Raw genomic sequence first — 57,671 nt, 5'->3', positions numbered from 1 at the left:
TCACCAACGCCACCCGTGGCGCGACCGCGTTGAGGAAATCCGGCGCGGTGTAACGACTTCCGTGGTGCGGGACCTTCAGGATCTCGGATCGCAGATCAGCCCCCTCGGCCATCAGGTCGGCCTGCGCGGCGAGTTCGACGTCGCCGGTCAGCAGCAACCGGCCCGCCGGGGTTCCGGCACGCAGGACGACCGAACCGTTGTTGATCACGGTGCCGTCCTGCTCGAGGACCGATCGCCGGGTGACGTACCGCGGCCCCAGTACGTCCAGGGACAGGCCCGACCAGTCCAGCCGTTGCCCGATCCCCAGTTCCAACAAGGGAATCCCGCGGCGCGCGGTCTCGTCGGCGACTTGCCGCCACGCCCACGCCGGAGCCCGGCCCGGACCGACGGCCACCGCTCCGACCGACCTGCCCTCGAAAACGGATTCGAGGCCACCGATGTGATCGGCGTGCAGGTGGCTCAGCACGATCAGCGGAACGCGATCCACCCCGAGCCTGCTCAGGCATTCGTCGACCGGTCCCGGTTCCGGACCGGTGTCGACCAGGATCGCCCTCCCCGGCTCGGCCGTGGCGAGGACGACGGCGTCGCCCTGTCCGACATCGCAGGCCACGGCGCTCCACGACGCCGGTGGCCAAGCCGGGGCCAAGACCCTCACCGGCACGAAGACGAGGAGCCCACTGGCCAAGGCGATCGCCAGCAGGATCCTGGCGTGACGCAACCGGATGGCGACGAGCAGCACGACGAGTAAACCGGTCGCCAAGAGCCCGCCCCACCAGCCGTCCGGCCAGTCCACGACCGCTCCCGGCGTGCGGGCGCCGTGACGGGCCACGGTGATGAGCCAGCTCGCCTCGGGTTCGGTCAGCTGGACCAGCAGCCTGCCCGCCGACGGCCACCACGGTCCGACGACGGTGGCGAGCACGCCGAACACGGTGGCCGGGGCGACCACCGGCGCGGCGAGCAAGTTGGTCACCACCGAGACGAGACTGACCGAGCCCGCCATGCCCGCGATGACCGGCGCCGTCATGACGAACGCGGCCAGCGGGATGGCCAGCCCCTCTGCGTAACCGGACGGCACACCGCGGCCGACCAGCCACTCGGCCCACCTCGGAGCCAGCAGTACCAGCCCGGCGGTGGCCAGTACCGAAAGCGCGAAGCCGAAGTCGGCCGCCATCGCGGGATCGGTCACGACGAGCCCCGCCACCGCGAACGCCAGCGCGGGCAGCGCCGAACCCCGGCGCCCCAGCGCGAGCGCCAGCAATCCGACCGCTCCCATCACCCCGGCGCGGAGCACGCTGGGCGCGGGCCCGGCGAGGACCACGAACCCGGCGAGCCCCGCGGCGGCCGCGGCGGCGGAAGTCCGCGGCCCGACCCGGAGCACCCTCAGCAGGAGAAGGATCGAGCCGCAGACGATCGCCACGTTCCCACCGCTCACGGCCATCAGGTGGGACATGCCGGAGTCCGTGAACTCGCGTTCGACCCTCGGGGACAGCGTGCTCGTGTCCCCGACGACCAGCCCGGGCACCAGACCGGCCTGCTCCTCGGGAAGGACGGTGCACAGGGCCCGGAGCCCGGTGCGCAGCGATTCCGCGGCTCGCTGCCACCAGGGCGCCGGTCCGAGTGCTGACGGCGGGCCTCGCACCGAGAGGACCGCGACCGTCAGTTCGGCCCCCTCGGCCGGTGCGAGCCGCCCGGAGGCGGTGACCTGCTGCCCGGGCAGCAGGTCCGTCCACCCCTCGGCGGGAGCGAGCAGGAGGATCCGGCCGGCCGAATCCACCTTCCGCTCCGACACCACCGCGGCGTCCACCGTCGCGGCGATGACCACCAGGCGGGTGCCAGTCTGGCGATCGGCGTATCCGGCGCCGCGGACCGGACGTGGCCGCTCGGTGACCACCACCCTCATGGTGGCGTCGCTCCCCCGTGCGGCGGCGGCACGGAGGTCGTCGTGCTCGGCGGCCCGGATCCGCAGCGCCACCGGACCGGCGGTGAGCACTCCGAGGACCGCGAGCGCGCCAAGGCCCGCCACCCACCGGGACGCCGTCCGGCGGGCACGGACGCCGGCGGCGATCGCGAGCACCACGGCGGCCGCACCGCAGAGCATCGTGATCCACCAACCGCCGAGCAGCCCGGAAAGTGTGCCGAGCCAGGCCGTCGCCGCGGCCGGTACCAGCCGCAGGTCTTGACCTCGCCACGACGCGGTGTCCACTTCGGACGGATCGGCGGACGGGTTCATCCGACGGACACCAGTTCCCGGATTTTGCTGTACTTGCTTTCGCCGATCCCTTCTACGTCACGGAGTTGCTCGACCGTGGTGAACCCGCCGTGCCCGGACCGCCAGTCGACGATGCGTTTGGCCATCACTTCGCCGACCCCGGGCAGGGAGTCGAGTTGCTCGGCCGTGGCCGTGTTCAGGTCGAGCTTCCCCGGCGGCGTTGCTGTGCCGGCCGCGGCCGGCACAGCAACGCCCACGGCCACCTGCTCGCCGTCGGTGAGCCGCCGGGCCAGGTTCAGCCCGGTCAGATCCGTTCCGGGCGGTGCCCCACCGGCCGCCGTGAGGGCATCGGCGACCCGTGCGCCCGGAGGGATGGTGACCAAGCCGGGTTTGAGCACCCGGCCGACGACGCTGATCACCAGAGGTGCCTTGGCCGCCGCGGCGGGGGCTTCTCCGGCGGCCTTCGCCGACGGCAGGGGCGGCGGGGTCTCCGCCCCCGGCCGGTGTCCGAACAAAGCGATCGCGCCGGTCACGATCACGGCCACCGCGATCAGCACGGCCACCACGGCGAACCACCGCCGGTTCACCGGAATCCCGTCCGCCGTGAACCGGGCGGGCACCCAGCGGCGCATGAGCCTGCCCGCGGGCGGGCCCTGGGTGGTGGGCGGCGACAGCTGCGCGGCCAGCCACGCCAGCCTGGCGTTGGCGGAGGAACCCGGTGGACGGGCGGTTTGGTCGAACACGTGAACGACGCTACGGAGCGGGGGTGGCGGGCGGCAGTGGCAAATCCCGGAGCTGTGGACAAGTGGGGTGTTGTGGACAACTCGGCGCCGTCCGAGCCCGGATCACGGGTTTTCGTCGGGGCCGTGTGGGATGGTGGCGGGTTTCCTAACCCGCCCGCTGGATCACGACACCGAGCACACCGGGACCGGTGTGGGCCCCGATGACGGCGCCGATCTCCGACACCACGCACCCCTCCGGGCAGCTGATGGACTCTTCCAGCCGGTTGGCCAGTTCGACGGCGCGCTCCGGCGAAGCCAGGTGATGGACGGCGATGTCGGCGAGCCCGCCTTCGGCCGCCTTCACGGCTAGCTCGACCAGGCGTGCCACCGCACGATTCATCGTCCGCACCTTCTCCAGCGGCTGGATGCGGCCCTCGGACATGTGGAGCACCGGCTTCACCGCGAGCGCCGTGCCGAGCAGAGCCGCCGCCGGGCCGATCCGCCCTCCACGGCGCAGGTACTCGAGGGTCTCGACGGCGAACAAGGTCTCCGAGCGGCTCACCGCGTCGACAGCCGCGGCCTCCACCTCGGCCGGATCGGCTCCGTCCGCGGCGGCACTCGCCGCTCGCAGGGCGGCGAAGCCGAGCCCCATCGCGGTGCTGCGCGAATCGACCACACGCACTTTGTCCGGCCCGACCTCCTGAGCGGCGAGCACAGCCGCCTCCCATGTCCCGGACAACTCCCGGGACAGATGGACCGACACGACGGCGTCCGCACCCTCGGCCAGCGCCGCCCGGAATTCCTTGACGAATTCGGCGGGCGTCGGCCGGGACGTCGTCACCAGACTGCGCTTGCCGAGCGCTTCGGCCAAGGCCCCGGGGCCCATTTCGACGCCGTCGAGGAAGACGACACCGTCCACGAGGACGTGCAACGGGACCACCCGGATCCCGTTCCGTTCGGCGAAGCCTTCCGGCAGGTGGGCGGTGGAATCCGTGACTACGGCGACCGACACGGCAGCCAGCCTACGTTGCCGCGGGGCGCAGCACCGGGGCCATCAGGCGGGCCATTTCCGCGCCAACGGCGGCATGTCCTTCCCATCCCCAGTGCATCCCGTCCGGATTGCCACGACCGCTCAGTACGTGATCACCGACGACGGCACCGAGATCCAGCAGCGGGACGTCCGCGCGCCGCCCCCACGCGGTCATGGCGGCGACGGCGCCGGCGCGGGCGGTGTGCACCCGGCCGTAGGCGTCGGACCGGTGAACGGACGGCAGGATGCCGAAGATCGGCAGGTCCGGCCGCAGCACCCGCAAGGCTCCGACGGCGGTGTCGAGGTAATGGACGGTCAGCTTCGAAGGCAAGACCACCGGACGTCCTCGGAGGGCGATCGCGAGCCGTGGCTGAGCCGCCAGGTACGTCTTGCGCACCACCCGGCGCAGCGGGTCGGGTCGCAGGTAGCGCAGACCGGTGCGCAGGTAGGTGGGCAACGGCGAGGGCAGCGTGTCCATGCTCCCGACGGCCAGCACGACGGCGTCGACGTGGTGGAGATCGGCCCAGACACGCGGGTCGCCGACCAGCGACCACCAGGCGTCGCGAGCGTTCCAGCCGAACCCGGCGACGAGATCCGCCGCACCACCGAGCGCTTCGGCGGCGATGTTGGGCCACAGACGCGCGTCGTCGGCGGCGAGCGGACCGTCCGGGCCGTGGAAGCTGAGGGAATCGCCGAACACCAGCAGGCGCGGGGCCATGGATCAGCCGGTGATTCCCGCGTTGTAGGCGGCCAGGCGCCAGTTCCCGTCACGCCGGGTCAGTTCGACCCAGTGACAGTTCGCGATCCCGCCCAGTGACGGCCAGGACGGGACCGGCAGGCCGAGCAGCTTCGCTGTCAGCGCGATGATCAGACCACCGTGAGTGGCCAGCAGAACGGCGTCGCCCGCGTCGGAATTGGCCTGGTCCAGATCGGCGACGACCTCCAGCGCGCGTTCCGCGACGTCCACTCGCGACTCGCCGCCCGGCGGCGCCCAGGTCGCGTCGACCCGCCAGCGAGCGCGTTCACCGGGGTACGCCTCGTCGACCTGCTGGCCGGTGAAGCCCTGCCATTCACCCAGATGGGTTTCCCGGAGGCGCTTGTCGATCCTCAGCGGGACGCCGATGGCCTCCGTGAGCACGGTGGCCGTGTCGGTCGCGCGGCGCAGATCCGAGGCGATCACCAGATCCGGGGAGAACCGGGCGAGCGCGGGCACGGCGAACCTGGCCTGGTTCCAGCCGACCGGCGTCAACGCGGAGTCCAGATGCCCCTGCATCCGGCCCGCCGCGTTGTAGTCGGTCTCGCCGTGGCGCCAGAGCACCAGGCGCCGCGGACTCACGAGGCGCCTTGCGCGTCGGCGGGGTCCTCCTCGGCAGGTGTCTCCAACCCTTCGACCTCGATCCGCGGGCAGTCCTTCCAGAGCCGCTCGAGACCGTAGAAGGAGCGTTCCTCCTGGTGCTGGACGTGGATAACGACGTCGACGTAGTCCAGCAGGACCCAGCGGCCCTCGCGGGCGCCTTCGCGGCGGACCGGCTTGTGCCCGCCGAGCCGCAGCTGCTCCTCGACGTTGTCGACGATCGCGCCGACCAGTCGCTCGTTGGGCGCGGACGCGATCACGAAGGCGTCGGTGATGACCAGCTGGTCGGACACGTCCAGCACGACCACGTCGCTCGCCTTCTTGTCCGCCGCCGCATGGGCGGCCGCTACGGCCAGCTCTCGTGCCTCGGACGTGGCTGTCACAGTTCTCCTCAAACAGATGGCTTTACTCGCGGGTGCGCCCGACGAGGGTACCCGGTCAGGCACCCCGGTCTTTGCGATAGAGGTCCTTTTTGGCGATGTAGCGCACCACACCGTCCGGGACGAGGTACCAGACGGGTTCCCCGCCTTCGACCCGCTCGCGGCAGGCGGTGGACGAGATCGCCATCGCGGTCACCTCGACCAGGCTCACCTTCCCGCTCGGCAGATGCTGCGAATTCAGCCGGTACCCGGGCCTGGTGACGCCGATGAAATGCGCCAGTTCGAACAGCTCGTCGGCATTGCGCCAGGTGAGAATCTGTTCGAGCGCGTCCGCGCCGGTGATGAAGAACAGCTGGTCGTCCGGGTATTCCGCGCGCAGATCGCGCAGGGTGTCGACGGTGTAGGTCTGCCCGACGCGGTCGATGTCGACGCGGCTGACCGAGAACACGGGATTGGACGCCGTCGCGATGACCGTCATCAGGTAGCGGTCCTCGGCCCGGGTGACCACCCTGTCGGATTTCTGCCACGGCTGGCCGGTGGGCACGAAGATGACCTCGTCGAGCGCGAACCGCGACTGGACCTCACTGGCCGCGACGAGGTGTCCGTGGTGCACGGGGTCGAAGGTGCCGCCCATGACCCCGATCCTGCGTGGTGACATGGGTCGTGAGCCTATACATCGCAGGTGGCTTCATGCTCGGGTCACCGGACCCACCGACCGGTGGTGATCTGGATCACATTACGCTCCGTTCCATGGATGAACGGTCCGTTCACGACATGCCGATCGCGACTTCGTCGGTGCCATGGGGTAGAGGTGGGGACGTGGACACATCGACTCTCCGGGACCGCGCCGAGACCCTCCTCCAGTCCTTGGCGGGCGAAGGCGCCCGGCTGCGCGACGACCAGTGGACGGCCATCGAGGCGCTGGTCGCGCACAGCCGTCGCGCGCTCGTCGTGCAGCGCACCGGCTGGGGGAAGTCGGCGGTGTACTTCCTGGCCACCGCGCTGCTGCGGGAACGCGGCAGCGGCCCGACGGTGATCATCTCGCCGCTGCTCGCGCTGATGCGCAACCAGATCTCCGCGGCGGCGCGGGCGGGCATCCACGCGGTGACGATGAACTCCGCGAACCAGCAGGAGTGGGACCACGTGCAGGCCGCGATCGCGGCGGGCGAGGTCGACGTCCTCCTGGTCAGCCCGGAACGGCTCAACAACCCGGACTTCCGCGACACCGTCCTGCCGAAGCTGACCGCGAGCGCCGGTCTGCTCGTGGTCGACGAGGCGCACTGCATCTCGGACTGGGGCCACGACTTCCGGCCGGACTACCGCCGGCTGCGGACACTGCTGAAAGACCTGCCCGAGGGCGTCCCGGTGCTCGCCACCACAGCGACCGCGAACGACCGGGTGGCGACCGACGTCGCCGAACAACTCGGCATCGGCAACGGGGGCGGCACCCTCGTCCTGCGCGGCACCCTCGACCGCGAGAGCCTTCACCTGTCAGTGGCCAAACTGCCGACCTCCCAGGCCCGGCTCGCCTGGCTGGCCGAGCATCTGGCGGAACTGCCGGGATCCGGGATCATCTACACGCTCACCGTCGCGGCCGCACACGACGTCGCGGGACTGTTGACGGAGCGCGGTTATCCGGTCGCCGCCTACACCGGGAAGACCGATCCGGCGGACCGACAGGCCGCCGAAGACGATCTGCTGAACAACAACGTCAAGGCACTGGTGGCCACTTCGGCGCTGGGCATGGGGTTCGACAAGCCGGACCTGGGCTTCGTCGTCCACCTCGGCGCCCCGTCCTCGCCGATCGCGTACTACCAGCAGGTCGGCCGTGCCGGACGTGGCGTCGATCGCGCCGAGGTGATCCTGTTGCCCGGCCACGAGGACAAGGACATCTGGGCGTACTTCGGTTCGCTCGCCTTCCCGGACGAACTGCGGGTGACGCAGGTGCTCAACGCGCTGGCGTACGCGGACCGTCCACTGTCGACACCCGCGCTCGAGCCGTTCGTCGAACTGTCCCGGTCCCGGCTGGAGATGGTCCTCAAGGTGCTGGACGTCGACGGCGCCGTCCGCCGCGTGAAGGGCGGCTGGGAAGGCACCGGCGAAGAGTGGCGCTACGACAAGGAACGCTACGCGCGGGTGAGCGCGGCGCGGACCAACGAGCAGAACGCCATGCTCGCCTACCTCGAAACCACCGGCTGCCGGATGGAGTACCTGCGGAAGCAGCTGGACGATCCGGAGGCGACGCCTTGCGGGCGATGCGACAACTGCACCGGAAAGCAGTGGGACACCACGATTTCCGAGGACGTCGTCGACGCCACCCAGCAACGGCTGCGCCGTCCCGGTGTCGAGATCGCGCCACGGAAGATGTGGCCGACCGGGATGGCCGGGCTGGACGTCCCGCTGTCGGGGCGGCTGCCCGCGGGCGAGCAGGCCGAGACCGGTCAGGTCGTCGGCCGGGTGACCGACGTCGGCTGGGGAACGCGGCTGCGTGAACTCGTCGGCCCGTCCGCGGCGGACACCGAACTCCCCGATGCGGTCTTCCAAGCCTGCATCGAGGTGCTCAAGGGCTGGCAGTGGACCGAGCGTCCGGTCGCCGTGGTGGAAGTGCCCTCCGCCACTCGGCCCCGGCTGGTCCACAGTCTGGCGACGAAGCTGGCAGCGATCGGGCGCCTGGAGTATCTGGGCACCATCGCCTCGGCGGGGCCGCCCCCGCGTCAGGCGAACAGCGCGCAACGGCTGGCCGATCTGTGGAAGCGGCTCAGCCTTCCCGAGGACCTCGCCGCCAAGGTCGCCGCGGCCGAGGGCCCCATCCTGCTGGTCGACGATCTGATCGACACCGGGTGGACGGTGACGCTGTCCGCGCGCCTGCTGCGCCAGGCCGGTGCTCGGTCCGTTCTGCCGTTCGCTCTCGCCAGCACCTCATGATCCCGGCATTCGACAGGTTCTTTCCCACGCGGGGACTTTCTGGCAAGGTTCCGTCCACGCGCGAGTACGGAGGTACCGATGGCGGATGCGACGACGGAGCGGCTAGGGCATCGACTCCCGGTGAAGAAGTTGTTCGCCGCCAGTGTCGGGAACGCGCTGGAGTGGTTCGACTGGACCATCTACGCGACCTTCAGCATCTACTTCGCCAGCGAGTTCTTCCCGAAGGGCAATGACGCGCTGGCGTTGATCAACACCTTCGCCACGTACGCGCTGGCGTTCTTCTTCCGGCCGCTCGGCGGGATGCTGCTCGGCCGCTTCGCCGACGTCAGGGGCCGGAAGCCGGCGATGATCCTGACCATCGTCCTGATGGCGGGTGGTTCGGTGGCCATCGGTCTCCTGCCGACGTTCGACCAGGTCGGCTGGCTGGCTCCGATCCTGTTGCTGCTGGCCAGGGTGGCGCAGGGACTCTCACTCGGTGGCGAGGTCTCCAACGCTTCGGCCTACTTGGGCGAGATCGCGCCGCCCGCTCGCCGCGGGCGGTACTCCGCCTTCTTCTACATCTCGACCGGTTCCGCCGTCCTGATCGCCTCGGTCCTCGGTTTCGTGCTCGCGCGAACGATGTCCAAAGCGGACTTGACGGCGTACGGCTGGCGGATCCCGTTCCTGCTCGGCGGCGTTCTCGGCATCATCGGCCTGTGGCTCCGGCGCAGTCTCGCCGAAACCGAGATCTTCGAGGAGAAGAAGTCGACCGCGCGCCGGGTCGAGCGCCCGCTGCGCACCACTCTTCGCGAGCACCCGCGCGCCGTCGTGCAGCTCGTGGGCTTCTCGATGCTGTCGACCCTTTGCTATTACACGTTCTTCAGCGCCCTGACCTCGTTCGCGGTCAAGACCCGCAAGGCCGATGACGTCGACGTGTTCCTCGCGTTGTCGATCGCGACGGCGCTGTTCGTCGCCCTTCAATACCCGTTAGGCGCGCTGTCGGACCGCTTCGGCCGCAAGCCGCAGCTGCTCGTCTGGTCGGCGGCGACCGCGATCCTCATCGTCCCACTGTCCACTTTGGTCCGTCCGGGGCTGCCGGGACTGCTGGTCGTGTTCTGCGTCGGGCTCTGCCTGTACACGGCGATGACGTCGATCGCGCCCGCGATCATGAGCGAGCTGTTCCCCACCGAACTGCGCGGTCTGGGCATCGGTGCCTGGTACAACCTGACCGTCGCGCTGTTCGGCGGCACCGCTCCCCTGGTGCTCACCGCGCTGTCCGACGCCGGATTGTCGACGCTGTTCTTCTGGTACGTGGCCGCCGGAGCGGTGATCGCGTTCTTCGTGATCCGGACCTTGCCGGAGACCAAGGGCAGCGACCTGCGCTGAAAACTCCGTCGCCGATGACGCAGTGAGGTGGCTACCCTCGCGCTCCTACGACGAGCGCGAAGGAGGGACACCGTGTTGTTCGGCGATGTAAGCGAGGAATTGGCGCGACGCGTGGCGGAAGCCCTTCGCCACGTCACCGACATCGAGCCGCCGGCCGTGCTGGTCCGGGTCTCCGCGCGGAGCGGGGTCGACTATCAGTGCGATCTCGCGATGAGCCTGGGCAAACGACTCGGCAAGCCGCCGAGGGAGATCGCCGCCGACATCGCGCTGCGCCTCGACGTCGCCGATCTCGCCGAGCCGCCGGAGATCGCGGGGCCGGGCTTTCTCAACTTCACGCTGCACTCGTCTTGGCTGGAAGAGCGGACGACCGCGCTCAACGGTGACCCGAGGCTGGGCGCCGTGGCGACGCGGCGGCCGCGGCGGATCGCCCTCGACTACAGCGGCCCGAACGCGGCGAAGGAAATGCACGCCGGGCACCTCCGGTCCACCGTCATCGGCGACGCGATCGCGCGGCTGCTGCGGTTCGCGGGCCACGACGTCATCCCGCACAACCATCTCGGCGACTGGGGTACCCCGTTCGGCATGCTGATCGAGCATCTGCGCGACGAGCTCCCGGCGGGTCCGTACACGATCGGAGACCTCAACGGCTTCTATCGGGCCGCCCGGTCGAAGTTCGAAACCGACGAGGACTTCGCGAACCGGTCTCGGGAGCGTGTGGTGCTTCTGCAACGTGGTGACGAAGAGACCTTGTCGTCGTGGCGGCGTATGGTCGACGAGTCGACACGGCATTTCACTCACGTGTACGAACTCCTCGGGATCGGCCTGTCGAGTGAGGATGTCTACGGCGAGAGCTTCTACAACCCGTTTCTCGCCGCTGTCGTGGATGATCTGACCGCCGCCGGGCTGACCGAGATCAGCGACGGTGCCGTGTGCGTCTTCCCCGACGGCTTCCGCAACAGGGAAGGCGGGCCGCTGCCCCTCATCGTGCGCAAACGGGACGGCGGTTACGGCTACGCGGCCACCGATCTCGCGACCCTGCGGTACTGGACGGGACAGCGCGACGTCACTGATCTGCTCTACGTGGTCGGAACGCCGCAAGCGCAGCACCTCGCGATGGTGTTCGCGGCCTGCCGGGCCGCCGGTTGGCTGCGCGAGGAACATCGGGCCGAGCACATCGGGTTCGGCTCGGTGCTGGGTGAGGACGGCCGCGCCATGAAGACCCGGGCGGGCGAATCTGTCCGCCTTTCCGATCTGCTCGCCGAGGCTGTCGCCCACGCCGCTGGAGTGCTCGACGGGCGAGGCGACCTCTCCCCCGAGGTCAGGGAAGAGGTCGCGGCGGCGATCGGGATCGGCGCGGTCAAGTACGCCGACCTTTCCGGCGATCGCGAACGTGACTACGTCTTCTCTTGGGAACGGATGCTCTCCAAGAACGGGAACACCTCGGTCTATCTGCAATACGCCCACGCGCGGATCCGTTCCGTGCTGGCGAAGGCGGATCAGGATCTCACCGGCGCACGGGTCCTGCTCGGCCATCCCGCCGAACGGGCGCTGGCACTCGCCCTTGCCCGCTTCCCCGAGGCGATCGGCGCGGCGACCGCCGGATATCTCCCCCACAAGCTGTGCACGTACCTCTACGAAACCGCGGTCGTGTTCTCGCGGTTCTACGAACAGTGCCCGGTGCTGGACGCGGAAGGTCCCGGCGTCCGCGACTCACGACTGCTGCTGGCCGAACTCACCGCGAAGACGCTGACGCTGGGTTTGTCCCTGCTGGGCATCTCCGCTCCTGCCCGGCTATGAGTCGCCGTGGTCGCTGAAGACCTTGCGCTTCAACGGAGGGACGGCCTGGAAGAAGCGGAACATCCCCCGCGCCGTCGTGCGGCCCACCCTGTTCTCCGACACGAACTGGCGCGCACTGCGTTCCGAGTCGCGCACCGCCGCGAAGCCGTAGTCCCGCATCTGGTGCTCGTAGTCGGCGATCGCGGTACGCACCGCGCCGGTCTCGCGCGCCGCGACGAGGTTGCGACACAGCAGTCGCGCGTCCCGGAGCGCGGTGTTCGCGCCGATGCCGCGGAACGGCGTCATGCTGTGGATCGCGTCGCCGAGCAGGGTGATGTTGCTGGTCGGCCATGGCCCGACGGGCTTCGACGTGAAGATCGGCAGCAGGGACACCGAGCCCGCGGGCGAGCCGGCGACCAGTTCCTTGAACGCCGGGTCCCAGCCGTCGATCAGGTCGAGTACGAGAGCCCGCAGGGCTTCTCCGTCCAATGAGGACACATTGTCCGGGTAGCGCCGGTTGCCGGCGGCGAGGGCCCACATGATGTAGCTCGAAGTGTTGTCGAACAGGACGGGGTCGTGGCTCGCGGTCTCGTCGTTGACCGACAGGACGCCGTTCAGCTCGTGCGGCGCGGTGAACAGTCCCGCGCCGGTACGCGGCATCACCATGCTCGGACCGTCGGTGAGCTTGGCGGGCAAGCGTTTGCGGGTGTCTTCGGTCAATGGATGCTTGCCCGCGATCGCGATGATCCCGGTGTCCACCCGCTCGGCTTCGGGAAGGAACTGTTTGCGCACCCGGGAATTGGCCCCGTCGGCGCCGATGACCAGATCGGCCTCGACGGTGCTCCCGTCCGCGAACTCGCAGACGACCACCTCCCCCTCGCGGCGATAGCCGGTGAACTCCTTGCCGTGGTGCAGAACTCCGCCGAGCCCGTCGGACAGCACCTGGTGCAGGCTGATCCGGCTGACCGAGTGATGGCTCGACGCAGGATCCGGGCTCCAGGTCAGCTCGCTGTCGATCACCATCAGATCCTTCAGTCGCTCGGTCACGAACGTGAACGCACCGCTCGTGGTGCCGGTCGTCGCCAAGAACCGCTCCCAGAGTTCGGATGGCAGGCATTCGTGCAGTGCGGCCGAGCCGTGCGGATTGATGTGCACGCGATAGCCCTGCAGCCGCTCGGTCCGGGTGCGGCTCCGCTCGTGGACGGACACGTCGACCCCCGCCTTGCGCAGACCTTGCGCCAGACAGAGCCCACCCGTGCCACCGCCGATGATCGCGATCCTCGTGGTCATGGGATCTCCTCTCTTCGCCGACCACTATCAACCAGATAGATAATAAAGTCAACCAAACGTTTGAAAGAGTCAGCGACTAAGGTGACCCCATGTCCGAAGCCGTCCCGCGCAGTCCTCGCCGCGCCCCCGTCGAACGCCAGCGCGATCCCGAGCGCACCAAGACGCAGCTCTTGGACGCGGCGAAAGCCGAGTTCGGCGCGAAGGGCTATGCCGCGGCACGCGTCAGCGAGATCGCCGCGAGGGCGGGCGTGAACAAGCAGCTGATCTCGTACTACTTCGGCGGCAAGGAAGGGCTCTACAACGCGCTGACCGCGACGATGTACGACGACTACGTCGCGGCCTCCGACGACGAAACGCCGTTCGCGGAGGTGGTCCGGTTCTTCGCCCAGTCGGGGATCCGGGACCACGATCTCGCCAAACTGTTCCTCTGGGAGAACCTGACCGACGGCGCCCCCGACGCGATCGGCGTCGAGGGCCAGCGCGGATTCCTCCAGCGGCAGGTGGAGTACGTGCGGGCCCGTCAAGCCGCGGGTGACTTCCCCGCCGACCTCGATCCGGCGTTCCTGCTGGTGATCTTCATGGCCGCGTCCAGCGCCGCGCTGGCCTTTCCCCGTGTCGTCCGGGCCGTCTCGGGCCAGGACCCGAACTCGGCCGAATTCGCCGAGGCCTACGGCGAACAGCTGGCACGCCTGGTCGGTCACCTCGCCGATCCCGGGAAGCGATAGCAAAGGTCCCCCGCTACCGCTTGAACCTTCCGAGCACCTTCCGGCCTAGAGAGTGCAGGAAGAAAAAAAGGGGGCAGCCTGTGGGGCAAGCGAGCGACACCGACTTCAGCGAGTACTTCGAGGCCCGCGTACAGCGGTTCCGGCGGTTGGCGTTCGGCATGTGCGGCGACTGGCACAACGCCGAAGACCTGGTGCAGACCACATTCATCCAGCTGTACCGGCGCTGGCGGCGCGTGCGGCCGGACACCGTCGACGCCTATGCGCGCCGGATCCTGCTGAACGCCTTTCTCACCGGGCGGCGCAAACGCGGCCACGAACTGGTGACCTCGTCTCCACCCGAACGGGCCGTGCCACCGGGGCACGACAGCCATGAGCGGATCGACCTGGAGCGAGTGTTGAGCGGCCTGACGCCGCGCCAGCGCGCGATGGTCGTTCTTCGCTTCCTTGAGGACCTCTCGGTCACTGAAGTGGCTTCGCTGCTCGGCGTCGCCGAAGGCACCGTCAAAAGCCAGACGGCCCGCGGTGTCGAAGCGCTGCGAACCGCCCTGCCCTCTCCGACGAGCAAGGAGTAGCGATGGATGACCTCGATGTCCGCTCCGCACTGACGGAGTACGTGACGGAAGCCGAGCCGCCCATCCGGCTCACCGGCCGCGATGTGCTCGCCGCGGGCCGACGATCGCAACGACGCCGCCTCTCGGCCGGTGTCACAGGTGCCGCGCTCGCCGTGGTGGCGATCCTCGGAGTCACCTCCCTGATGACCGCACCACCTCAACAACCACAAACGCCGCCGCAGCCCGCCCAGCCGGTCGAGGTGGATCGCTGCGGAACGAGAGCCGCCGACGAGACCGCACAGCAGGTGCTCACCCGGTTGAGCTGCGTCGTCGGTACCGCGGTGCGATCCCGGGTCACGCCGGGAGCGCGGATCGAAAAGCTCACTCTTCCCGGCGAGATCCCGCCGTCGGATCCGTTCCTCCTGACGGCCAAACGGTACGAGGAGGAAGAAGGCTCTCCCCTGCTCTACTACTTGGACGTGCGCGTGAGCGACGACCGCGGTGCGGGCTCGCTTCACGTCCGCGTTCTTCCGCCCGTCTATGACGGGTTGAAGAGCTGCGAAGACCCGACCATCCCCAAGACCGCCTCCTGCTCCGTGCGGCAGACCGCCGAGGGTGTCCTGCTGGAGCTGACTACCCGCAATGAAGAAGGCCTGATCGTCCGCACGGCCCATCTCAAAACGCCGACCGGCACCATCTACCTCATCACCAACAACACCGGTGCCGTGGAAACCGGCGACGGTGTCCACCTGCCGGTGGAACGAGCCGAGCCTCCGCTGACCGCGACTCAGCTTCAGGAAATCGCGGCGACGCCGGGCCTGGTGCCTTAGCGGCGAAGGGGGACGAGGTCGTCCGCGTGGACGACCTCGCGCCGCTGTTCGGTGGGAAGGTCGTGGCTGGAGCGGCCGATGAGATCGGGCAGTTCGCCCGCGTCGAAGGCCACGACCCCTCTCGCCACGGTCCGCTGCCGATGGTCGACCAGGTCGACGACGTCGCCCGCGTGGAAGTCACCTTCGACGCCGGTGATCCCGGCGGCGAGAAGAGAGCGTCGGCGACGGACGACAGCGGCCACCGCGCCGTCGTCGAGACACAGCTTCCCGGACGCTCCCGCTGCGTAGCCCAGCCAGAACCGGCGGGCCGACAGACGGGAATCCGCGGGGGCGAACGCCGTGCCGACCTCGGCGGTGGTGAGGGCGCGTGCGGCTTCGGAAGCGGCGGCGAGCAGGACCGGGATCCCGGCGCCGGCGGCGGTGCGGGCCGCCGCGAGCTTCGAGACCATGCCGCCGGTGCCGAGCCCGGAGCTCGACATGCCGACGGTGATCCCGTCCACATCGGACTCCCCGGCGACCTCTGCGATCTTGCGAGTCGCGCCGTCGCGGGGATCTCCGTCGTACAGACCGTCCACATCGGACAGCAGCACGAGCGCGTCGGCACCGATCAGGTGGGCCACCAACGCGGCCAGCCTGTCGTTGTCGCCGAAGCGGATCTCTTCGGTGGCAACGGTGTCGTTCTCGTTGACCACGGGAACCGCGCCGAGAGCCAGCAAGCGGGTGAACGTGTTCTGGGCGTTGCGGTAGTGGGCCCGGCGCACGACGTCGTCGGACGTCAGCAGAACCTGGCCCACGGTCAAGGAAAACCGGCCGAACGACTCGGCGTAGGCGTGGGCCAGCGCGAGCTGGCCGACACTGGCCGCGGCCTGCTGGGTGGCGAGGTCACGCGGCCGCTTGCCGAGCGCGAGCGGCGCAAGTCCCGCGCCGATCGCCCCCGAGGACACCAGGACGATCTGCGTACCGCGGGAGACCCGCTCGGCGATCGCGTCCACCAGCGCGTCCAGCCTTGCGACGTCGAGACCGTCGCCGGCGGTGGTCAACGCGGACGAGCCGACCTTGACGACCATCCGCTTCGCGTCGGCTATCGCACCACGGGCAGAGCTCACTCGTCGTCCGTCTCTTCTTCGACACCGTCCGGGCCGTCGCGACGGATCCGGCGGGCTTCCTTGCGCTCGGAGGCACCGATCCGGCTGTTGTTCTCCAGCCGCACGTCCGTGCCACGGCCCGACATGTGCACCGCGACCCCGGCCGGGGTCGACGGCTCCCATTCGAACTGGACGTCGCCGATGGTGACCGGGCTCCCCGGTACGGCGCCCTTGCGGGCCAGCGCTTCCTCGACGCCGAGCCGCTGCAACCGGTCCGCGAGGTAGCCGACGGCCTCGTCGTTGCCGAAGGTCGTCTGACGGATCCACCGCTCCGGGCGGACACCGCGCACGATGAAGGCGCCGTCCTCCTCCGGGTCGATCTCGACGGTGAAGCCCGCGTCGTTGACGGCCATCGGCCGCAGCACGACCTTCTCCGGCTCCGGTTCCGGCTGCTCGGCGCGGTACTTCTCGACCACGGCGGCGAGCGCGTAGGTCAGCTCCTTCAGCCCCTGGCGGGACGCCGTGGAGATCTCGAACACACTGAGCCCGCGGGCTTCCAGCTCCGGGCGGACGAATTCGGCGAGTTCGGCGGCGTCCGGGACGTCGATCTTGTTGAGCACCACCACCCGCGGCCGGTCGGCGAGGTCGCCGCCGAGGCTCGGGGTGTAGCGGGCCAGTTCGTCTTCAAGAGCGTCCATATCGGACAGTGGGTCTCGCCCCGGCTCGAAGGTGGCGCAGTCGATGACGTGCACCAGCACCGCGCACCGCTCGATGTGGCGCAGGAAGTCCAGGCCGAGGCCCTTCCCCTCACTCGCGCCCGGGATCAGTCCCGGCACGTCGGCCATGGTGAACACGGTCGATCCGGCGGTGATCACACCCAGGTTCGGCACCAGGGTGGTGAACGGGTAGTCGGCGATCTTCGGCTTGGCCGCGGACAGCACCGAGATCAGCGAAGACTTGCCCGCGGACGGGAAGCCGAGCAGGCCGACGTCGGCGACCGACCGCAACTCCAGGACGAGGTTCCGGCTCTCCCCCGGCTCGCCCAGCAGCGCGAACCCGGGGGCCTTGCGCGTGCTGGAGGCCAGGGACGCGTTGCCGAGGCCCCCACGGCCGCCCTGGGCGGCGACGAAGGTGGCACCGGAGCCGACCAGGTCGGCCAGGATCTCGCCGCCCTCGGTCATCACCACGGTGCCGGACGGGACGCGCATCTCCAGCGTGTCGCCCGCCGCTCCGGCGCGGTTGCCGCCCTGGCCCATCTTTCCGCTGCCGGCACGGGCGTGCGGGCGGAAGTGGAAGTCGAGCAGGGTGTGCACGTTGGGGTCGACGATAAGCAGGACGTCGCCGCCGTTGCCGCCGTTGCCGCCGTCCGGGCCACCGAGGGGCTTGAACTTCTCGCGGTGCACCGAGGCGCAGCCGTTCCCACCGTCACCGGCGGTCAGATGGATCACCGCGCGGTCCACGAAACGGGACGCCATGACTTGCCTCTTTCACTCGCGAAAAGGGATACAAACAAAACAAACGAGGGGTGGGCCCGGATATTCCGGCCCACCCCTCGTCAGAGGTCTAACTAGAAGCCGAAATTCAGGCTTCGGACGGCACGATGTTGACCGTCTTGCGGCCACGCTTCTCGCCGAACTGGACCGCACCGGCGGCCAGCGCGAACAGCGTGTCGTCGCCGCCGCGGCCGACGTTCACGCCGGGGTGGAACTTGGTGCCACGCTGGCGGATCAAGATCTCGCCCGCGTTGACTTCCTGGCCGCCGTAGCGCTTGACGCCCAGCCGCTGCGCGTTCGAATCGCGACCGTTGCGGGAGCTGGACGCACCCTTCTTGTGAGCCATGGCTCAATCCTCTTTCTGACGAAGATCCGGAGAAAGTTCTACTTGGAGATGCCGGTGACCTCGACGCGGGTCAGCTTCTGCCGGTGACCCTGGCGCTTGTGGTAGCCGGTCTTGTTCTTGAACTTGTGGATCCGGATCTTCGGACCCTTGGTCTGCTCGACGACCTTGCCGGTGACCGAGACCTTCGCCAGCGCGTCGGCGTCCGTGGTGACGTCGCCACCGTCCACAAAAAGGACTGCGGGGAAGGTGTGCTCGGTACCCGGCTCGCCTTCGAGCTTCTCGACCTCGACGACGTCGCCGACGGCCACCTTGTACTGCTTGCCGCCAGTCTTGACGATCGCGTACGCCGACACGGAAGTCTCCTGCTTACTCGACAACGGGTGGGGGCTTGCGTGACCGGCCCACCGGATCTCTCTCGGTGGTCCAGGTTCTGCGCAAGGTGCCCGCCTCTAGTGGCGGGCCGCTCTACAGGTTACGGGGGGCTCCCCGGTGCGATCACACCGGGGTGCCCCTCGGTGTTCACTAGCTCTTTTCCGACGCCTTGACCGGGGGTCCGGCCGGCCGTGAGGCCGTCCGTCGCGGACGGCGGCGGGTGGTGGAACGACCGGCCGGGGCCGGGACGTCTACCTCGGGTTCGGTCTCCTCCTGAGCCGCCGGAGAAACCTCTGGTGTCACAACAGCCTCAGGAGTCACCGGGACCTCGGGGGCTTCGGGCTCGGGGCTCGATTCCCTGACAGCGGCGACTTCTTCTTCGCGCGCGGCCGGAGCTTCGTCGTCCGGGGTCGTCACCGGTTCGCCGGCGACTTCGGTCGCGGGCGCCTCGGCGACCGGCTCGGAAACCGGCTCAGCGGCCGCCTCGGCGGCCTGCTCGACGGTCGCCTCGGCAACGGGCTCCGAAGCGTCCTTCGCCGGCTCAGCGGCCTGCGGGGCGTGGCCGTTGAGCGCGGCGCCCTCGACGTTCTCGGTGATCTCGTGCGGGTGCTCGCCCTTGGCCGCTTTGGCGGCGTTGGCGACGGCGTGGACCGCCGAAACCACCGACTCGCGCTGGCCGGAAGCCGGCGGAGCCTCGGTCTTGGCCGCGGCGGGCTCGCTCTGCGCCTGCTCCTCGCCCTTGCCCCGGCCACGGGACCGGCGGGAGCCCTGCTGCTGCTCCTTGCCGCCTCCGCCGCCGCTGCCACCACCGTGGCTGTGACCGTTGCCACCGCCACCGCCACCGGTGCGCTGCGGCTCGGTCGAGACGACCACACCGCGGCCCTTGCAGTGCTCGCACGGCGTCGAGAACGCCTCGAGCAGCCCGGTGCCGATCTTCTTGCGGGTCATCTGCACCAGGCCGAGGGAGGTGACCTCGGCGACCTGGTGACGGGTGCGGTCGCGGCCGAGGCATTCGGTCAGGCGGCGCAGCACCAGCTCACGGTTCGACTCGAGCACCATGTCGATGAAGTCGATGACGATGATGCCGCCGATGTCCCGGAGCCGGAGCTGACGGACGATCTCCTCCGCCGACTCCAGGTTGTTCCTGGTCACCGTCTCCTCGAGGTTTCCACCCGATCCGGTGAACTTGCCGGTGTTGACGTCGATGACCGTCATCGCTTCGGTGCGGTCGATGACCAGGTAACCACCCGAGGGCAGCCAGACCTTGCGGTCCAGCGCCTTGGTGATCTGCTCGTCGATCCGGTGGTCGGCGAAGGCCGAACCGGTGCCCGTGTACCGCTTGACCCTGTCGGCCAGATCCGGCGCCACGTGCTGCACGTAGTTGAAGATGGTGTCCCAGGCCTTGTCGCCCTGGATCTCCAGCTTGGCGAAGTCCTCGGTGAACAGGTCACGCACGACCTTGACCAGCAGGTCCGGCTCTTCGTAGAGCATCACCGGGGCGCTGTTCTTCTTGCCGCCGTTGCCGGCTTCGGCCTTCTCCTTGATGACGTCCCACTGCGCCTTGAGGCGGCGGACGTCGCGGTCCAGCTCCTCCTCGCTGATGCCCTCGGACGCGGTGCGGATGATCACACCGGCGTCCTCGGGGACGATGCGCTTGAGGATGTCCTTCAGGCGGCGGCGCTCGTTCTCCGGGAGCTTCCGCGAGATGCCGGTGGCACCGCCCGCGGGCACGTAGACCAGGAAGCGGCCCGGCAGCGAGATCTGTGTGGTCAGCCGGGCGCCCTTGTGCCCGACCGGGTCCTTGGTGACCTGGACCAGCACGGAGTCGCCGGTGGAGAGCGCCTGCTCGATCTTGCGGGCCTTGCCCTCGAGACCGGCGGCGTCCCAGTCGACCTCACCGGCGTAGAGCACGGCGTTGCGGCCGCGGCCGATGTCGATGAAGGCGGCCTCCATCGACGGCAGCACGTTCTGCACGCGGCCGAGGTAGACGTTGCCGACGATCGAGCCGGTGCCCGACGACGTCACGAAGTGCTCGCACAGGACACCGTCCTCGAGCACGCCGATCTGCGTGGACTCGCCCTTCTCGGCGACGACCATGGTGCGCTCGACCGACTCGCGGCGGGCGAGGAACTCGGCCTCGGACAGGATCGGCGCGCGGCGACGGCCAGCCTCGCGGCCGTCCCGGCGGCGCTGGCGCTTGGCCTCGAGCCTGGTCGAGCCGCGCACGCTGCGGACCTCGTCCCTGGCGGGACGCTCGGTCTCGGCGGCCTTCGCCTGGCGCACGTGGGTGACCGTGTTGGGCGGGTCGTCGCCGGTGGCCTCGGCGTTGTCGTCGTCCCCGCCCTTGCGACGGCGGCGGCGACGGCGACGCTTGCTGCCGTTGTCGGAATCGGCGTCATTGTCCGAATCGGACTCCGCCGAATCGGCTGCGGCCGAATCAGCCGCGGCCGACGTCTCTCCGGCGGTGTCGGCCTCTTCGGCCTCGGTGTCCTTTTCGTTCTTGTCCTTACCGCGCGGCTGACGGCCACGAGGGGGCTCGGACTGCTCGTCCTCGTTCTCGGACTCGGCCGAGTTCTCGTCGCCGCCCTTGCCGCGGCCACGGCCACGACGCCCGCGACGGCGGCGGCGACGGCCGTCACCGTCGTCGTCACCGTCTTGGTGATCGGACTGGTCGGCCTGTTCGGACTGCGTCTCGTCCTCGTCGGCGGGGGTCTCTTCGGTCGGGGTGAAGGCCGGCTCCGGCTTGCGGACGGGCTTCGACGCGACCGGCTCCGGCGGCAGGAACACCGGCGACGGCGCCGCGAACACGGGGACGTGCACGGCGGCCTTCGACGGCCGGGTCGTCCGCTGCGGCTGCTCCGGGGTCACCGGGGCGGCCAGCGCGGGCGGAACACGCCGCGAAGGCGCTTCCTCCTGCGGAGCGGGCTCCGGCTTGACCTCGGGCTTCGCTTCGGCCTTGACCTCGGGCTCGGGAGCCTTCGGGGTCTCGACAGGAGCCTCGGCGACCGGGACCGCTTCGGTGGTCTCGGGCTCGTCTCCGCCGGTGAGGGCTTCGGCGAGCTTGATGGCCACATCGCGGGTGACGCTGGACTGCGCGCTGCGGACGGTCTCGCCGAGCTCACCGAGCTTGGCCATCAGTTCACGGCTGTTGGATCCCAAGAGCTTCGCCAGGGCGTGCACCCGGATCCGGGGAGGCAGTTCGGCCAGCTGGCCTGCGATGGGTGTGGCGGTATTCCCGCCGGTGACGGCGGGTGTGTCCGCGTTCGACATATATCTCCTCCGCCCCCGGGCGCGTCGGCTGGCTCACACCGGCTCGACGCGGCCGCGCAGGGGCCCCTTTCTGTTCGTTCCGCCGTGGTGGTCACCAGCAGCGGGAATCCTTGCCCGGCACCGCGACGGCGCCGGGATTGTCCGGGCGCCGCGTACGGCTGAAGGTCTGCTCGGCGGAGCGCTGGCCACGTTCGCGACATCGGGCCGCCCGCCACGTCGTCGAGCCGCATGCAGCGGCGACGCGTGTGGAGGATGTGCAGCACACCACCGGGCCACGGGACCGCGAGCACCACCTCTCACGTGTGCCCGTCGGCCAGCGGCCACCGCGAGTATCCCACACCCCGGCCCCACTCCGGTGTACTCGGTGCCACAGACCTGACTCCCGGGCGCGCCGCGGCCACCGGCCGAGCGAACTTCGCGCGAGAGCTTGTCGACCCGGCCGAGGGTGGCTAGCGTGCCGCTGGGGGTACCGAAGTCCCCCTGTTTCTCCGGTGGGAGGTCCGGTGTCCCTGCTGGGACGGTCCCTGCGAGCGGCCGTGTGCGCCTTCATGGTGCTCTGCGGCTCGGTCGCCGCTGTCGCGACGGCGGACGCGGAGCCATCCTGCCATCCCGAAGGACGGTCGCTGCGCTACGTCGTCGCCTTCGACAGGGGTACCTCCGAAGCCGAGGCCAGGGCCGCCATCACCGGCGGCTGCGGCCGCACGACGATCTACTACCCGCAGATCGCGGTGGCCGTGGCGACCTCGGCCGACCGGGAGTTCGCCGAACTGGTCCGGCCCGCCGCCGCGTTCAGCGCGCAGGCGGAACGGCTGGCGGTGCAGCGGGCCAACGGCACGCCGTCGGCCAAGTCGGCGCCCGCGCGCGCCGAGCTCGAACCGACGGATCCGGCGAAAGTGGACACGGCCGACCGCACCGGCGAGCAGTGGGACATGCGCGCGATCGGCGCCGACAAGGCCCGCGTGATCGAACGCGGCAGCCGCGACGTCGTCGTCGGAGTCCTCGACTCGGGTGTCGACCCCGCCCATCCCGAGCTGGCGACCGCCCTCGACCCCGGCAGATCCGCGGGCTGCCTGACCGGCGTGCCCGACCGGAACTGGGCCGCGACCACGTCGGTGCACGGCACCCACGTGGCGGGGATCATCGCCGCGGCCGACGACGGCAAGGGCGTCACCGGCGTGGCCCCCGGCGTGCGGATCGCCTCGGTGAAGGTGATCGACGACCGCGGCTACGCCGACCCCGAGGCCGCCGTCTGCGGGCTGATGTGGGCCGTTTCACAGGGCATGAACGTGACGAACAGCAGTTACTTCGTCGATCCGTGGTCGCTCTCGTGCGCCCACGACGACAAACGCGGCGTGGTGAACGAGGTCATGGCCCGTGCCGTCGAGTACGCGACCTCGGCGGGCACGCTCAACGTCGCGGCGGCGACCAACGAGGCCGTCGAACTGGTGCCGTCGGCGCGCTCGGGGGTCCGGATCCAGGCCGAAGGCTGCCAGGCGCTGCCCGCCGGCCTGCGTGACGTCGTCGCGGTGTCGTCCGTGAGCGCGGAGCGGGTCAAGGCCGGTTACAGCTCGTACGGACTGGGCGTGATCGCCGTGACAGCGCCCGGCGGCGAGGCCGGGCGATGCGTGCTCTCGACCGTCCCCGGCGGCTACGCGCCGCTGTGCGGGACGTCGATGGCGGCGCCGCACGTCGCCGGTGTCGCGGCGCTGCTCGCTTCGGAACACCCCGGTTACGGCGCCCGCCAGCTGAAACGGACGCTGGACGCGCAGGCGGCACCGATCGCGTGTCCCGCCGACTACGACCTGACCGGCGACGGCTCGCAGGACGCGTACTGCACCGGGTACGCGGGGTTCAACGGCTTCTACGGGCACGGGATGGTCGACGCGCTGGCCGCTGTCGCGCCCCGGCGGGCGGGCTCGAACGCGGCCTGGTGAGCCTCGGGTCAGCGCAGCAGGAGTTTCCCGAACCGCCGCGACGCCCCGTAGATGCCAATCGCCGCCAGCGCCAGCAGGTACGCGACGTTCCCGGCCATGCTCCACGACAGCACGCCGACCGAGAGGCCGCGCATCAGCTCGATCCCGTGGTACAGCGGGAAGATCCGCACGATCCACTGGATCGCCTCGGGGTAGACCGAAAGCGGGTAGAAGGTCGTGGAGAACAGGAACAGCGGCATCAGCACGAGATTGATGTAGTCGAATTGCGACACCGACCGCAGGAAGGTCACCAGCACGATGCCGACGGCCGAGAACGCCATCGCGATCAGCAGAGCCGCCGGGATCATCAGCACGGCCCACCAGGACCCTGGCAGCCCCATCGCTGTCATCACGCCGAGGAAGGTCACCGAGTAGATCCCGCCGCGCAGTACCGACCAGCCGACCTCGCCGAGCGCGATGTCCAGCGGCCCGATCGGGGTGGCGAGCATGGCGTCGTACAGCTTCGCGTACTTCAGCTTGAAGAACAGGTTGTACGTCGAGTCCAGGATCGCGCCGTTCATCGCCGACGCCGCGAGCAGACCGGGCGCGACGAAGGCGACGTACGTCATCGTCTGGCCGCCGGGACCGACGACCTCGCCGACGAGTTTCCCGAAGCCCAGCTGGAAGGCCATCAGGTAGAACAGCGGCTCGAAGGCGCCGGACACGAACAGCATCCAGACGTGCGAGTACGTCAGGAAGGTGCGTTCCATCACCGCCTTCGAACGGCCGCTGTACATCGACGGCGGCAGGACGCGCAGCAGCACCCCGCGCGGCGGATCCGTGGTGAGCACAGCCATTTCAGACCACCAGCCGTCGGTAGAAGTACTTGTGCGCCAACGCCCAGCCCACCCCGGCCAGCACGACGAGGAAGGCGAGGTGTCCCAGCGTGGCGAGCGGTCCGACGGTGCCGAGACTGACCGCCCTGGCGGCCTCGTTTCCGTGCCACAGCGGGGAAAGCCAGGCGATCCACCGCAGCGGCACGGGCAGTTCGGCGATCGGGAAGAACGTCCCGGAGAACAACGTCATCGGGATCAGGATGAACCGGAACACCAGGCCGAACCGGGCGCCCTCGTCGTAGGTGGTCGCGGCGAGCGCCATCACCGGGGTGCCGCAGGCGATGCCGGTGAGCGTCCCGATCAGGATGACCGCGAGCACGCCGAAACTCGTCCACGAACCGAACAGCGCGGCGATCACGGCGTAGATCGACCCCGCCAGGGTGAGCCGGATCCCGACCCAGATGATCTGGCTGCCGAGCACCTGTCCCGGGGTGATCGGGGACGCGGTGACGGCCACGTAGCTCTGCTGCCATTTGAACCCGGACAGCACCGGATAGCTGGACTCCCCCACCGCCAGCTGCGCGCCGCCGGCGACGAGCAGCGCGGGCGCGACGTACTCGAGGTACGAGAACCCGCCTGTCGCGGCACCCGCCTGCACCTGCGACCCGAATCCGAGCCCCATCGCGGCCAGGAACAGCACCGGCTGCAGGCCTGTCGAATACAACGTCGACAGCCAATACCGGCGGTACCACATCCAGTACCCCTCGACCCGCAGCCAGGCGCCGAGCCAGGTCGACACCACGCGGCCCGTCGAGGCCTTCGTCTCCGCCGTGGTCATCAGTCCACCAGCGTCCGGCCGGTGAGGCGGAGGAAGACGTCCTCCAGCGAACTCCGGCGGACCAGGCTCGACAGCGGCCGCAGCCCGCGCGCGTGCGCCTGTTCGAGGGTGGCCTCGCCGGTCATCGTGTAAAGCAGGACTCGGTCCGGCAGCACCTCGACGCGTTCGGCGAGGCCCTCGATCTGCTTCGCGGCCGCTTCCTGCTCGCCGTTCGGGAATCGCAGCTCCACGACCTCGCGGGTGGAGTACCGGCTGATCAGGTCGGCGGGCGAGCCTTCGGCGGCGATGCGGCCGTTGTCCATCACGACCAGCCTGTCGCAGAGTTGCTCGGCCTCGTCCATGTAGTGCGTGGTGATGATCAGCGTTGTCCCACCCGCCTTGAGCCGGAACAGCCTGTCCCACAGCAGGTGACGGGCCTGCGGATCCAGCCCCGTGGTCGGCTCGTCGAGCAGGAGCAGCTCCGGGTCGTTGACCAGGGACCGCGCGATGGTCAGCCGCCGCTTCATCCCGCCGGAGAGCGAATCGACCTCCGCGTCCGCCCGGTCGGTGAGCTGGGCGAACTCCATCAGCTCCTCGGCCTTGCTCCGCACGTGCGAGCGGGAGAGCCCGAAGTAGCGGCCGTAGATCTGGAGGTTCTGCCGGACGGTGAGCTCGGTGTCGAGGTTGTCCTGCTGCGGCACCACGCCGAGCCGCGCGCGGATCTTCGGCCCCTCGACGTCCGGATCCATGCCGAGGACCCGCAGGTCGCCGTCGCTGCGGGGGGACACGCTCGCGATCATCCGCATGGTGGAGGACTTGCCCGCGCCGTTGGGCCCGAGGAAGCCGAACGCCTCCCCGGGGCGGACCTCGACATCGATCCCGCGTACGGCCTCGAAGTCGCCGAAACGCTTGACCAACGCCTTCGCCTGCACCATCGCCGGTTCGTGCTCTGAGTCACCCACGGTTCGCACCCTAGGACCTGCCACCGACAAAATTCGACCGGTTTATCCGCACCCTTGTTGGACGGTCCCGGCTCGTCGATACTCACCGACCATGAGTCTCAAGCCCAGAATCGCCCTGTTGTCCGTTTTTGTCAGCGCCGGGCTCCTGGTGGCGCCCGCCGCGCAGGCAGCCGAGACCGCCGAGACCTCTGTGGACGGTCGGACCGTCGATCCGCGGCCCTCCACCGCCAAACTGGCCTTCGAGCTGCACAAACTCGCGCTGCTCAGCCACGGGAAGATCCGTGTGGACAAGATCGGCCGCAGCAACGAGGGCCGTCCGGTGTGGGCGGCCAGGGTCGGCCACGGCAAGACGCGGATCCAGTACGTCACCCAGCAGCACGGCGACGAGCCGCTCGGCACCCCCGCCGCGCTCGAGTTCCTGCGCCAGGTCGGCGTCGGGCACAGTCCGTGGGCGCAGAAGCTGCTCTCGAAGGTGACCGTCGACATCGTCGTGCGCGCCAATCCCGACGGGCACGAGCGCGACTGGCGCTACAACTACGACCCTGACGCCACTCCCGAATACGGTGAGAAGGGCAAGGGGTACGACATCAACCGCTATCACGACCCGGCTGTCGCGCCCAAGGACAACCCGGCCACGGAAGCGGGTCTGATCCAGCGGCGGAACGCGTCGTTCAAGCCGGACATCATGGTCGACTACCACATGCAGGGCCGCTACCGCGACGCGAACGGCCGCGAGATCACCGCTTCGACGCTGTGGCCGACGAACGCGGGCGTGAAACAGTCCGATGTGGACTTCGCGAAGCAGATCGCGGTCGTGGTGCAGCGGTCGATCGACGGCAACGGCGGCTACGTCTCGCAGTACCCCGGCGGTGACTACCAGGGCATCGCGCGCAACGGGTACGGGCTGCTCGGCAACGGCAGCGTGCTGATCGAACTGAGCCTCATCCCGGAGCGGGAGCAGCAGCAGATCCAGGACGCGCTGGCGTCGATGCTCGCGATCGCGCGGACCGCGGCCGACGGTTCGGTGCGGAAGGTGGACCCGGCGAAGGCCGATGCGATCCCGCCGCGGGGTCCGGCGCTGCCGGGCACGGTGGAAGAGGCGCACGAAGCCGCCTGACGCTCGTGGGCTGAAGGGGCCCTTCACCGCACGTGACGCGGTGAAGGGCCCCTTCGGTGCGTCCGACGCGGTGAAGGACGCTTTCAGCCCGCTAGCGTTCGCCACAGGGGCTCGTGAGTTCTCTCGGCGGGGAGGGCGACCGTGTCCAGTGGGGTGGCGGCCGTGACACCCTCACTTCACGGTGACCGACAGGCTCTTCGTGACCCCGTTGACGGTGACCGAAAGGTTCGCCACCCCCGGCCGCAGCGCGGTCAGCACCCCGGTCGCCGGGTCGAAGGACGCGACGTCCCAAGGCATCGCGGGCAGGAACCCGTCGGCGACATGCGTGCCCCAGCCGCCCTTCCAGTCCGCGCTGACCGGATACGAAACCGGCACCTGACGCGCTCCCTGCGTCACCACGGCCCGGATGTCCGCCTTCTGCCCGCGCGCCAGCGACGAGGGGCCGGACAGCGTCAGCGCGTCGACGTTCGGCCGCGTCTCGAACCGCACCGGCTGCGCCTTGTCCCCCGGCTCGAACCGGACCATCGTCCAGCCGACGAATCCGCCGTCGCCGGGTGCCGCCGCGGGCGACTTCCCGGAGTTGCCGTTCACCAGGTACGGCACGCCGTCCACGCGCGACAGGCTGAACACGCCCGCGTGCGAGGCGATCACGGCCGCTTGCTTTCCCGACTCGCGTTCGAAGGCTGTCAGCCAGCCTGTCAGCATGGCGGCCTCCTTGCGGTCGGCCAGCTGCGAATTCCCGGTGGGGCTCGGATCCTTGACCGGATGGTGCATCGCGACGGCCACACCGCGGATCCGCCTGTCGGTCTTCGCACCGTCGAGTGTCTCGCGCAGCATCCGGATCTGGTCGAATCCGCCCGCGCGCAGCGAACCCCGCGAGGAATCCATCAGCACCAGCCGGATCCCGGCGACGTCGACGACGCGGTGGGTCTCGCCGAACGCCGCCTGGAACTCGGCGAGCCCGTGCCCGCCGTCGGCCTCGTGGTTGCCGGGCACGTAGTACCACGGCGCCTTGCCGACCAGTTCCTGATCGATGATCGACCGCGCCAGCACGAAATCGGCCGCTGTCCCGCGGTCGACGAAGTCGCCGTTGATCAGCACGAGATCCGGTTTCGCCGCCACCGCCTCGCGCAGCGCGCGCCGGGCCTGGGCGACCAGCGGCCCGTCCGGCTGGTCGGCGGTGAACTGGGCGTCGCTGACCACGGCGATCCGGAGTCCGCCGGTCGCGGCGCCGTCGATGATCACCGCGGGATCGCGCGGCGCCGGATCGGCGGGGACGGCGGCCGCGGGCGCGACCTCGAAGGTGAGGTCGTCGAAGACCAGTTTTCCTTCGTACTGCTGATCGGGGACGTTCTCGACGGCGTAGAACTTCGTCAGCCGCTGTCCGTCGGGGAGTCCGGCCGGGATCGCCGCGCGAAGGTAGCGCCAGCCCGTCCAGTCGACGCTCAACGACAAGTCCACAACGGACGGAACGTTGGCGGCGTCACGGAGTTCCGCCCGCAGCCAGGCGCCCTTCGCGTCACCGTTGACCCACAGGCCGACGCGCTGGGTGCCGGGCGGCAACGCGATCGGCGCCGCCGAGTTGACGTAGGCCGCGCGCGTGGCGTTGGTCCCGTTCAGCCGGTAGTCCAGTGCGAGACCGCGGCCGCCGTCGCGGCCGGCCGCCTCGGAAAGCGCGGCTCCGACGACGGCCGGGAAAACGCTGGCGCTCCAGCCCGCCGGACCGTCCAGCGACGCGACCACGCGGGATTCCGTGCCGACGGACGCCGCCAGATGCGTCACCTTCCCGCCCGCGGTCGCGGTGATCGCCGAAGCGCCCGAGGCCTTCAACGCGGTCACCGCGAACCCGTCACCGGACGGCTCGATCCGCACCACCGCGGGGTCGTAATCGAGTTTGACGTCGTCGGGTTCGATCCACGTTCCGTAACCGTCGGCGTCGTAGCCGAGCACCTTGAACGCGCTCTTCGCGCCTTCACCGGACAACGCGACCTGCTCGACGCTGGTGCTCAGCCGGACCGGCGAACCGAGGACGTTCAGCGTGGTCTTGCCCAGGACACCGCCGCGCTTCGCGTAGACGTCGACATACGCGGGCGCGTCCGGGCGGAACCGGTCGGCGTGCGCGGTGAAGACGCCGTTCGTCAGCGTGCCGCGGAAGGGATTCGTGCTGAGCCACTGTGCCTTGCCGTCGACGGCGGCGCCGGTCTCGTCGTGGCCGCCGGCGGCGAGTTTCCGCGTCAGCCCGGAAAGCACGCGAGTCGCGTCGGCGGTGTCCTGCGCGGGACGGGGCGAGAAGCCGGTCAGACGGCCGCTACCGGGAACGGTGGTGACGCCGATCCCGTTGGGCACCAAGCGTTCCCCGCCGTCGGAGGGCGAGTTGCGAACCAGCGGCGCCTTCTCGCCTTCTTCACGGGCGAGCATGGTCGACGAGCCGCCGCCGTCGAGGTTGATGGCGTCGTCCGCGCCGAGCGACTTCATGTGGCGCGCGAGTTCGAGTTCCGTCATGCCGCGGCTGTCGGCCTGCCGTCCGTCGACGGTGGCGAGCCACATCTTCGTGCCGTCGGCGGAGAACCCGACCGCGGTCCGCGGGTGCATGGCGACGTTGTCGACGGGCTGGATCGCGCCGTCGCGCAGCAGGACGATGTTCCCGCCGATCGACACGGACAGCTTGCCCGCGTCGCTCTTCGGCGCGTACGCGACGCCCACCCTGTCGCCGGTCTTCAAGCCGGACAACGAGTCCACGCCGCCGTCACGGGCGAGCAGAACCGTCCCGCCCGCGGGGATCGGGCCGTCCGCGGGCTCCGGCCGCACCTGCGTGACGACACCGTCGGAGAGTTCGACCTCGACGACGCGCTGGGCACCGGCGACCGAGGTCCGCCGCGAAGAAGCGCCCCACAGCGGCGTGTAGACGCCGATCGCGGCACCCGTCAGCACGGGACTGTTGAAGTTCGACGCGGGCACGACCTCGCCGCCGGGCAAGGTGACCGACGCCTCGAGGAACACTTCCGCGAGACGCGCCTTGCCTTCTTCGGTGATCGACGCGGTCAGGTTGTGGCCGCGCGCGGGCGCCGTCTGGAGTTTCCCGGCGTCGATGCCGACGCCGATCGGCGCGCCGGTGGCGTTGATGTCGAAGAAGTCCCCGTTCACCCCGGCGACCGCGCCGGACCTGGCGACCTGCTGTGAAAGCGGTGTCCGCGCGGAAACCGTGCCAGGGCTGAGGTACGCCGGCTTGAGCGTCTTGCTGGTCAGGTCGACGGCGAGGGTGTCGCCGCGGATCCAGCCCGCCGGGTCGTACCGGTCGAACTCGGTGAGATTCAAGCCCGGTGCCACGCGCGAAGTCGCGCTGGTGGTCACGAGACCGTCGTCGGGCGCGGCCACGGCGTACGCGGACGGGCCCTCCTTCGCCGACGAAGCGGCCGGGGCGGCCTCGACGGGCGCCGGTCCGAGCGGAGCGGTCAACGGATCGGCGTGCGCCGGCGCGGCGACGAACAAACCGGGCAGCAGGGCAGCGAGCAACAGCAGGCGTGATCTTCTCACGAAATACCCCACGATCGAGTGACAGGCGGCTCAGCTCAGCACAGCGGACGTGAGCCGCCAGGAGAAGACCCCGAGGTGAACGTGAACCGAACGGCGTAGGGCGCCGAAGGTCAGGGTGTGAAAGGCCCGGCGAGGAAGGTTTTCGCCGCGGTGACGTCACCGGTGATCTCGAGGCCCGACTCGTCGAGCCCGACCCGTTGCCACAGCAGCAAGTCCAGCCCTTCCGCGGGGCCTTCGACGACGGCGTCCGCCGCTTCGGCGGGATCGACCTGTCGGGAGCCGGGAACGTCGTCTTCGCCCGGCGGTGTGATCAACCAGGCGTGTCCGGTGTCGGACGTCTTCAGCAGCAACGGAACGGTGACCACCGGCGGGGTGTGCCAGCGCTTCACCTTCGGCAGCATGCCGATGAGGACCTCGTCCGCGCCGTCGGCGGCGACGGACGGGTCAAGCGTGTACTCGGTTCCGGCCGCGCGATGCGCGTCGAGCAGATGCACCGCGGTCTCGTGGACCTGGCGGCGGAACCAGAAAGCCTTGATCTTGGCGGCGGAGGTGAAGTTCCAGGCGCTGTCTTCCGGGGAAGCCCCGCGCAGCGCCTCGACGAGTCCGTCCGCGCATTCGGCGTACCAGGCGGCGAGATCCGCACCCGGCTCGACGGCGAAGTCCTGCGGGGCGGGCTCGCCGGTCCGGGCGATCTCCGTCGCCCAGCGGTGGACGTTGCCGAGGTGGACGACCAGGTCACGCAGGCTCCAGTCGCCGCAGCACGGGACCGGCGCGGCGTGGTCCCCGGTGCGCACCACCTGCGCGAAACCAGTGGTGAGCTCCCGCAGTCGCGCCAGGTACTCGTCCGGTGTCATCGACAACCCCCAGGTCCGTGGATGGCGCGGTCTTCCCGCGCCATCCACGAGTGTGTCAGACCTCGGGGAACCAGAGCTTGAGCTCGCGCTCGGCCGACTCCGGGGAGTCCGAACCGTGCACGAGGTTGTACTGGGTCTCCAGCGCGAAGTCGCCGCGCACGGTGCCCGGGGTGGCCTTCTCGACCGGGTCGGTGCCGCCGGCGAGCTGGCGGAAGGCGGCGATGGCGCGCGGGCCCTCGACGGCGAGCGCGACCAGCGGGCCCGAGGTGATGAACTCGAGGAGGTCGCCGAAGAACGGGCGCTCCTTGTGCTCGGCGTAGTGCTCCTCGGCGACCGAGCGCTCGACGGTGCGCAGTTCGAGGGCGACGAGCTTCAGGCCTTTGCGCTCGATGCGCGAGATGACCTCGCCGACGAGGCCGCGCGCGACGCCATCGGGCTTGACGAGGACCAGCGTGCGTTCAGTCACGGCGGTATTTCTCCTTGGGTGGGTTTCGTGCTATTCGCCCGGAGCCTACTGGGTGCTTCGCCGCTCACTTCACGTCGGACCAGGGAATGGCCTCGATACGCTCCATGTGCTCCTCGCCCCACGCTCCCAGCCTGGCCATCGCGGTGTTCAACGAATGACCGAACCCGGTCAGCGAGTACTCCACCTTCGGCGGGACCTGGTGGTACACCTCGCGATACAGCAGCCCGGTGGCCTCCATCTCGCGCAGTTGCAGGATCAGCACCCGTTCGCTGATGCCCGGCACCGCGCGCCGCAACTCCCCGAAGCGCACCGGCCCGTCCTGGAGGGCGAACAGGATGAGCCCTTTCCATTTTCCGCCCATGACGGCGATCGCGGCGTCGAGGCCACAGGTGAACGTCCGGTTCTTGGTCATCGTCACACTCACATTTTTGTCAGTACCCGGCAAAATAGTAGGTACTTGAGCAAAGGTACGCGACGCCCCAGCATGAAGTCATCCCGAAGATTTCCTTTGACTGGAGCAAAAAATGCCGAAAACACCGGTGACCGTCCTGGGGCTCGGTTCGATGGGCGCCGCCCTGGCGGGCGCTTTCCTTTCGGCCGGGCATCCGACAACGGTGTGGAACAGGACGGCTTCGAAGGCCGATCCCCTTGTCGCCCGCGGAGCACGCCGAGCCGGGACGATCGAGGACGCCGTGCGCGCGAGCCCGTTGATCATCGCCTGCCTGACCACCTATGAGGACACCCGCGCGGTGCTGGAACCGGCCACGCTGACAGGACACGCGCTGGTCACCCTGAACAGCGGTTCCCCGGCGGGAGCGCGCAGGATGGCCGAGTGGGCGACGGGCCGGGGCGCGCGGTTCCTCGACGGCGCGGTCAAGAACATCCCGTCGGCCGTGGGCGCGCCGGACACGTTGCTGTACTACGGCGGTGACAAGGCCGTCTTCGACGAACACGGGGACACGTTGCGCGTGCTGGGCGGCGACACCGTCCACCTCGGTGAGGAGACCGATCTCGCCGCGCTGTACGAAATGGCCGTCGGCGGCACCCTGTTGCCCGCGCTGGTCGGGTTCTTCCAGGGTGCCGCCGCGCTGCGGTCGCGCGGGCTCGAAGCCGGAACGCTCCTGCCGTACGCCACCAAGTGGTTCGAGATGATCATCTCGGCACTTCCGATGTACGCCAAGGAAATCGACAGTCGCGACTACTCGGCCCCCGCCGCGTCGGTGGACATCTTCCACGCCGGCGCCGTCGCCGACCTCGAACTGGCCGAGGAAGGCGTCGACGTCGCATGGCAGCGTCCGCTGCACGACCTCGTGCGGCGGGCCGCCGAGGCCGGGCACGGCGATCAGAGCATCGCGATCCTGACGGAGCTGCTCAGCGTTGAGGTTGCAGGGTCTTCGACCACAGCGAAGCGCCCGTAGCGTCCCTCAGGTCGACTGTGAGCGTGCCGCTTCGTCCGTCGATGTTCACCTCGCCGAAGTGCTGGAAACCGTCGGCGGGCGAGGTGTTCGCGGCGGGCGGCGCGTGCACGAACACCGCTTCTGGCCCGAAGGTCGGGTCGAGCGTGTTCGGACCGAACGCGCCGGCGTTGAGCGGACCGGAGACGAACTCCCAGAACGGGTCGAAATCGGTGAAGGAAGCGCGATCCGGCGAGTAGTGGTGCGCGGCGGTGTAGTGCACGTCGGCGGTCAGCCAGACGACGTTGCGCACCCGGCGCCGCGCGATCTCCCGCAGCACCCAGGCGAGTTCGGTCTCGCGGCCGCCGGGCGCGCCGGGCAAACCGTTGGCGACGCCTTCGATGCCCTTGCCGTCCGGGACGGTGAGACCGATCGGGAGGTCCGCCTGGACGATCTTCCAGGTGGCGGTGCTGCGGTCGAGCGCGTCGACGAGCCAACGCGCCTGGCGGTCACCGAGGATCCGGCCCGGCGCGGTCTGGTCCGCGGTGTTGGCGTCCTTGTACGTCCGCATGTCCAGCACGAAGACCTCGGCGCGGGAACCGTGGCGGAAATTGCGGTACACGCGGCCGTCGACGGCCTGGCGGCGGTCGATCGGATGCCATTCGTGGAACGCCTGGAACGCCCGCGCGGCGAGCACGTCGACACGCTTCTCGGTGTACTCGGGACGATCGTTGAGGATCTCGCCCGGGTACCAGTTGTTGACGACTTCGTGGTCGTCCCACTGGACCTGGGCGGGGACGTTCGCGGTGAAGCGCTTGAGGTTGTCGTCGAGGAGGTTGTAGGCGAACTGGCCGCGGTACTCGTCGAGCGTCTCGGCGACCTTCGACTTCTCCGGGGTGACGATGTTGCGCCACACGCGACCGCCGGGCAGCGCGACGGTCTCGGTGAGCGGCGCGTCGGCGTACACCGTGTCTCCACAGTGGAGGAACAGGTCGGGACGGCGGTCGGCCATCGCGCGGTAGATCGTCATACCGCCGCGTTCCGGGTTGATACCCCAGTTCTGCCCGGCGACGTCACCGGACCACACCAGACGGACGTCCGAGCGGCCGAGCGGCGCGGTGGCGAACCGGCCGGTGACGGCCTCGCCGCACGTGCGGCCGTCGAGGGATTCGGCGGTCACGCGGTAGTGGATCTCGGTCCCGGCGGGAGACCGGCGACGCGGACCTTGCCGGTCCCGCCGGTCTCCGGGCTCATCACCGGCCCGCGCACGCGGCGCGCGTGACGGAACGACGGATCCCTGGAGACCTCCACGATCAGCCTCGAAGGCCTGTCTGCGCGCGACCAGACGATGCCGGAGCCGGTGGTGACGTCGCCGGACTGGACACCATGGGTGAGTACGGGGCGGTCGCGGCGGAGCAGCGGGACGGCGCCGGGCGCGGCGGTCGCGGTCCCGGGGAGGAGCAGTCCGCCCGCGACGGCCCCGGCGCCGGTGAGACCGGCTTTGAGCAGCGTGCGGCGGTTGTGGTGGGAAGCGGTCATGGCGCGGTTCTATCCCGTGGCCACGGCCGGTGGACCAACGGCGGTTTACCTGGTGATGAACGAACGGACGGTAGCCGACTCAACCGTTCGGCCGATGCTTCCCGGATCTCGCCGCCGGTAGTTTCGATCACGGGAATGATCGATCCGGAGGGGGAACGATGCGAAGATTCCAGCGTGGCCTGGTGCTGCTCACGGCGGCCTTGGCGGCGTCAAGCCTGACGACGGGGGTCTCGTCCGCGGACGAGCTGGGCCGGTCGAGGGCGGTGATCAGCTACACCGAGTACGGGATCCCGCATATCGCGGCGAAGGATTTCGACGGTCTCGGCTACGGCTACGGGTTCGCCGCGGCCAAGGACAACATCTGCGAACTCGCGAACACCTATCTGACCGTGTCCGCGCGGAGGTCCGCGCATCTGGGGGCGGGCGGCCAGGGCAACCCGGCGATGAGCGAGGCGGAGAACAACCTCGACAGCGACCTGCACTTCCAGCGGATCAACGATTCCGGCGTGGTCGAGAGGCTCCTCGCGCAACCAGCGCCGCACGGCCCGCGGACGGAAGTGCGAGAACTGGTTTCCGGGTACGTCGAGGGATACAACGCGTACCTGAAGCAGACCGGCGTCGCCCGCATCACCGATCCGGTGTGCCGCGGCGCGGACTGGGTCCGGCCCATCACCGCGCTCGACTTCTACCGGCACTTCTACGCCATCGCCTCCGTGGGCGGGCAGGGCGTACTCGCCTCGGATCTCGCCAGGACCCAGCCTCCGTCCACAAAGGACGTACCGGCCGCCGAGCCGGACACGGCGCCGCGTATCGCGGAAGGATTCCGCAAGGCCATGGGCACCGGCGAGCTCGGCAGCAACGGTATCGCCATCGGCGGGGACGGGACACGGTCCGGCGGCGGCCTGCTGCTGGGGAACCCGCACTATCCGTGGCAGGGCGGGCGCCGGTTCTGGCAGTCGCAGCTGACCATCCCCGGCCGGTTCGACGTCGCGGGCGGGAGCCTGCTGGGCATCCCGCTGCCGCAGATCGGGCACACCGCCGACCTCGCGTGGACGCATACGGTGTCGACAGCGACCACCTTCGGTCTCTTCGAGGTGCCGCTGACCCCCGGTGACCCGACGACGTACCTCGTCGACGGCAAACCGGAGAAGATGACCGCGCGCGAAGTGAAGGTCGAGGTCAAGGAACCGAACGGCGAGCGGAAAGAGATCAGCCGCACGTTCTACGGGACGAGATACGGCCAGGTCATCGGATCGGCCTTCGAGGTACCCCTACCGTGGACGACGAAGTCCGCGCACGCGCTGCGGGACGGGAACGCGGGCAACCTGCGCGGCCTCAACACGTGGTTCGAACTGAGCAAAGCGCGCAGCACCAAGGACGTCGCCGAGGCCCTCGCGCGCACGCAGGGTGTCCCGTGGGTCAACACCATCGCCGCGGACAGGGTAGGCAACGCGCTGTACAGCGACATCCAGGTCGTCCCGCACGTCACCGACGAACGGGCCGCGACCTGTGGTACCCCGCTCGGGCGCGTGCTGTTCCCCGGTAGCGGACTATCCATTTTGGACGGATCGAAATCCTCGTGCGACTGGGGAACCGATCCGGGCGCCCTCGAGCCGGGTCTGTTCGCACCGTCCCGGCTGCCGCTGCAGCAGCGGCGCGACTACGAACTGAACGCCAACGACAGCGCCTGGCTCGCCAACGCCCGCGCGCCGATCGCCCCGCTCCCCCGGATCGTCGGAGCGACCGGGACAACGCGGTCGGACCGGACGCGGGAAGCGCTGATCTCCGCCGAGGAAGGCCTGGCGGACAAGAGTTTCACGCCGACGTCGATGAAGGACATGCTGTACCGCGACCGGAGCCGAACCGCCGAACTCGCGGCCGCCGACACGGCGAAGATGTGCGCGGCCTTCCCCGGCGGGCAGGCACCGTCCACGTCGGGACCGGTACCCGTCGGCGATGCCTGCGCGACGCTCGCGTCCTGGGACCGCACGTTCCGGCTCGACAGCCGCGGCGCGCTCTTCTTCCAGCGGTTCGTGGCACGGCTCGGCGGGCTACGGGACTTCTGGCAGGTCCCCTTCGATCCGGCCCGGCCGGTCACCACGCCGCATTCACTCGCGACGGGGAACGCCACCGTGCAGAAGGCTTTCGGTGACACGCTCGCGGAATTCCGCGCCGTCGGAATCCCCGTCGACGGCAGGCTCGGCGACAACCAGGCCGTGACGCGGGCGGGGCAGCGGATCCCGATCCACGGCGGGCCCGGCGGTCTGGGCGTGCTCAACGTGATCACGGCACCGTGGGACCCGGCCGGCGGCAACCACGAGGTCGCGCATGGATCCAGCTTCGTGCAGGTGGTCGGCTTCAGCGGCAAGGCTTGCCCGGACGTCTCGACGATCCAGACCTACTCGCAGTCGACCGACGTCACGTCGCCGCATTTCGCCGACCAGACGCGGTTGTACTCCGGAGGAGGCTGGGTTCGAGGCCGGTTCTGCGGTGCGGACATCGCCGCCTCACCGGACCTGAAGGTGGTGCGGCTGCGCTAGCGGCCTTGCTTCCGCGAGGTCCGTGAAGGCCTCCTTCCCTACTGTGAACGTAGGGAAGGAGGCCTTCACGGCTTTCTACTGAGCCTGCTGCTGACTCGGGAGCGTTCCGGCCGCCATCCGCCGCGCCACGTCCCGCCGCAGCCACAACAACCACAGCCAGAACCCGAGGAAGATCACGCCGAGGATCGCCACGGCGGGCAGCGCCACGAAGAACGCGACCAGCGCGACCTGCAGGACGAGCACCGCGGGCACCGCCCAGGGCTTCTTCAGGAAACCGCACAGCACGATCAGCGCGACCGCGATCACGATCACCGACCAGCCGGTGACCGAACCGACCCCGCCGCCCAGTTTCGCGACCACCGGCAGCGCGAGCGCGACGGTGATGCCCTCCATGATCAGGGAACCGGCCATCACGCCGCGGAAGGACTTCATCGGGTCCTTGGCCGGCGGCTTCGGGGTCTCGTCGGTCACGCCGGCTCCTTACCGAACAGGGTCCTGGCCTCGCCCGCGGTGACGACCGAGCCCGTGACCAGCACGCCGCCGCCCGCCAAGGGTTCTTCGGGGTCGTCGTTCTGCTCGACGAGCCCGATGGCCGTTTCGATCGCGGCGTCCAGACTGGCTTCGGCCACGACGCGGTCTTCGCCGAAGATCGAGATGGCGATGTCGTTGAGTTCGTCGAGCGGCATCGCGCGCGGGGACGAGTTCTTGGTGACGACGATCTCGGAGACGACCGGTTCGAGGGCGTCCAGGATGCCTCGAGCGTCCTTCTCCGCCATGACGCCGACGACGGCGACGAGGCGGCGGAAGGCGAACTCCTCGGCGACGGTGGTGGCGAGAGCCTTGGCGCCGTGCGGGTTGTGGGCGGCGTCGAGCAGGACGGTCGGGGCGGCGCGGACGCGCTCCAGCCTGCCGGGGGTCTCGACCTCGGCGAAGGCTTCGCGGACCGCTTCGACGACCAGTTTCCTGTCCTTGCCCGCGCCGAAGAACGCTTCGACGGCGGCCAGCGCGAGCGCGGCGTTGGCCGCCTGGTGCGCGCCGTGCAGCGGCAGGAAGATCTCGTCGTAGACGCCGCCGAGGCCCTGCAGCTTCAGCATCTGACCGCCGACGGCGACCTCGCGTTCCAGCACGCCGAACTCGCTGCCCGCGCGGGCAACGCTCGCGTCGACCTCGACGGCGCGTTCCAGCAGGATCTTCCGCACCTCGGGGTCTTGTTCGGCGATGACCGCGACGCTGCCGGGCTTGATGATCCCGGCCTTCTCCACCGCGGCCTTGGCCGGATCGCCGCCGAAGTACTCGACGTGGTCGACGCCGATCGGAGTGATGACGGCGACGTCGCCGTCCACGACGTTCGTGGCGTCCCAGGAGCCGCCCAGACCGGTTTCGACGACAGCGGCCTCGACGGGCGCGTCGGCGAAGGCCGCGAACGCCATCCCGGTGAGCACTTCGAATTTGCTCATCGGCACCGCGTCGGGCCCGCCCGCGTTGTCCACCATGGTCACGTACGGCGCGACGTCGCGATACAGGTCGACGTACGCGGCGGCGGAGAGGGGGACCCCGTCGAGCGCGATCCGCTCGGTGACCAGCTGCAGATGAGGGCTCGTGTACCGGCCGACGCGCAGGCCCATGCGGGTCAGCAGCGCGTCGATCATCCGCGTGGTCGAGCCCTTGCCGTTGGTCCCGGCGACGTGCACCACCGGGTAGCCGCGGTGCGGTTCACCCATGAGGTTGACCAGTGCCGCGATCCGGGCCAGGGACGGCTCGATCTTGGTCTCGGGCCAGCGCAGGTTCAGCTCGGCCTCGACAGCGAGCAGTTCGCGGCGTGCCTGTTGCCCGTTGGGGTCGGACGGGGCGAAGTCGTCGCCCTGATCGTCCAGTTCGTGGAGTTCCACGTCTTCCGGGGCGTGCAGGTCCGGCACGGGTCCGAGCGCGAGGTTGTCCCCCAGCTGCCCGATCCCGCCGATCCCGCCGCCCGCGCCGCCGCCCGCCTGGTACGCGGCGTCGGGTGCGTCCAGATCCGGGTCGGTGTCGTCGGACGGATCGTGGGCGCGCGCCCCCAATTCGTCGACGCCGGCGAAACTGTCCAGATCTGCCAGGTCCGGGGATTCTGCGATTTCTTCAGAATCCCGGCCGTCACCTCGCGGCACGAACTCTCCTCTTAGCGTTACTCCCTGTCGGCCCGAGTCTACGTGCGGCTTTTGCTGGCACTCTCGACGCATGGGGTTCAACCACAACGACCACTACCACCCGCTGCTGCTCGACCAGTTGCCTCCGGGCCCGGGGGTGGCCCTGGACGTGGGTTGCGGCAGCGGGCGCTTCGCCCGGCGGCTCGCGGCGACCGGGATGCACGTCGAGGCGATCGACCGGTCCGGCCCGATGGTCGACCTCGCCCGCGCCGCCGGCTCACCGGGCCCCGGCACGATCTCGTACCGGCAGGCCGACGTCGCCACCGAGAAGCTGCCGGAGGGTGCGTACGACTTCATCTCCTGTCTCGCGTCCCTCCACCACGTCCCGTTCGACACGGTCACGAAGCTGCGGGACGCGCTGGTCCCCGGCGGGGTGCTGGCGGTGCTCGGCCTCGGCAGGCCCAGTACGCCCGCCGACTACGTCCGCGCCCTGGTGGCCTCGCCGGTCAACGCGCTGGCCAGGGTGGTCGTGTACGCGGGCGAGCGGCTCAACGGCGGGATCGATCCGCTGCCGTCGGCGCCGATCCTGGAGGCTTTCCCGCCGATGAACCGGATCCGGCGCGACGCGGCCCGGCTGCTGCCGGGGAGCAAGCTCCGGAACCTGCTCTTCTACCGCTACCTCCTGGTCTACCGCAGAAGCGAAGACGACCACCCGATGTGACACCCCAAGCGGGTGAAGCTCGCCCCCGACCACCCGATCGGCGGCGCCGACGAGGGCGGATCCGGTTCATTTTTGAGAGGCCACCCAGTCCGGAGATCGGGGTCCTCATGCGCTTCAGACGCGTCCTGTTCGCGGCCGTCTCGACCGTCGTCCTGCTGATCGCCTCCACCACGGCGGCCACCGCCGCCGGGCGGTCCTACCGGAATTACGTCGCGCTGGGTGATTCCTACACTTCCGGACCGCTCATCCCGCTCCCCCGCCTCGATCCGCTCTTCTGCGGGAAATCGACGCAGAACTACCCGTCGATCCTCGCCGCGGCGCTGCGTGTCCGTTCCTACACCGACATCAGCTGCGGCGGCGCGGACACCACCAACATGACGCGGTCGCAGAGCGTGTTCCTCGGCAGCAACCCGCCGCAGTTCAGCGCCCTGCGCGCGAACACCGACCTGGTCACCGTCGGCATCGGCGGCAACGACCACGGCGTCTTCGGAACCCTGGTCGGCACCTGCCCGTCACTGCGCGCGAGCGATCCCACCGGGAACCCCTGCCAGGACAAGTTCACCGTGGGCGGCGTCGACACCATGAAGGCCAAGGTCGTCGAAACCGGCAAGAACGTCGAGAAGGTGCTGGCCGGGATCCACGCCCGCTCGCCGCGCGCCGACGTGCTCGTCATCGGCTACCCGCGGATCGCGCCGGAATCCGGCTACTGCCCGAAGATCCTGCCCTTCGCCGAGGGTGACTACGCCTGGCTCAACAGCGTCGAGAAGGCGCTGAACTCGGCGATCGAGAAGGCCGTCGCCGCCGACGGCAAGGCGTCCTTCGTGGACACGTTCGGACCGTCCGCCGGGCACGACGCCTGCGCGTCGAACGGGGCCGCGTGGATCAACGGGCAGCACACGAAACTGCTCGCCGCGGCGGCGTACCACCCCTATCGCACCGGGATGGCGGGGGTGGCGGGGGTGATCCTCCGCCACCTCCGCTGACCTCAGGACGCCGGCAGTGTCGCCAATCGGGCGTTGATGCGCTCGATATCGGCGGCCGCGGTCTCCTTACGGGCCCGGATCTTGCCGATCACCGGTTCCGGCGCCTTGTCGATGAAGGCCTGGTTGCCGAGTTTGGCTTCGGCCTGCGCGAGTTCCTTCTCCGCGGCGCCGAGGTCCTTCTGCAGGCGCTTGCGCTCCGCGGCGACGTCGATCGTGCCGGACAGGTCCAGCTCGACGGTGACGACACCGGCCGACAGCCCGACTTCCAGCGACGCGCTCGGCGCGAAGCCGTCCTCGGGCGAGGTGAGCCGGACCAGCGAGCGGATCGGCTCGTCGTGCCCGGTGATCTCGGCGAAGCCGTCTCCGGACAGCCGCGCGGCCACCTTCTGGCTGGGCTTGAGGCCCTGGTCCGCACGGAACCGGCGGACCTCGGTGACCAGCTTCCGCACGTCGGCGATCCGCTTGTCCGCCACGGCGTCGGCGTACGAGGCGTCGGCCACCGGCCACGGGGCGATCACCAGCGACTCGCGGCCGGTCAGCGCCGTCCACAGCTTCTCGGTGATGAACGGGATGAAGGGGTGCAGCAGCTTCAACACCGTGTCGAACACGTGCCCGAGCACCGCGCGCGTCGCCGTCACGCGAGCCTCGTCACCCTGGAAGACCTGGACCTTCGACAGCTCCAGGTACCAGTCGCACAGCTCGGTCCAGGTGAACTGGTAGAGCGTGTCGGTGGCCTTGGCGAACTGGTAGTCCGCCAGGTAGCCGGTGACCTCGTCGACGACGTTGCCGAGCCTGCCGAGGATCCAGCGGTCGGCCTCGGTGAGTTCGGTGGCGGGCGGCAGGGGGGCGTTCGCGTCCGCGCCGTTCATCATGGCGAACTTGGTGGCGTTCCAGAGCTTCGTGGTGAAGTTCCGGGAGCCCGCGACCCATTCCTCGCCGATCGGCACGTCGGTGCCCGGGTTGGCGCCGCGGGTGAGGGTGAAGCGCAGCGCGTCGGTGCCGTAGCGGTCCATCCACTCGATGGGGTCGACGCCGTTGCCCGCGGTCTTCGACATCTTCTTGCCGTACTGGTCACGGACCATGCCGTGCAGCGCGATGGTCTTGAACGGCGCCTCGCCGGTGGCGTAGAGGCCGAACATCATCATCCGCACGACCCAGAAGAACAGGATGTCGTAGCCGGTGACCAGCACCGACGTCGGATAGAACTTGTTGAGGTCCGGTGTCTTCTCCGGCCAGCCGAGGGTCGAGAACGGCCACAGGCCCGAGGAGAACCAGGTGTCGAGGACGTCCGGGTCCTGGGTCCAGCCCTCGCCCGTGGGCGGCTCCTCGTCCGGTCCGACGCAGACGACCTCGTCGTTCGGGCCGTACCAGACCGGGATGCGGTGGCCCCACCACAGCTGGCGCGAGATGCACCAGTCGTGCAGGTTGTCGACCCAGTCGAAGTAGCGCTTCTCCATCTCCGGCGGGTGGACGTTCACCCGGCCGTCGCGCACCGCGTCGCCCGCGGCCTTCGCGAGCGGGCCGACCTTGACGAACCACTGCAGCGAAAGCCGCGGCTCGATCGGCTCCTTCGAGCGCTCGGAGTGCCCGACGCTGTGCAGGTACGGACGCTTTTCCGCGACGATGCGGCCCTGTTCGCGCAGCTTCTCCCGCACCGCGACGCGGGCCTCGAAACGGTCCATGCCGTCGAACTCGGTGCCGGTGCCGTCGATGCGGCCCTGCTCGTCCATGATCGTGATCATCGGCAGGTCGTGGCGCTGGCCGATCTCGAAGTCGTTCGGGTCGTGCGCGGGGGTCACCTTGACCGCGCCGGTGCCGAACTCCGGGTCGACGTGCTTGTCCGCGACGATCGGGATCCTGCGCCCGGTCAGCGGGAGCTCGACCTCGGTGCCGATGAGATGCGTGTAGCGCTCGTCGTCCGGGTGGACCGCGACGGCGGTGTCGCCGAGCATCGTCTCCATCCGGGTGGTGGCCACGACGATCGCGTCGTCCCCGTCGCCGTAGCGCATGGAGACGAGTTCGCCCTCGACCTCCTCGTGCTTCACCTCGGCGTCGGAAAGCACCGACCGCAGCTCCGGCGACCAGTTGACCAGCCGCTCGGCGCGGTAGATCAGGCCGTCGTCGAAGAGCTTCTTGAAGATCGTGTTGACGGCCTTGGACAGGCCGTCGTCCATGGTGAACCGCTCGCGGGTCCAGTCGACGCCCTCGCCGAGGCGCTTCATCTGCGCGAGGATCTTGCCGCCGTGCTCGTTCTTCCACTGCCAGACGCGGTCGACGAAGGCCTCGCGGCCGAGCTCGCGGCGGCTGGTGCCCTCGGCGCGGAGCTGCTTCTCGACCAGCGCGTGGACCGCGATGCTCGCGTGGTCCATCCCGGGCAGGTACAGCGTCTCGTCGCCGAGCATGCGGTGGAAACGGGTGCTCGCGTCGATCAGGGTGTGCTCGAACGCGTGCCCGATGTGCAGCGAACCGGTCACGTTCGGCGGCGGGATGACTACCGTGAACGGCGGCTTGTCCGACGTGGGGTCGGCCGTGAAGTACCCGGCGTCTACCCAACGCTGGTAGAGCGAGGCTTCTTCGTCGGCCGGGTTCCAGGCACCCGGTAGGTCGGTCTGCTGCGGCTGGGCGTTCTCGGTCACATTGTCAAGTCTACGAACCCCCTCCACCGCGTTCCTCACCGGCCGTAACGCTCGCCGTTCCCCGCCGATGAGGGTTTGTCTCGACGCACTGGGGAGAGGGCTCGTTCATGGAAGACAGCCGGATGGAGACACATCCGGATCTGATGGATCCGGCTTGGAGCAGGCGCGCCGAACTCGACGCCCGGCGTGGCGCGAAGAAGGACCGCAAACAGCGCCGGAAGCAGGCTCCGCGCCGTCGCTTCCGGCCGGGTTTCCGGATGTCCCGGGGGCTCGTCGTGACCCTGTTCCTGAGCCTGACGGCTGTCGTGCTCGTGGTCGCGGCCGTCGTCATGCCGCAGTTGCGGGGGCACAGCTCCGGAGGGTCGCCGCAACCGGCTCCGGTGGTCGGCGGCGTCGACCTCGCCCGGCCTTACGACCGCACCCCCGCCGCGAACTGGGGTGAAGGCCTCGCCGGGATCACCGTGCCGGCGGGGCAGGCCGTCGGTGGCTTCACCGCGCAGGAGGTCGACGCGGGGTATCGGACGGTGACGGGGGCGATCGCGGCCGCACAGCTCGGCTCCCGGGCCCTGCAGGACAACGACGGCTCGGAGCTGCTCGCCTTGCTGACCCCGAACGAACGCGCCCGGCTCGCACCGACGCTCACGGGTCCGGTCACCGCCGAGAAGGGCAACTACCTGACCCTCATCGGGCCGAAACGCCTGCTGCCGGTGAGCCCGCGAATGACCGGCTTCCTCACCGCGAAGCCCGGCGGCGAAGGCGAGCTGATCATCCACGCGAGTTACACGACCGCCTACGCCTTCGACGCGCTACCGAGCGAGGCCAGGACTCCGGCCGACATCGTCCCGTTCGTCCGCGAGGAGCAGGACTACGTGATCCGCAAGGCGCCGCCGTTCGCGACGGCCGACGCCGGGCTCAGCCTCGGAGACGGCACGGCCTACAAGACACGCATGGCCTGTGACGCGATCAAGACCGGCATCCTCGCGCCCCAGTACGCTGACAAGGACAGACCGGTCGTCGTCGGCGCGCCCGCTGTCGACGAAGTCGCCACCTACGACCCGACGAAACCCCTGCCGTCGCTGAACACCTGCGGGTAGCAGGCCCAACCCCTGGGGAAGAGGACCGAGATGGACGAAGAGGACCGCCGGATCGAGACCCATCCGGACCTGGCCGACCCGAACTGGCAGAAGCACGCCGAGCTCGACGCCTGGCTGGGTGCGAAGAAGGAACTCAAGAAGAAGCGCCGCAAACAGCGCAAGGCGGCGACCTCCGGCGGCGGTTACCGCGAGCCGGGTTCGAGCCGGTGGCCCGGGGTCGCCGCGATCGTCGGCCTGGTCGTGCTGGTCCTGGCCGCGGTGACGGTGAACGCGGTGCAGGAACGCGGCGTCAACGAGGTGCCGTGGTTCCCGTTGGACGAGTCGCAGATCACCCGCCTCGACGTGGGCGCCTGACCCCTCGGTCGCGCGCCGGGGCGGCAAGGCGCACGATGGTGACATGACCCGCGAAGCACCCGCGAACGACGTTGACGAGACACAGCTCGAGGTCGGGAAACCGAAGAGCTGGGCGGCCGGGATCCCCGGGGTCGCCGTCTCCCTGGTGCGCGGCATGGAGCAGATGGGCGCCGCACGCACGGTGAAGACGCTGCGCCTGCTGAACCAGCGCGACGGCTTCGACTGTCCCGGCTGCGCCTGGCCGGAGCCGCGCGAGGTCGACGGAGAGCACCGCAAGCTCGCGGAGTTCTGCGAGAACGGCGCGAAGGCCGTCGCCGAGGAGGCGACCAAACGCCGGGTCGGTCGCGAGTTCTTCGCCGAGCACTCCATCCAGGTGCTGGCGGAGAAGACGGACTTCTGGCTCGGCCAGCAGGGCCGGATCACCGAGCCGTTCGTGCTGCGCGAAGGGGCATCGCACTACGAACCGATCTCCTGGGACGACGCGTTCACCCTGGTCGCGGACGAACTCCGCGCACTCGGGGACCCCAACGAGGCGATCTTCTACACCTCCGGGCGCACCAGCAACGAGGCCGCGTTCCTCTACCAGCTGCTCGTGCGGTCCTACGGCACCAACAATCTCCCGGACTGCTCCAACATGTGCCACGAATCCTCCGGCGCCGCGCTCGCGGCCACGACGGGGATCGGCAAGGGCTCGGTGACGCTCGCCGACATCCACAAGGCGGACCTGATCGTGGTGGTCGGCCAGAACCCGGGCACCAACCATCCGCGCATGCTGTCCGCGCTGGAAGAGGCCAAGGGCAACGGCGCGAAGATCATGGCGGTCAATCCGCTGCCCGAAGCCGGTTTGATGCGGTTCAAGAACCCGCAGAACGTCCGGGGCGTGATCGGCAAGGGAACCCCGCTGGCCGACGAGTTCGCGCAGATCCGGCTCGGCGGTGACCTCGCGCTGTTCCAGGCGATCGGGCATCTCCTGTTGCAGTGGGAACAGGAGACTCCCGGCACGATCGTGGACCGCGCGTTCGTCGAGTCGTCCACCGAGGGCTTCGAGGACTACGCGAAGCATCTGCGGGAAATCGACTGGGCCGAGGTCGACGCGGCGACAGGCCTGCCGCGTGAGCAGATCGAGCGGCTGGCGCGGATGATCGCGACGTCGAAGCGGACCATCTACTGCTGGGCGATGGGCCTGACCCAGCACAAACACGCGGTGCAGACGATCTCCGAGGTCGCGAACCTGGCGTTGCTGCGCGGCATGATCGGCGAACCGGGCGCGGGCCTGTGCCCGGTGCGCGGGCACTCCAACGTCCAGGGCGACCGGACGATGGGCATCTGGGAGAAGATGCCGGAGTCCTTCATGGACAGTCTCGACGACGAGTTCGGCATCAAAGTCCCGCGAGAGCACGGCTATGACACCGTCGCCGCGATCCGCGCGATGCGGGACGGGAAGGGCAAGGTCTTCTTCGCCGTCGGCGGCAACTTCGCTTCCGCCACCCCGGACACCGAGCTGACCGAGAAGGCGCTCAAGTCCTGCTCCCTCACGGCGCACGTGTCGACGAAGCTCAACCGTTCGCACGTCGTCCCCGGCAAGACCGCGCTGATCCTGCCCACCCTCGGCCGCACCGAACGCGACACCCAGGCCGCCGGCGAGCAGTTCGTCACCGTCGAGGACTCGATGTCGCAGGTGCACACCTCGCGCGGCAGGCTGACCCCGGCCAGCGAGCACCTGCTTTCGGAGGTCGCGATCGTCTGTCACCTCGCGGAAGCGCTGTTCGGCGCCGGGCACGCCGTGCCGTGGCGGGACTTCCACACCGACTACGACCTCGTCCGCGACCGGATCGCGCGCGTCGTCCCCGGTTGTCACGACTACAACGCCCGCGTCCGCGAGCCCGACGGGTTCGTCCTCCCGAACGCGCCGCGCGATTCCCGGCAGTTCAACGGAACCGCGAACGGCAAGGCGAACTTCACCGTCTCCGAACTCGAGTATCCGCAGGTGCCCGAAGGCAGGCTGCTGCTGCAGACGATGCGCAGCCACGACCAGTACAACACCACGATCTACGGCCTTTCCGACCGCTACCGCGGCATCGAGGACGCCCGGCGCGTGGTGCTGGTGAACCCCGAAGACCTGGTCTCGCTCGGGCTGACCGACGGCGCGATGGTCGACCTGGTCTCGGAATGGCGGGACGGCGAACGCCGGGCGCCGCGGTTCCGCGTGGTGTCCTACCCGACGGCGCAGGGCTGCGCGGCGGCGTACTTCCCCGAGGCGAACGCCTTGGTCCCGCTGGATTCGGTGGCGGACAAGTCGAACACCCCGGTGTCGAAGGCGATCGTGGTGAGGCTGGAGCCGCTAGATTCCACCCCATGATCCCTGGGGACGTCGCCCGCGAAATGGCGCGACTGCTGCGCGAGAGCGCGAAATCGGACTGGACCTCCGCCGTGTTGCGGGTACACAACACCGGTGGCGGATTCTCGCTGCAGGCGGAGACGGACACCGGCCGGTACCCGAGTCCCGACATGAGGGCGCTGTCGGAGTTGTTCCGGCCGTTGCCCTCGTCGATCTACGAGGTCCGGCTGAACCACACCGGGGAGTACACCCTCCTCGCGACGCCGGACGTAGCCACCATGTCCCCGGCCTGGCTCGTGTTCGACGACGGCTTTCGCTATCCGGGGCATCCGCTGCCGGGTCTGCCGTTGCCCGCGCGATCCCGGCCGACCGGGGCGCCGACCGACCCCGCGGTGCTCGCGCGGATCACCGGCCTCGCCGCGGAATTCGCGGCACTGTACGAAAAGATCAAGGGCCAGGCGCCGGATTGGGAGCCCGGCCACAGCGAAGCCGAGCTCGCCGAGGCCGAGGAGCGGATCGGCGCGCGACTGCCCGAGGACCTTCGCGCCCTGTTCCGGGTGACGGGCTGGGACAACGAGTCCGGGCTGCTCGGCCGGTACGCCCACGATCCACTGCACCTGCTCGTCGAGCGGTACGTCGAAGGCGATCCCGGTTCCTACGGCTGGGAAGACCCCGTCTCCGAAGACGGCGTGGTCTTCGAGACCCAGCCCGCCGGCCGGGTGAAACGCTTGTCCCGCAACGATTGGTGGATCACCTTCGGCAGCGATCACGCCGGCGATTTCGTCGCCGTCGACCTCGATCCGGCCGAAGCCGGGGAGAGCGGCCAGATCCTCGAGTACGGGCGGAACGTCTGGGGCCCTGTCCGGTACGTCGCGGCCTCGATCACCGGGATGATGGAAGAGGTCGTCCGCGCGCTGAAGGCGGGCGAGTACGAGGACGAGCCCGAGTCGCCGTATCTCGTCGCCGAAGCCGCCTTTCACAATGAGCCCGCCCGCGGCCACGACCAAGTGCTGACCGAGACGACGGACCTCGGCGGCGTCACCGATCCGGAACTCGTCCAGGAGCTGTACCTCAACGACCCGGGCTCGGTGGACCTCTCGATCCTGAACCCGTTGTCGTCGTTGCGTCATCTGCGGGTCAACCGCGCCGATTCCGTCGTCGCGAATCTCTCCGGGTTCCCGGCACTCGAAGCGGCGAGCATCGAGACCTCGAAGCTGGATCTCACCGGGATCGCCGGGCACCCCACCCTGTGGAGCCTTTCGCTCGCCGGGGTGAAACATCCGATCGACTTCGACCCGCTGCTGGGACTTCCGGGGCTGATCAGGCTCGGCCTCGCCGGTCTCGACGTGCCCGAGCTGGAACGCGTCGGCGAACTGGCCGCGCTGCGGGTGCTCATCCTGGACGACGGGCAGGTCCGGCGGCTGCTGGACGCCGGTGTCACGCTGCCTTCGCTGGCCGCGATCGAGATCACGGGCGGGGCCCCGCTCGCGGAGATCGTGCGGTTGCGCCGGAGGCTTCGCCCGGACGGCCCCGCTCCCGAAGTCATCGAGGCCTCGGGCACGCTGGCCGCACCTTAGGCTGCCCGCTTGGCGGTGCCGGACGAGGCCGATCCGCGACCACCGTGAAGGGGAAACCCGTTCACGTGCTCGCGGAAAGGCCTTGCCATGTCACGAAGATCGGTCCTGCGCGGCTTCGCCGTCCTCGCCTCGCTCGTCCTCGTCACCACGCTGCCCGGTGCGGCCACCGCCGCTCAGGCGGCCCCACCGCCGCTCCCCTTCGTCTCCCAGCTCGACCTGTCCTGCTATCGGGCCGAAGGCTACAAACCGCCACCGACGGCTGTCACGCTGAAACACCTCAACCCCGTACTCGCGGATCTGCCCGTCGAAACGGTCAAGTTGGGGGAACGGCAGCAATTCTGCGTGCCGGTCGCGAAGAACGGCGTCATCCCGCCGCCCGGGATCCTCGACTTCGTCCGCTGGGTGGATCTTTCCTGCTACCGGATCGAAGGCGGCGCGAGGAACGTCCCGCTGACGTTGAGCCAGCTGAACCCGGTCGTGCAACGGCTGGGGATCCAAGACGCGCCCGTGACCATGCTGTCGCCGGAGCAGTTGTGCGTGCCCGTCGCGAAGAACGGTGTGCTGCCGCCGCCGGAGATCCTGTCGTTCGTGCGGCACATCGATCTCGAGTGCTACGCGCTGCGTGTCCTCGGCATCCCCGGCCGCCCCTTCCCGTTGACGCTGGGGCATCTCAACCCGGTGCTGGCCGACCGGCCGAAGGCGGAGGTGCAGGTCGGCAACGCACGGCAGTTGTGCGTCCCGGTCTCCAAACGCGGTGACGAGATCCCCCGGGAGGTGCTGAACACCGTGCAGTGGCTGGATCTGGCGAAGTACGACGTCCGCACCGGACCGAGCGTCATCGGGCCGGTCACGCTGAAACTGACCCATCTGAACCCGGTACTGGCTGGCCTTCCCTCGGAACAGGTCACCATCACCGAACCGACCCAGCTGGGCCTTCCGGTCGCCAAGAACGGCAAGATCCCGCCGAGGGAGTGACCGTCAGTTGATGCACCCGGCGTCTTCGGAGGTGATCGGCTGGTCGGTCCGGACCCCGGCCGCCCCGCCACCCGCGGACACGCCCGGTCCCTTGTAGACCTGTCCGAGCACGACCTGCACCTGGCCCGCCGCGACGGAAGCGACCTTCTCGGTTTCCAACCCGCCGAGCAGTTTCGCGATCTCCGTGGCGGGCCCGGACGCGTCGCTGAACCGGACGACGGAGGTCCGCCGTCCGGTCTCGGCCGTCGCCTCGCCTTTGCCGAATCCCTTTTCCGCCAACAGATCCGCGACGCGGGCGGCGAGGCCGTCCTTGCCGCTCGCGTTGACGACGTCGACCTTGGGGCCCGCGGGCGCCTGCGGTGTCGTGGGCTGGGCGCCGATCAGGGACGCGGCGAAAGCCCGGACCTGGACGGGGTCCACCTGCACGGCGGTCCAGGTCGGCTGCTTGGGGTTGTAGCGATAGTCGGGGTTGACCACCGGGATCGTGTCGAAGGCGATACCGCCGCCGGAGACGCCCCGCATCTGCCGGACGAAGTCGAGCAGATCCCACGAGCCGTCGAGTACGACCGAACGTTTCACCGCGTCGATCAGTTCGGAGAGGCGGGCCGGGTTGGCGAGCGTCCCGGCGGAGAGCACCTGCTTCGCCAGCCCCGCGAGGAACACCTGCTGACGGCGGACGCGGTCGAGGTCACTGCGAGGCAGGTCCTCGCGCTGGCGGACGAAGGCCAGCGCGTCGGCACCCTGGATCGTCTGCTTGCCCGCTTTGAAATTCGCCCCGGACTTGATGTCCTTGGTGTCCCGCGTCAAGCACACCTCGACGCCGCCGACGGCCTTGCTGATGTCGTAGAAACTCTGCAGGTTGACCTCGGCGAAGTGATCGATCTTGACGGCGGTGAGATCCTCGACCGCCTTCAAGGTCGCCTTCCGCGCGGCCGTGATCGCCACCTTGTCGATCTCGGCCTTGTCGGTCTTGCCCGCCTCGCGCTGTGCACTCGCCGAAGCGAACTTGGCGTGACCGAAGACCCCGTTGATCTTGGTCTTGTCCTTCGTCCCCGGCTCCGCGACCCAGGAGTCGCGCGGGATCGAGAAGGCCTTCACCGCTTTCTGGCCGTTGGGGATGCGGAGCACGATGAGCGTGTCGGTCAGGTCGTCGCCGTTCGCGCCCACGCGCAGCTCACGCAGCATTTCCGGGGACAGCGGGTTGCCGTGCTCGTCGGTCCGCGAATCACGGCCGACCAGCAGGATGTCCAGCGACCCGTCGGCGGGCTGTTCCCCTTTCGCCTGCGCCTCGTCGATCACGTCTTCACGGGCGACCTCTTCCAGCGAACTCATGGTCGAGTATCCGTACGCGGTCCCGCTGAACACCGCCACCGCGAGAACGGCGACCAGGACCTTCCCCAGCTTGTGCACGTTCCTAGGACGCGCGGGAGGCGATTATTGCTGCATAGGTGATCCACTTCACATCCGCAGATGTGACGCGCCGTTCAGGTCGAGGATCGCGCCGGACGCCCAAGCGGCCTCGGCGGACGCGAGGTAGAGCACCGCCGCGGCGACCTCCTCCGGCGTGCCGACCCGGCCGAACGGGCTCTGCTCGCGGAGAGCCTCGCCACTCGCGCCCTCGAGCTTCATCGCGACTCGGTCCGTGGCGGTGAAGCCGGGCGCGATCGAGGTCACCGCGATCCCGTGCGGGGCGAGCGCGACGGCGAGCGACTGCCCGAGCGAGTGCAGCGCGGCCTTGCTCGCGCCGTACGCGGGGAACTCCGGCTCGCCCTTGAAGGCGCCCCGCGAGCCGATGTTGACCACGCGGCCGGGCGCGCCGCGCTCGATCATGTGCCGCGCCACGCAGTAGGTCACGTTCGCCGTGCCGAGCACGTTGACGTCGACCATCCGCCGCCAGATCCGCTGCCAGTCCGTATAGGACACTTCGGCGACGGGATGCGCCGAAGCCGCGGACGGCGCGAAGGCGGCGTTGTTCACCAGGACGTCGACACCGTCCACCGAGGCCTCGGCCTCGTCGGCGACCCGTTGTGCCACTTCGGGGTCCGAGAGGTCGCCCTGGACCAGACCGTGGCCGGAACCGGGCAGATCCGCGAGCGTCCGCTCGGCGTCCTCCCGGTTCGAGGCGTAGTGAACGGCGACACGGTCGCCCTTGTCCGCGAAGGCGCGGGCGATCGCACGGCCGATGCCGCGCGATGCCCCGGTTACCAGAACTCCCACGGTTCGACCCTACTCAGCCGCCGAAGAGCTGGACGACCTTCCGGAACAGTTCGTAGACACCGTAGGCGAACGGGAGCGCGACCCACAGCCACGCGAAGACCATCAGCCCGGTGCGGCGGCGCTCGGGAGCCTGTTCGGTCATCGGGTCTCACTCCTCGCGGGCTCGCCGGACGACGCCGGCTCGTGGAACTTCGGGTTGACCGGCCGCACCAGCTCGTTGGCGACGAAGCCGACGACCAGCAGGCCGATCATGATGAACAGCGATGTCGTGTAGAGGTCGGGGCCGACCTTGCCCGCCGACTTCTGGCTGTCGGCGATGGCGTTGACGATGAGCGGCCCGAGCACGCCCGCCATCGACCACGCTGTCAGCAGCCTGCCGTGGATCGCGCCCACCTGGTAGGTGCCGAAAAGGTCCTTCAGATACGCGGGGACGGTCGCGAAACCGCCGCCGTAGAAGGACAGGATCAGCATGGCGCACAGGACGAACACGAGCTTCGAGGCGTTGGTGGTCAGCGCGATCACGAGGTACAGCAGGGCACCCGCGCCGAGGTAAAGCCGGTAGATGTTCTTGCGCCCCACCAGGTCCGAAGTGGACGACCAGACGAACCTGCCGAGCATGTTGGTCAGCGAAAGCAGCGCGACGAACCCGGCCGCGGCGGCGGTGCCGACCGGTGTCGAGGTCTCACGGAAGAAGTCCGCGATCATCGGCGACGCCTTCTCCAGGATGCCGATGCCCGCCGTCACGTTGAAGCACAGGACCACCCAGAGGAGCCAGAACTGCGGCGTCTTGATGGCGTTGCGCGCGGACACGTTCGCGGTGGTGATCATCGCGTTGCCGTGATCGGCCTTCGGTTCCCAGCCCCGCGGCTTCCAGTCGTCCGCGGGCACCCGGATCAGCAAGATGCCGAGGCTCATGAAGACCGCGTAGACCAGGCCGTGCACGAGGAACGCCGTCGCGACCGTGCTGATCGTCCACGGCGCCGTGCCCAGCATCTGCGAAGACCACGGCGACGCGATCAGCGCTCCGCCGCCGAAGCCCATGATCGCGATCCCGGTGGCCATCCCCGGCCGGTCCGGGAACCATTTGATCAGCGTCGACACCGGCGAGATGTAGCCGATCCCGAGCCCGATGCCGCCGATCCCGCCCCAGCCGAGGACGACGAGCCAGTACTGCGAGGTCGCCACGCCGAGCGCGGAGAGCAGGAAACCCGAGCTGAAGCAGACCATCGAGACGAACATCGCCCAGCGCGGGCCGTTGCGCTCGACCAGTGTCCCGCCGAACGCCGCCGACAGCCCGAGCATCACGATGCCGAGCTGGAACGGGAGCGCGCTCTGGGTGCCGGTGAGCCCGAGCGTCTTCTCCAGCGGCGGTTTGAAGACGCTCCACGCGTACGCCTGCCCGATCGACAGGTGGACGGCCAGCGCGGCGGGTGGCACCAGCCAGCGGCTCCAGCCCGGCGGGGCGACAATGCGTGAACGGTCCAGGAAGCCGACAGCCATCCGGCGCCTCCGTACTCTGAGGATGTGCACTGGGAATGTATTACTTAATTCCCAACGTTGCAGTATCCGAGTGTGGAACAACCGGTCAGAAGGGTGGACAAGTGGGCAGGGTGACGGTGCGCCGTCCGGTGCGGAAGATCTCCGCGACCCGGGACGTGCGACGCCCCGACGCGCTCGCGGCCGAGGAACCGCTGGAGATCCGGGTCGGCGGCAAGGCGCTCGCGGTCACCATGCGGACCCCCGGCAACGACGTCGAGCTGGCGCACGGGTTCCTGCTGTCCGAGGGCGTGCTCGCTTCTCGCGAGGACATCGCTGTCGCCCGGTACTGCGACGGCGTCGACGACCAGGGCCGCAACACCTACAACGTCCTGGACATCGCGCTGGCCGAAGGCGTCGCTCCGCCGGAGACGGGCGTCGAGCGGAACTTCTACACCACGTCTTCGTGCGGCGTCTGTGGCAAGGCGGCGCTCGACGCTGTCAAACTGCGAAGCCGCTTCTCGCCGGAGAAGTCCGAGTTCGCGGTGAGCACCGACGTCCTGTCCAAGCTCCCGGACACGCTGCGCGCGCACCAGAAGGTCTTCTCCAGCACCGGCGGTCTGCACGCGGCCGCCCTGTTCGACGATGAGGGGAATCTCGCCGTCGTCCGGGAGGACGTCGGCAGGCACAACGCCGTCGACAAGGTCCTCGGCTGGGCGCTGCAGGAGAGCCGGATCCCCGCGGCGGACGCCGGTCTGCTGGTGTCCGGCCGCGCCTCGTTCGAACTGGTGCAGAAGGCCGCCATGGCCGGGATCGGCCTGCTGGCGGCGGTTTCCGCGCCGTCGTCGCTCGCCGCGGAACTGGCCGAGGAGAACGGCATGACCCTCATCGGCTTCCTGCGCGGCGACAGCATGAACCTGTACACCGGGGAGCAGCGGGTGCTCGGCCTCGGGAGCTGAAGGGGCCTTTCCCCTCAGCCCTCCCCTGCCGGGTCCCAGTTGCCGTGGAAGCCGTTGGGCACCCTGTCCGGCAGGTGCACGGCGCCGACGGTCTCCAGCGTCCCCGCGTCCAGGATGGTCAGGTCGCTCTTCTGCGTCGCGGGGTCGTAGACGAATCCCATCAGCACGCCCTCGTCCTCACCCGCGTCCACAGAGGACGGGACGAACACGAACTCCCCCACCTGGCTGCCCGGTCCGAATTCCCTCGACGCGACAGAACGCTTCCACAGGTCGTGCTTCAGCAGCGACCCCGACGACGCCGACCCATCCTTTGTGGACACCGAGTAGCCGAACCGGTGCGGTCGCCCGACGAGCCGCTCGTCGACGCGCGGGAACTCCTGGCCCTGGTCGTCGAGGCGTTCCTCGACGACCTTGCCGACGGTCAGGTCGACGGTCCAGCGGTCCAGGGTCGGCGGCCCCTCGGCCGGTCCGAGGAGTTCGGTGGCGAACATCCTCGGATGCCGGACGATGTCCAGCACGATGTCGTCGCCGTCGTCGTAGGCGTTCATCGGGTGGAACACGTAGCACGGCTCGATCTCGAACCAGCGGACGTCGCCGTTGCCGCCCTCTCGCGGCATGACCCCGATCCGCGCCGGATAGTCGGGGTTCCACCGGTACGGCAGGCCCGCGTTGCCCGAGATCCGCTGGCGCAGCCTCGCGCTGAGCGGGTCGGGCACCTTCACCTTGCCCACCAGCGCGGACACCACCAGCTGGGCCGGCGTGCGCAGGAACGGCGGGACGGACGTGGCGACGGCCTGTTCGGTGTCGAACGTCACCGGGAGGTCGTAGAACACGACGTACTTCTCGGTCAGGGAGAAGTCGTGCATCATCGGCGAACCGGTGACCTCGATGTCCACCTTGCGCCGCGCGCGGCCCTGGGCGTCGATCACCGAGTACTGGACCTTGTTGCCCCAGCCGAAGAAGTACGACACGGCGTGCAGTTCGCCGGTCTCCGGATCGCGCTTCGGATGGGCGGTGTAGCCGCCGGGCAGGGTGCCGTCGAAGTCGCAGGGGCCGACGGTGTCGAGTTCCTCGGTCAGCTCGAAGTTCGTCGCGCCGCCCTCGATCAGCGCGAGGGTCTTGCCCGCGTGGCCGATCACGTTCGTGTTGGCGCCCATGGAAGCGGCCCCGCCCGCCCAGCCCTCGCCGAGTTCCGCCGAAAGCCGGGGGTTGCGCACCCAGCGGTTGCGGTACCACTCGGCGCGGCCGTCGCGCAGCCGGATGCCGTGCACCATGCCGTCGCCCATGAACCAGTGGTAGGTCGCCGGGTCCACTTCGGACAGCGGGTTCGGCCCGTTCCGCAGATAGCGCCCGTCCAGGTACTCCGGGATGTGCCCGGTGACGCGCAGTTCGGTGATCGTGTGCTCACGGCTGACCGGGGCGAAGTTGCCCTCGAGGAACTTGTTTCCCATCACAGGCCCCCTGGATCGGTGACTATAACGCGGTTATGGATACATTTATAACAGGGTTATGGAATACTGGCAAGCATGTCACCCAAGCCCGCTGCCGCCGAGGTCAAGGCCAAGCTGATCGAGGCGGCGATCCGGCTGCTCTCCGACGGCGGCCCCGAGGCGCTCCAGGCCCGCAAGCTGGCCGCCGAGATCGGCGCGTCGACCATGGCCGTGTACACCCACTTCGGCGGGATGGGGCCGCTGGTGGACGAGGTCGCGCGCGAGGGATTCCGGCGGCTGTCGGCGAATCTGGGCAAGGTCGAAGACACCGGCGACCCGGCGGCCGACATCCTCACGCTGGCGCTGGCGTACCGGCGGACCGTGGTGGAAAACCCGCAGCTCTACGCGGTGACCTTCGGCCAGAGCCAGCCCAGCGGGCAGAAGGCGGCGCTGGGCGACATGACCAACGAGGAAACCCGTCAGAACCTCAGCGAAGAGGGCATCGAGGCCTTCGGCTACCTCGTCCGCGCCGCGAAGCGCGTGATCGAGGCGGGCCGGTTCCGCCCCGCCCCCGAATTCGCCGTCGCCGCCCAGCTCTGGAGCGCCGTGCACGGCTACATCACACTGGAGGTCGCCGGCCACTTCGGCGACGGCGAGAACGGCGTGGAGCAGATCCTGATCCCCCTGGCCACCGCCCTCGGCGTGGGTCTCGGCGACACGTTGGAGGCCGCGACGCGGTCCGCGCGGATCTCGATCGAGTCATGGCGCGCGAAAGAGGGAAACATCGGCACCTGATCCGGCGATACCCCGGTCACAGGTCGGCGACACGTGCAACCTTCGGGCATCGGCGCACGTCTGATCTGAGAGAAGATCAACGGGGGAACGGGGACGGGTGAACGACGACGACCAGGGGCAGACGACGCTGCCAGGGGTGCATGGCGCCCGCCGCTGGCTGAGCCGTCGTTCCGTGCTGATCGCCGGCGCTTCCGGTCTCGGCGTCGCGGGGCTCGCCGCCGGAACGGCGACCGGAGCCCTTCCGTTCAGCGAAGCGCTCCAGCGGGCACTCGGCGTCGCTTCGCCGACCCCGGCCACC

The 57,671-nt window shown here is 69.4% G+C and carries 48 protein-coding genes and 1 pseudogene (2 of these 49 only partly in view); 20 read left to right on the top strand and 29 right to left on the bottom strand.

The genetic code is table 11. From position 1 onward, the window contains the following. From HDA45_RS31310 to nadD, 7 genes are all read right to left on the bottom strand, one after another. Positions 1-2,230 carry the 5' portion of a ComEC/Rec2 family competence protein gene (locus tag HDA45_RS31310; protein ID WP_184901393.1) on the bottom strand. 176 nt of this gene lie to the left of the window's left edge, so the window shows 2,230 of its 2,406 coding nt (coding positions 1-2,230); the start codon lies at positions 2,228-2,230; its stop codon lies off the left edge, out of view. Further along, positions 2,227-2,952 carry a helix-hairpin-helix domain-containing protein gene (locus HDA45_RS31305; RefSeq protein ID WP_184901391.1) on the bottom strand — a complete coding sequence of 242 codons (726 nt, stop codon included), beginning with the start codon at positions 2,950-2,952 and terminating at the stop codon, positions 2,227-2,229. The genes HDA45_RS31310 and HDA45_RS31305 overlap by 4 nt, the downstream gene beginning before the upstream one ends. A gap of 145 nt (positions 2,953-3,097) precedes the next feature. Further along, positions 3,098-3,943: a DegV family protein gene (locus HDA45_RS31300; RefSeq protein ID WP_184901389.1), complete on the bottom strand. Its 846-nt coding sequence runs from the start codon at positions 3,941-3,943 to the stop codon at positions 3,098-3,100. A 10-nt stretch (positions 3,944-3,953) separates the two neighbouring features. Beyond that, positions 3,954-4,679 carry a diglucosylglycerate octanoyltransferase gene (octT, locus tag HDA45_RS31295; RefSeq protein ID WP_184901386.1) on the bottom strand — a complete coding sequence of 242 codons (726 nt, stop codon included), beginning with the start codon at positions 4,677-4,679 and terminating at the stop codon, positions 3,954-3,956. A gap of 3 nt (positions 4,680-4,682) precedes the next feature. Further along, complete coding sequence (locus HDA45_RS31290) at positions 4,683-5,297, bottom strand: histidine phosphatase family protein (RefSeq protein WP_101606015.1); 615 nt, start codon at positions 5,295-5,297, stop codon at positions 4,683-4,685. Then, entirely contained in the window at positions 5,294-5,698 is a 405-nt protein-coding gene (gene rsfS / locus HDA45_RS31285; protein ID WP_184901384.1) for a ribosome silencing factor, read from the bottom strand. The genes HDA45_RS31290 and rsfS overlap by 4 nt, the downstream gene beginning before the upstream one ends. A 55-nt stretch (positions 5,699-5,753) precedes the next feature. Beyond that, the gene (gene nadD / locus HDA45_RS31280) at positions 5,754-6,353 is read right to left on the bottom strand and encodes a nicotinate-nucleotide adenylyltransferase (protein WP_184901382.1); all 600 of its coding nucleotides are present in this window, start codon (positions 6,351-6,353) and stop codon (positions 5,754-5,756) included. Positions 6,354-6,514: 161 nt separating this feature from the next. Here nadD and HDA45_RS31275 point away from each other — a divergent pair, with 161 nt between their 5' ends. The 3 genes from HDA45_RS31275 (at position 6,515) to argS (ending at position 11,782) form a co-directional block, all read left to right on the top strand. Next, on the top strand, positions 6,515-8,620 hold the full coding sequence (locus HDA45_RS31275; RefSeq protein ID WP_184901380.1) for a RecQ family ATP-dependent DNA helicase: 2,106 nt from the start codon (positions 6,515-6,517) through the stop codon (positions 8,618-8,620). Positions 8,621-8,698: 78 nt separating this feature from the next. Continuing rightward, positions 8,699-9,985 (top strand): MFS transporter, encoded by a 1,287-nt coding sequence (locus HDA45_RS31270; RefSeq protein ID WP_184901378.1) that lies wholly within the window; start codon positions 8,699-8,701, stop codon positions 9,983-9,985. 72 nt (positions 9,986-10,057) lie between these two features. Beyond that, the gene (gene argS, locus HDA45_RS31265) at positions 10,058-11,782 is read left to right on the top strand and encodes an arginine--tRNA ligase (RefSeq protein ID WP_184901376.1); all 1,725 of its coding nucleotides are present in this window, start codon (positions 10,058-10,060) and stop codon (positions 11,780-11,782) included. Here the strand turns inward: argS and HDA45_RS31260 are convergent. Further along, a complete protein-coding gene (locus HDA45_RS31260; RefSeq protein ID WP_184901374.1) occupies positions 11,777-13,051 on the bottom strand; it encodes an FAD-dependent oxidoreductase in 1,275 nt (424 codons plus the stop codon). The genes argS and HDA45_RS31260 overlap by 6 nt on opposite strands. Before the next feature lie 89 nt (positions 13,052-13,140). Between HDA45_RS31260 and HDA45_RS31255 the strand changes: the two genes are divergently transcribed. The 3 genes from HDA45_RS31255 to HDA45_RS31245 all read left to right on the top strand — a co-directional run bounded on the left by HDA45_RS31255 (position 13,141) and on the right by HDA45_RS31245 (position 15,157). Next, on the top strand, positions 13,141-13,776 hold the full coding sequence (locus tag HDA45_RS31255; protein WP_184901372.1) for a TetR/AcrR family transcriptional regulator: 636 nt from the start codon (positions 13,141-13,143) through the stop codon (positions 13,774-13,776). Between the two features lie 80 nt (positions 13,777-13,856). Then, positions 13,857-14,348, top strand: a complete 492-nt coding sequence (locus tag HDA45_RS31250; protein ID WP_184901370.1) for a SigE family RNA polymerase sigma factor — start codon at positions 13,857-13,859, stop codon at positions 14,346-14,348. 2 nt (positions 14,349-14,350) lie between these two features. After that, positions 14,351-15,157 carry a hypothetical protein gene (locus tag HDA45_RS31245; RefSeq protein ID WP_184901368.1) on the top strand — a complete coding sequence of 269 codons (807 nt, stop codon included), beginning with the start codon at positions 14,351-14,353 and terminating at the stop codon, positions 15,155-15,157. On the opposite strand, the gene proB is transcribed toward HDA45_RS31245, so the two are convergent. The 5 genes from proB to HDA45_RS31220 form a co-directional block, all read right to left on the bottom strand. After that, positions 15,154-16,263: a glutamate 5-kinase gene (gene proB / locus HDA45_RS31240; protein WP_184901365.1), complete on the bottom strand. Its 1,110-nt coding sequence runs from the start codon at positions 16,261-16,263 to the stop codon at positions 15,154-15,156. The genes HDA45_RS31245 and proB overlap by 4 nt on opposite strands. Then, positions 16,260-17,717 (bottom strand): GTPase ObgE, encoded by a 1,458-nt coding sequence (gene obgE / locus HDA45_RS31235; RefSeq protein WP_184901363.1) that lies wholly within the window; start codon positions 17,715-17,717, stop codon positions 16,260-16,262. The genes proB and obgE overlap by 4 nt, the downstream gene beginning before the upstream one ends. A 106-nt stretch (positions 17,718-17,823) precedes the next feature. Next, entirely contained in the window at positions 17,824-18,081 is a 258-nt protein-coding gene (rpmA, locus tag HDA45_RS31230; RefSeq protein WP_003067129.1) for a 50S ribosomal protein L27, read from the bottom strand. 38 nt (positions 18,082-18,119) lie between these two features. Further along, a complete protein-coding gene (gene rplU, locus HDA45_RS31225; protein WP_005158538.1) occupies positions 18,120-18,434 on the bottom strand; it encodes a 50S ribosomal protein L21 in 315 nt (104 codons plus the stop codon). A gap of 169 nt (positions 18,435-18,603) precedes the next feature. Then, complete coding sequence (locus HDA45_RS31220) at positions 18,604-21,723, bottom strand: translation initiation factor IF-2 N-terminal domain-containing protein (protein WP_184901360.1); 3,120 nt, start codon at positions 21,721-21,723, stop codon at positions 18,604-18,606. Positions 21,724-22,226: 503 nt separating this feature from the next. On the opposite strand from HDA45_RS31220, the gene HDA45_RS31215 reads away from it, so the two are divergent. Further along, complete coding sequence (locus tag HDA45_RS31215; protein ID WP_184901358.1) at positions 22,227-23,657, top strand: S8 family serine peptidase; 1,431 nt, start codon at positions 22,227-22,229, stop codon at positions 23,655-23,657. A gap of 8 nt (positions 23,658-23,665) precedes the next feature. Here the strand turns inward: HDA45_RS31215 and HDA45_RS31210 are convergent, their stop codons facing one another. Genes HDA45_RS31210 through HDA45_RS31200 form a run of 3 tightly spaced genes read right to left on the bottom strand, consistent with a single transcriptional unit; the run spans position 23,666 to position 26,224 of the window. Further along, complete coding sequence (locus HDA45_RS31210) at positions 23,666-24,493, bottom strand: ABC transporter permease (RefSeq protein WP_184901356.1); 828 nt, start codon at positions 24,491-24,493, stop codon at positions 23,666-23,668. 1 nt (position 24,494) lies between these two features. Further along, the gene (locus HDA45_RS31205; RefSeq protein ID WP_184901354.1) at positions 24,495-25,310 is read right to left on the bottom strand and encodes an ABC transporter permease; all 816 of its coding nucleotides are present in this window, start codon (positions 25,308-25,310) and stop codon (positions 24,495-24,497) included. Further along, positions 25,310-26,224, bottom strand: coding sequence for an ABC transporter ATP-binding protein (locus HDA45_RS31200; RefSeq protein ID WP_184906242.1), 915 nt, complete (start codon positions 26,222-26,224; stop codon positions 25,310-25,312). The genes HDA45_RS31205 and HDA45_RS31200 overlap by 1 nt, the downstream gene beginning before the upstream one ends. A 118-nt stretch (positions 26,225-26,342) precedes the next feature. Between HDA45_RS31200 and HDA45_RS31195 the strand changes: the two genes are divergently transcribed. Then, positions 26,343-27,368 (top strand): M14 family zinc carboxypeptidase, encoded by a 1,026-nt coding sequence (locus HDA45_RS31195; protein ID WP_184901352.1) that lies wholly within the window; start codon positions 26,343-26,345, stop codon positions 27,366-27,368. A gap of 171 nt (positions 27,369-27,539) precedes the next feature. Here the strand turns inward: HDA45_RS31195 and HDA45_RS31190 are convergent, their stop codons facing one another. The 4 genes from HDA45_RS31190 to HDA45_RS31175 all read right to left on the bottom strand — a co-directional run bounded on the left by HDA45_RS31190 (position 27,540) and on the right by HDA45_RS31175 (position 32,634). Beyond that, positions 27,540-30,884, bottom strand: coding sequence for a phosphodiester glycosidase family protein (locus tag HDA45_RS31190; protein ID WP_184906240.1), 3,345 nt, complete (start codon positions 30,882-30,884; stop codon positions 27,540-27,542). A gap of 128 nt (positions 30,885-31,012) precedes the next feature. Beyond that, on the bottom strand, positions 31,013-31,756 hold the full coding sequence (locus HDA45_RS31185; protein ID WP_184901349.1) for a maleylpyruvate isomerase family mycothiol-dependent enzyme: 744 nt from the start codon (positions 31,754-31,756) through the stop codon (positions 31,013-31,015). Positions 31,757-31,811: 55 nt separating this feature from the next. Further along, on the bottom strand, positions 31,812-32,222 hold the full coding sequence (gene ndk, locus HDA45_RS31180; protein WP_184901348.1) for a nucleoside-diphosphate kinase: 411 nt from the start codon (positions 32,220-32,222) through the stop codon (positions 31,812-31,814). A 64-nt stretch (positions 32,223-32,286) separates the two neighbouring features. Then, positions 32,287-32,634 (bottom strand): winged helix-turn-helix transcriptional regulator, encoded by a 348-nt coding sequence (locus HDA45_RS31175; protein ID WP_184906238.1) that lies wholly within the window; start codon positions 32,632-32,634, stop codon positions 32,287-32,289. 112 nt (positions 32,635-32,746) lie between these two features. Between HDA45_RS31175 and HDA45_RS31170 the strand changes: the two genes are divergently transcribed. Then, entirely contained in the window at positions 32,747-33,640 is an 894-nt protein-coding gene (locus tag HDA45_RS31170) for an NAD(P)-dependent oxidoreductase (protein ID WP_184901346.1), read from the top strand. On the opposite strand, the pseudogene HDA45_RS31165 reads toward HDA45_RS31170, so the two are convergent. After that, positions 33,594-35,155, bottom strand: a pseudogene (locus HDA45_RS31165) (alkaline phosphatase D family protein). The gene HDA45_RS31170 and the pseudogene HDA45_RS31165 overlap by 47 nt on opposite strands. Positions 35,156-35,313: 158 nt before the next feature. Between HDA45_RS31165 and HDA45_RS31160 the strand changes: the two are divergent. Then, entirely contained in the window at positions 35,314-37,695 is a 2,382-nt protein-coding gene (locus tag HDA45_RS31160; protein ID WP_184901344.1) for a penicillin acylase family protein, read from the top strand. Between the two features lie 75 nt (positions 37,696-37,770). Here HDA45_RS31160 and HDA45_RS31155 read toward each other — a convergent pair whose 3' ends face one another. Beyond that, the gene (locus HDA45_RS31155) at positions 37,771-38,166 is read right to left on the bottom strand and encodes a DUF4233 domain-containing protein (RefSeq protein WP_184901342.1); all 396 of its coding nucleotides are present in this window, start codon (positions 38,164-38,166) and stop codon (positions 37,771-37,773) included. Further along, a complete protein-coding gene (gene folC / locus HDA45_RS31150) occupies positions 38,163-39,839 on the bottom strand; it encodes a bifunctional tetrahydrofolate synthase/dihydrofolate synthase (protein ID WP_184901340.1) in 1,677 nt (558 codons plus the stop codon). Before folC ends, HDA45_RS31155 begins: the two co-directional genes overlap by 4 nt. Positions 39,840-39,909: 70 nt before the next feature. Here folC and HDA45_RS31145 point away from each other — a divergent pair, with 70 nt between their 5' ends. Both HDA45_RS31145 and HDA45_RS31140 read left to right on the top strand, forming a co-directional pair. After that, on the top strand, positions 39,910-40,539 hold the full coding sequence (locus HDA45_RS31145) for a class I SAM-dependent methyltransferase (protein ID WP_184901338.1): 630 nt from the start codon (positions 39,910-39,912) through the stop codon (positions 40,537-40,539). Positions 40,540-40,646: 107 nt separating this feature from the next. Next, positions 40,647-41,522 (top strand): SGNH/GDSL hydrolase family protein, encoded by an 876-nt coding sequence (locus HDA45_RS31140; RefSeq protein ID WP_184901336.1) that lies wholly within the window; start codon positions 40,647-40,649, stop codon positions 41,520-41,522. 2 nt (positions 41,523-41,524) lie between these two features. Here HDA45_RS31140 and HDA45_RS31135 read toward each other — a convergent pair whose 3' ends face one another. After that, on the bottom strand, positions 41,525-44,158 hold the full coding sequence (locus HDA45_RS31135) for a valine--tRNA ligase (protein WP_184901334.1): 2,634 nt from the start codon (positions 44,156-44,158) through the stop codon (positions 41,525-41,527). 107 nt (positions 44,159-44,265) lie between these two features. Between HDA45_RS31135 and HDA45_RS31130 the strand changes: the two genes are divergently transcribed. The 5 genes from HDA45_RS31130 to HDA45_RS31110 all read left to right on the top strand — a co-directional run bounded on the left by HDA45_RS31130 (position 44,266) and on the right by HDA45_RS31110 (position 50,496). After that, positions 44,266-45,252 carry a hypothetical protein gene (locus HDA45_RS31130; protein WP_246480845.1) on the top strand — a complete coding sequence of 329 codons (987 nt, stop codon included), beginning with the start codon at positions 44,266-44,268 and terminating at the stop codon, positions 45,250-45,252. 30 nt (positions 45,253-45,282) lie between these two features. Next, positions 45,283-45,606, top strand: a complete 324-nt coding sequence (locus HDA45_RS31125; protein WP_184901332.1) for a hypothetical protein — start codon at positions 45,283-45,285, stop codon at positions 45,604-45,606. 43 nt (positions 45,607-45,649) lie between these two features. Further along, on the top strand, positions 45,650-47,965 hold the full coding sequence (locus HDA45_RS31120) for an FdhF/YdeP family oxidoreductase (RefSeq protein WP_184901330.1): 2,316 nt from the start codon (positions 45,650-45,652) through the stop codon (positions 47,963-47,965). Further along, the gene (locus tag HDA45_RS31115) at positions 47,962-49,521 is read left to right on the top strand and encodes an SMI1/KNR4 family protein (protein ID WP_184901328.1); all 1,560 of its coding nucleotides are present in this window, start codon (positions 47,962-47,964) and stop codon (positions 49,519-49,521) included. Before HDA45_RS31120 ends, HDA45_RS31115 begins: the two co-directional genes overlap by 4 nt. A gap of 87 nt (positions 49,522-49,608) precedes the next feature. After that, positions 49,609-50,496, top strand: coding sequence for a hypothetical protein (locus HDA45_RS31110; RefSeq protein ID WP_184901326.1), 888 nt, complete (start codon positions 49,609-49,611; stop codon positions 50,494-50,496). A gap of 3 nt (positions 50,497-50,499) precedes the next feature. Here HDA45_RS31110 and HDA45_RS31105 read toward each other — a convergent pair whose 3' ends face one another. From HDA45_RS31105 to HDA45_RS31095, 4 genes are read right to left on the bottom strand one after another with little or no spacing between them, the layout of a single operon-like run. Beyond that, positions 50,500-51,906, bottom strand: coding sequence for an LCP family glycopolymer transferase (locus tag HDA45_RS31105; protein WP_184901324.1), 1,407 nt, complete (start codon positions 51,904-51,906; stop codon positions 50,500-50,502). 48 nt (positions 51,907-51,954) lie between these two features. Continuing rightward, positions 51,955-52,713 carry an SDR family oxidoreductase gene (locus HDA45_RS31100; protein WP_184901322.1) on the bottom strand — a complete coding sequence of 253 codons (759 nt, stop codon included), beginning with the start codon at positions 52,711-52,713 and terminating at the stop codon, positions 51,955-51,957. 13 nt (positions 52,714-52,726) lie between these two features. Continuing rightward, positions 52,727-52,855, bottom strand: a complete 129-nt coding sequence (locus tag HDA45_RS42880; RefSeq protein WP_255355414.1) for an MFS transporter small subunit — start codon at positions 52,853-52,855, stop codon at positions 52,727-52,729. Beyond that, positions 52,852-54,213 (bottom strand): L-lactate MFS transporter, encoded by a 1,362-nt coding sequence (locus tag HDA45_RS31095; protein WP_184901321.1) that lies wholly within the window; start codon positions 54,211-54,213, stop codon positions 52,852-52,854. The genes HDA45_RS42880 and HDA45_RS31095 overlap by 4 nt, the downstream gene beginning before the upstream one ends. Positions 54,214-54,314: 101 nt before the next feature. Between HDA45_RS31095 and fdhD the strand changes: the two genes are divergently transcribed. Beyond that, the gene (gene fdhD / locus HDA45_RS31090; RefSeq protein WP_184901319.1) at positions 54,315-55,148 is read left to right on the top strand and encodes a formate dehydrogenase accessory sulfurtransferase FdhD; all 834 of its coding nucleotides are present in this window, start codon (positions 54,315-54,317) and stop codon (positions 55,146-55,148) included. 14 nt (positions 55,149-55,162) lie between these two features. Here the strand turns inward: fdhD and HDA45_RS31085 are convergent, their stop codons facing one another. Beyond that, on the bottom strand, positions 55,163-56,599 hold the full coding sequence (locus tag HDA45_RS31085; protein ID WP_184901317.1) for a carotenoid oxygenase family protein: 1,437 nt from the start codon (positions 56,597-56,599) through the stop codon (positions 55,163-55,165). Between the two features lie 75 nt (positions 56,600-56,674). Between HDA45_RS31085 and HDA45_RS31080 the strand changes: the two genes are divergently transcribed. Together HDA45_RS31080 and HDA45_RS31075 are read left to right on the top strand one after the other, a co-directional pair. Next, complete coding sequence (locus HDA45_RS31080) at positions 56,675-57,373, top strand: TetR/AcrR family transcriptional regulator (protein ID WP_184901315.1); 699 nt, start codon at positions 56,675-56,677, stop codon at positions 57,371-57,373. A gap of 97 nt (positions 57,374-57,470) precedes the next feature. Then, positions 57,471-57,671 carry the beginning of an alpha/beta hydrolase-fold protein gene (locus tag HDA45_RS31075; protein WP_184901312.1) on the top strand. Its footprint extends 741 nt past the window's final position, so the window shows 201 of its 942 coding nt (coding positions 1-201); its start codon is at positions 57,471-57,473; the stop codon falls past the right edge of the window.

Origin of the sequence: Amycolatopsis umgeniensis (assembly GCF_014205155.1) — a bacterium.
In the GTDB taxonomy this organism is placed as follows: domain Bacteria; phylum Actinomycetota; class Actinomycetes; order Mycobacteriales; family Pseudonocardiaceae; genus Amycolatopsis; species Amycolatopsis umgeniensis.
This window is presented reverse-complemented; position numbering and strand designations above follow the sequence as displayed.

Coding starts and splice junctions, on each gene's coding strand:
- HDA45_RS31175 (WP_184906238.1), bottom strand. CDS start 32,634: ATGACCAAGAACCGGACGTTCACCTGTGGCCTCGACGCCGCGATCGCC.
- rpmA (WP_003067129.1), bottom strand. CDS start 18,081: ATGGCTCACAAGAAGGGTGCGTCCAGCTCCCGCAACGGTCGCGATTCG.
- HDA45_RS31210 (WP_184901356.1), bottom strand. CDS start 24,493: ATGGCTGTGCTCACCACGGATCCGCCGCGCGGGGTGCTGCTGCGCGTC.
- HDA45_RS31170 (WP_184901346.1), top strand. CDS start 32,747: ATGCCGAAAACACCGGTGACCGTCCTGGGGCTCGGTTCGATGGGCGCC.
- HDA45_RS31120 (WP_184901330.1), top strand. CDS start 45,650: ATGACCCGCGAAGCACCCGCGAACGACGTTGACGAGACACAGCTCGAG.
- HDA45_RS31245 (WP_184901368.1), top strand. CDS start 14,351: ATGGATGACCTCGATGTCCGCTCCGCACTGACGGAGTACGTGACGGAA.
- HDA45_RS42880 (WP_255355414.1), bottom strand. CDS start 52,855: ATGACCGAACAGGCTCCCGAGCGCCGCCGCACCGGGCTGATGGTCTTC.
- HDA45_RS31195 (WP_184901352.1), top strand. CDS start 26,343: ATGAGTCTCAAGCCCAGAATCGCCCTGTTGTCCGTTTTTGTCAGCGCC.
- HDA45_RS31220 (WP_184901360.1), bottom strand. CDS start 21,723: ATGTCGAACGCGGACACACCCGCCGTCACCGGCGGGAATACCGCCACA.
- HDA45_RS31160 (WP_184901344.1), top strand. CDS start 35,314: ATGCGAAGATTCCAGCGTGGCCTGGTGCTGCTCACGGCGGCCTTGGCG.
- octT (WP_184901386.1), bottom strand. CDS start 4,679: ATGGCCCCGCGCCTGCTGGTGTTCGGCGATTCCCTCAGCTTCCACGGC.
- HDA45_RS31185 (WP_184901349.1), bottom strand. CDS start 31,756: ATGACACCGGACGAGTACCTGGCGCGACTGCGGGAGCTCACCACTGGT.
- nadD (WP_184901382.1), bottom strand. CDS start 6,353: ATGTCACCACGCAGGATCGGGGTCATGGGCGGCACCTTCGACCCCGTG.
- HDA45_RS31125 (WP_184901332.1), top strand. CDS start 45,283: ATGGACGAAGAGGACCGCCGGATCGAGACCCATCCGGACCTGGCCGAC.
- HDA45_RS31080 (WP_184901315.1), top strand. CDS start 56,675: ATGTCACCCAAGCCCGCTGCCGCCGAGGTCAAGGCCAAGCTGATCGAG.
- obgE (WP_184901363.1), bottom strand. CDS start 17,717: ATGGCGTCCCGTTTCGTGGACCGCGCGGTGATCCATCTGACCGCCGGT.
- HDA45_RS31140 (WP_184901336.1), top strand. CDS start 40,647: ATGCGCTTCAGACGCGTCCTGTTCGCGGCCGTCTCGACCGTCGTCCTG.
- HDA45_RS31270 (WP_184901378.1), top strand. CDS start 8,699: ATGGCGGATGCGACGACGGAGCGGCTAGGGCATCGACTCCCGGTGAAG.
- HDA45_RS31205 (WP_184901354.1), bottom strand. CDS start 25,310: ATGACCACGGCGGAGACGAAGGCCTCGACGGGCCGCGTGGTGTCGACC.
- HDA45_RS31095 (WP_184901321.1), bottom strand. CDS start 54,213: ATGGCTGTCGGCTTCCTGGACCGTTCACGCATTGTCGCCCCGCCGGGC.
- HDA45_RS31115 (WP_184901328.1), top strand. CDS start 47,962: ATGATCCCTGGGGACGTCGCCCGCGAAATGGCGCGACTGCTGCGCGAG.
- HDA45_RS31200 (WP_184906242.1), bottom strand. CDS start 26,224: ATGGTGCAGGCGAAGGCGTTGGTCAAGCGTTTCGGCGACTTCGAGGCC.
- HDA45_RS31130 (WP_246480845.1), top strand. CDS start 44,266: ATGGAAGACAGCCGGATGGAGACACATCCGGATCTGATGGATCCGGCT.
- HDA45_RS31255 (WP_184901372.1), top strand. CDS start 13,141: ATGTCCGAAGCCGTCCCGCGCAGTCCTCGCCGCGCCCCCGTCGAACGC.
- HDA45_RS31260 (WP_184901374.1), bottom strand. CDS start 13,051: ATGACCACGAGGATCGCGATCATCGGCGGTGGCACGGGTGGGCTCTGT.
- HDA45_RS31145 (WP_184901338.1), top strand. CDS start 39,910: ATGGGGTTCAACCACAACGACCACTACCACCCGCTGCTGCTCGACCAG.
- HDA45_RS31110 (WP_184901326.1), top strand. CDS start 49,609: ATGTCACGAAGATCGGTCCTGCGCGGCTTCGCCGTCCTCGCCTCGCTC.
- HDA45_RS31085 (WP_184901317.1), bottom strand. CDS start 56,599: ATGGGAAACAAGTTCCTCGAGGGCAACTTCGCCCCGGTCAGCCGTGAG.